This window comes from Pseudomonas sp. GW823-FHT02E01, from assembly GCF_058797535.1.
On the sequence record NZ_JBXAJS010000012.1, the window covers coordinates 57,448 to 112,375 of the forward strand.

Sequence of the window (54,928 nt, forward strand, 5' to 3'; positions counted from 1 at the left end):
TATCGAATGCTGCGCCATAGCCTCGGCAATATCGCGCAAGGTGCCATCGCCACCGCCGGCAATGATGTATCGATACCCGGCCGCCAACGCTTCGCCCACCAGCCTTTGCGCATCGCCGGCTTCCCAGGTCAATCGAACAGCCAGCTCCCGACCTCGCTCACGCTGGCTTTCGACGGCGGTGCGAACCGCCTCGTTGAGCGCTTGTTTGCCATGCAGAATCAATAGCGCCTTGCGATCGCTCATTACTCACTCCCGGTTTGAATGGCATCTGGGAGATGTTGACCGCGAAGGCTCCGGTAAAAGTCGCCAGAAATCGAATTATTTCCAGTCGGAAAGTCTTGGCCCCCACACGGCAGGACTTTTCTTACAAAACGTTAGGAATCGGCTCAATTGACCGAAAATCTGAATTGGTAGACTTTGAGGATCCAGCTGGACATCACAAGGACGTGCCATGCAACACCAAAACCTCGCATCACCGGCCATCCTGGTCTTGCCGCTCGCAGATAACAAAAATACAGGCCATCGAGCTGAATGCCGCAACAGCACAAAAGCCACGGGAGAAATTGATATGGAACCTCGCGTCACCGAGCTGGAAACACACCTCAAGTGCATACGCCGGGACATTGAAGAAGCCCGGGATGACGTCAAATCCATCAGGCACCGGCTTGTCTATTCCGCCTGCGGAACAGCCGTGATCCTCTGTCTCCTTGGCTGGATCGCCAATAGCCGTTTCGAGCAGGTCATTTCATTGCTTCTGGCCCATTGAGTGGCCCCCCACACAAGACCCGACTCAATCAACCGGGTCTTGTGTGACAACGCCGCTGAAGCTATCAGCTCAGGACTTCGCTCAGCGGAATGAAGAAAACGCTATCGCCCTGAGCCAGCGTGCGCCCTTCCAGGACCTCTACCAGTCCATCAGCCCAGGCAGCGCTGCGCAGAACACCGGAACTCTGGTTTTTGTAGATCGTCGCCCTGCCGCTTTCCAGCCGTCCGCGCAAATACTCACGCCGATTGCCTGGCTGGAGCCAGTCAAACCCTGCCGGCACCTGTACCTTCAGCGGCTCAACGTCGATTACCCCCTGACGGCGCAAGAGATAGGGCCTGGTCAACAAGGCAAAGGTCACGAGGGTCGATGCGGGATTGCCCGGCAAGCCAATCACCGGCACACCGCGAAAATGCCCGAACGTCAGCGGTTTACCGGGCTTGATGGCGAGTTTCCAAAGCGTCAGTTCGCCCTCCTCGCGCAAAGCGATGCCCAGAAAATCGGCTTCCCCCACCGATACGCCACCGGTCGAGAGGATCAGGTCGACATCTTTCAACTCACCTAATCGGGTGCGAGTGGTTTCCAGATTGTCCGGCAGAATTCCCGCGTCGACGACCTCACACCCCAAACGCTGCAACCAGCTGCACAACAACACCCGGTTGCTGTTGTAGATCTGTCCTGGCCCCAGCGCCTGCCCCGGCTCAATCAACTCGTCGCCGGTAGACAGCACCGCCACGCGCACCTTTCGAACCACCTCCAGCTCAGCGCATCCCAGGGAGGCAGCCAATCCTTGCTCGATCGGCCCCATCTGCGTACCTGCTGGCAGAATCAACTCGCCGACAGTGGTTTCCTGGCCTTGCGGACGGATGTTCTGGCCTTGGGTCAAGGCTTGAGTGAAACGTACTCGCTCATCGGCCTGAACCTCGGCGTTCTCCTGCATCTCGACGCAATCGGCACCGGCGGGAACAGGCGCCCCGGTGAAAATGCGCGCACAGGTGCCTGGCTGCAACGGACCGGGGGCCTGGCCGGCAAACACCTTCTGACTGACCGGCAACGGCTCTCCCGTCCAGTCGACCATGCGCAAGGCATAACCATCCATGGCACTGTTGGGCCAGGGCGGCAGATCAAGCGTCGATACCAGATTTTGCGCCAGTACACGCCCCTGTACCTGCGCCAACGGCAAGCGTTCACGCTCGACAATCCTTGAGGCCTCGGCCATTTCCAGCAAGCGCGCCAACGCCTGCTCGACAGGCATCAGGCTGCCAGACTTGCCAGGCTTACCCACGGGATTCACAAGGCGCGGCCTGTTTCAAATGAGGCACGAAATTGCACGGCCGATGCCGCGCATCCAGCTGCTCGGCCAAAATGCCGTCCCAAGCGGTGCGCACGGCATTGGTCGAGCCCGGCAAGCAGCAAACCAGCGTGCCGTTGGCCAGACCGGCCAACGCCCGGGACTGAACGGTCGAGGTACCGATATCGGCAACCGAAATCTGGCGGAACAGCTCACCAAATCCATCGACCTGTTTGTCCAGCAGGCACGCAACGGCTTCCGGCGTGCTATCACGCCCGGTAAAACCGGTGCCGCCGGTGATCAGCACCACCTGCACGACATCGTCGGCAATCCAGTTGGCGACTTGCGCGCGAATTTTGTACAGGTCATCTTTGAGCAACACCCGGGCCGCCAGGTAATGACCGGCAGCGGTCAAGCCGTCGACAAAGGCCTGGCCTGAGGTGTCGGTTTCCAGTGTGCGGGTATCGCTGACAGTCAGCACTGCAATATTCAGCGGTGCGAAAGGTACATCAGCCTTGGCTTTCATAGGCTCGTCCAGTTGTAGGAGAAACAGCCCGGTGTTATATCACAGCGCTCCGTTTTTTCGCCGCCCCCATGGAGGCTTGCCATGACCACGAATTCACAATTGCCACCCTGCTCCATTCTGCTCCTGGCGGGCGGCCGCGGCCAACGTATGGGTGGGCGGGATAAAGGGTTGCTGGACTGGCACGGCGAACCGCTGATTGTGCATCTGCATCGCAAGACCCGCCCGTTGACCGATGACCTGATCATCTCCTGCAATCGTAACCCTGAGAAGTACGCCCCCTACGCCGACCAGTTGGTCCACGATGATGAAGGTGACTTCCCCGGGCCGCTGGCCGGTATTCGCGCAGGCCTGAAAGCTGCTCGCCATACCCATCTGCTGGTCATGCCCTGTGACGTTCCGGGCATTGATGCGGCGCTGATCGGCAATATGCGCGAGGCCGCCAACCTGCATCCGGACAAGCCGCTGATGGTGCGGCATGATCACCACTGGGAGCCGTTGTTGTGTGTGATTCCCGTGCTACACAGGGCAGCATTCGAAAATGCCTGGAACGAGGGTGAGCGCAGCCCTGGCCGGTTGATGCGCAATCTCGGCGCGACCGCGCTGCAATGCCCCGACAACGACCCTCGGCTGGCAAATCTCAACACGCCGGAACTTTTAAGCGGTCATGACACTGTGTCAGACTGATATCGATCAGGAACTTGCGCGGACGCTGCACGTCTCAAGTTCAGCAACCACAGAATTCTTATTCGGAGACACAACTCATGACTCAACGGACCCTCGCCACTTTCATGCTCGCACTGGGCCTTGCCACCCTCGCCGGTTGTGCATCGCCTACAGTGATCACCTTGAATGACGGTCGCGAAATCCAGGCCGTCGACACGCCGCAATTCGACAAGGATTCCGGTTTCTACGAATTCGAACAGCTCGACGGCAAGCAGACCCGCATCAACAAAGATCAGGTTCGGACCGTCAAGGAGCTGTAATCCCGACGCCGCCGGATACAGAAAAGCCCGCTTGATGCGGGCTTTTTCATGCCTGGAGAACAGCGCTTCAGGATCGCGCCCCGATCACCATTGCAGGGTGATTTCACTCTCGAACTCACGCGCCTGGCCCGTGACCGGATCGATAAACTTCAGCCCCTGAGCCAGCAACTTCAAAGGATTGGCGTAGTCATCCTGCGCATCCTTGAGCACCTCGGGGTAAAACGGGTCGTTGCAGATAGCGGCTCCCAACGCCGCCATATGTACCCGTAGCTGATGTTTCTTGCCCGTCACCGGGTAAAGAGCATAACGCCAGAGCTCTCCCAGTTTCTCCCTGACTTCGACCGCCGTCTCGGTATTGCTGGCCCCCGGGCCTTCCTGCATGCGGAAGAACGGTTCGCCATCGACCAGTCGGCTTTTATGCACCAACGGAAAAGCCAGGCCGGGCAGCGCCTTCGCGATGGCCTCGTAGCGCTTTTCGATCTGCCGGGTTGGAAACAACGCCTGATAAGCCGAACGGGTCTGCGGATTGGCGGAAAACAGCACCAGCCCCGCGGTGTGCCGGTCGATGCGATGCAATGGCACCAGGTGCGGATTGTCCAGGCGACGGATCAAGCGCCGGAGCAGCGTTTGTTCGACGTATTCGCCAGCCGGGGTCACCGGCAGGAAATGCGGCTTGTCGGCGACCACCAGGTGCTCATCCGCGTACAGAATCGACTCGATCACCGGGATCGGTTTTTCATCCGGCACTTCGCGAAAGTAATGAATCCGCAAACCTTCCCTGTAGGCCAGGTCGAGAGCAATCGGCATGCCCTGCCCATCGAGGACCCGGCCACGGGCAATTCTGTCCAGCCATTGTTCACGACCGATGGCGCTGAAATGCTCACACAGGCAATCGACAACGGTCTGCCACGGGCCAGGTGGCAAGTAGAGCGTACTGGCCTGACTGTGTGCCGCGGAAAAAGAAGAAGTGGACATACGAAAGCTCTAACCTCAGTGCAGAGCGGCATTATCCAACAGCAAGGGGAATGAACCTAGGGGGCGTTCTCAATTAGTTTTCCCGTCGCGGCGTGAAAACTAATTGAGAACGCCCCCTAAGATTCCTCAAGCAGGGATCCGCGCGCGCGCCGCCGCTTCGGTGTACTCCTTGAGCCAGCGCAGTACATCGACCGCCTCCCAGCGGGCGGGATCATACAGGGCGTACAACAATCCCTGATAACCCACGACATCGAGTTGCCGGTGATAACCCGCGCGTTGAAACAAGGCTTCGATTTCTGCGAAACAGGTATTGAAATGCGTTTTGTTGAAGGGCGTTTTCCCCTCGGTCACCAGACCATCCAGACGCAACTCAAGGACAGCCTCGCGCACGACGTCCGCGGACATCCGGTTCACGCTATTCTTCAACTGTTCGACATTCACCACGATTCATCCCTCTCACGCCCGGGCTTGCCTGCTCACTCCCGAAAATCAGGACCGGCAAGACAGGCACTTCGAATAACTGTATACGTATACAGTATCCGATCAACGCCGAATAAGCCAAGGGGATCAATCGTAAAGTTCGACAGGCGGGACACGCCACCAACGCAAAAACCGCTCAACCCAGGAACGCCACCACCTGATCGGCACTGAAAGGCCAGCCCAGTTCAGCACCGGTATCGACTCGCCGCAACACCGGAATTCGCAGGCTGTAGGCTGCGAACCATGTTTCATCGTCAGCGATATCCACCAGCTCCACCAGCAGGCCGCGCTCGACGAATTCCATCAACATGGCTTCGGCTACTTCACAAAGATGGCATCCAAGGGTGCCGAACAGCTGACATTCGGGAAGCATGAGCGCTCAACCAGAAAATGAAGTGATCATTCTAGGCCTGCCCCGAAAAACCGTCGAGCCATTGCGGCCCCTGCCATGATGCCGCAGGCCATGAAAAGACCTGAGTCAGTCCTGGCTCACGGCGCCGATCTTGTGGATCGACAGGTCCGCGCCGTAATACTCTTCTTCCTGACTCAGGCGCAATCCATGCAGCGCCTTGATCACGCCATACACCGCAAACCCGCCGGCCAGTGCCACAGTGATGCCCAGCGCAGTGCCGATCAACTGGCTGATCAGGCTGACCCCGCCCAACCCGCCCAAAGCGGTCTGGCCGAAAATGCCGCAGGCGATGCCGCCCCACACGCCGCACAAACCATGCAATGGCCACACACCCAACACATCGTCGATGTGCCATTTGCCTTGGGCCGCGGTAAAGCACCAGACAAACAGCGCCCCCGCGACGGCACCGGTGACCAGCGCCCCCACAGGATGCATCAGGTCGGAACCGGCACAGATTGCCACGAGCCCCGCCAACGGGCCGTTGTGCAGAAAGCCGGGGTCATTGCGCCCGACAATCAGCGCCGCCACCGTACCGCCAACCATGGCCATCAACGAATTCACCGCCACCAGTCCGCTGGCACCTTGCAGGGTTTGCGCGCTCATGACGTTGAAGCCGAACCAGCCAACAATCAGGATCCACGAACCCAGTGCCAGAAACGGGATGCTCGATGGCGCGAACGCGACCAGCCGACCGTCGCGATAGCGGCCATTACGCGGTCCGAGCAACAACACCGCCGCCAGTGCCAGCCAACCGCCCATGGCATGCACCACCACCGATCCTGCGAAGTCATGGAAACCGGCGCCAAAGCGCTCCAGCAACCAGGCTTGCAGACCCAGGTTGCCGTTCCAGACAATGCCTTCGAAGAACGGATAGATGAACGCGACGATCAACGCGGTTGCACACAACTGGGGAACAAACCGGGCGCGCTCGGCGATGCCTCCGGAAATGATCGCCGGGATCGCCGCGGCAAAGGTCAGCAGGAAGAAAAACTTCACCAGGCCATAACCATGGTCGGCATTGAGCACCGCCGCTGGTTGCATGAACGTCACGCCATAGGAAATCCAATAGCCTATAAAGAAGTAGGCCAGTGTCGAAACGGCGAAATCGCTGAGGATTTTCGACAACGCATTGACCTGGTTTTTCTGTCGCACGGTTCCGACTTCGAGAAAGGCGAAACCGGCGTGCATGGCCAGAACCATGACCGCACCGATCAGAATGAACAGCGTGTTGGAGCTATGGACCAGGGTGTCCACAGCGCTTTGCAGGTTTTCCATGGGATGGGCAGACCTTATGGCAGAAAAAAGCACCAAAGCAGTTCGCGATGACTGGCCATGCACCAAGTTGCAGCTTCAAGACATCAGTGCACTGATCTCGTTGAACCACTTTGGCGCACGGACGCCGTCCAGGAAAAACGCGCCCCCGGACGTTTACGCGAGTTTTTGATTGTTGGTCCTACGGTTTTACTGAAATCATGCCCGGCAATAGCGCAATGGTGCGGACCGGCGCAACACGACTCAGCAAAAGTTGTACCAGTCATTTGTACTGAACCTTCGCCGAAGGCTCATACTCGAACGCATCAGAAAGCCACTTAAGGAGATCCACCATGGCCCGCCCCCAGGCAAAGACTGCTCAAGAAATCCTGATGAACGACTTTCAGACACTGGTCAGTGACACCGAACGCTTGCTGGAGCACACCGCGACCCTGGCCGGCGATCAGGCCGACGAGTTGCGCGAGCAGATCCACGAAAGTCTCTTGCGTGCCCGTGAAACCCTGAAGCTGACCGAAGACTCCCTGCACGAACGCGGCAAGGCTGCTGTCACCGCCACGGAAGACTATGTCCAGGCCAACCCTTGGCAATCTGTGGGGATCGCGGCCGGCGTGGGTTTCCTGATCGGCCTGCTGGCCAGCCGGCGCTGATATGTCGATCGGCGAATCCGGCCCGTCCGTGACGGGAACCAGCTCCTCATCGCGGCGCCTGGGTGCTGCCTTCCTTGGGTTGCTGCACAGCCATGTCGAGCTGTTCGGCATCGAACTGCAGGAACAAAAAGCCCGCACCGTCAGCCTCTTGCTGTTTGCGGGCCTGGCGCTGGTGTTTGCGTTGCTGCTGTTGGTGGGGCTGTCGACGCTGGTGCTTATCGTGTTCTGGGACACGTATCGCCTGACCGCCATCATCGGGCTCTGTGTGTTCTACTCCCTCGCCGCCATATTCTGTGGAATGCGCTTGAGAGCGGCGATTTTCGATGAGTCCTCGCCCTTCCATGGCACCCTGGAAGAGCTGGCCAACGATCGGGAGCGCCTGCTGCCATGAACCTGCCTGAATTGCCACAAAACAGCTCACGCACGGAAATGCGCAAGGCCCTGATCCGCCTGCGCATGGAAATGCACCGCCAGGAAATCCGCCACGAATCCTCGCAACTGCTGCAGCCCTTGCAACGGGTGCGCGGGATGACGCAAAACCTGCAGGACGGCTTCGGCATCAAGCACGCGCCACTCTGGGGCGTGGCCGCCGTCACCTTGCTGGGCTTTCTGACCGGCAAGGGTGCGAAAAACGGGGGTGGCCTCAGCAGTCTGACCCGGCTGATCCGCCTCGGCACCACACTGGGACCGCTGATCAAACTGATCATGCAGGGCTCTTCGCGCAAAGACTGATCAGTTTCTTTCTGGCTGCATGCTTGCAAAGTCGACGGGATGCGCTCCTCTATCGAGGGGTGCAATCCTGTGCGCCTACCCGGTCAACAGGCACCCTCCAGAAAATGATCTTGCAAGGAGGCCTCGATATCAACGCCGCCGGGTTGTAGTTCCGCTTGCAGGTCATGGCGCGAAACGGGAAGCTAGGCCATCAGACACCTGACGGAGTGACCCGCCTTGGATTGGCATACCCTGCTTACCCGCGAACGCCTCGGAAAACCTTTGCACAGCCCGGAAGAACTCGGCCGCAGCCCTTTTCACAAAGACCACGACCGCATCATTTTCTCGGGAGCTTTCCGCCGTCTCGGGCGCAAGACCCAGGTCCATCCGGTGTCCAGCAACGATCACATTCATACGCGCCTGACCCACTCGCTGGAAGTCAGTTGTGTGGGGCGCTCACTGGGCATGCGCGTCGGCGAAACCATCCGCAGGACCCTGCCCGAATGGTGCGAACCCAGCGACCTGGGGATGGTGGTGCAATCGGCCTGCCTGGCACACGACATCGGTAACCCGCCGTTCGGCCATTCCGGTGAAGACGCGATCCGCCATTGGTTCCAGCAAGCCGCCGGCCGTGGCTGGCTGGATGCAATGAGTGAAGCCGAGCGCAATGACTTCCTGAATTTCGAAGGCAATGCCCAAGGCTTTCGGGTACTCACCCAACTTGAGTATCACCAGTTCGACGGCGGCACCCGCCTGACCTATGCAACGCTGGGCACGTACCTGAAGTATCCATGGACGGCCAGGCACGCCGACTCGCTGGGCTACAAGAAACACAAGTTCGGCTGTTATCAGAGCGAGCTGCCACTGCTGGAGCAGATCGCCCAAAAACTCGGCCTGCCACAACTGGAGGAGCAACGCTGGGCGCGGCACCCGCTGGTGTACCTGATGGAGGCCGCCGACGACATCTGCTATGCGCTGATCGACCTGGAAGACGGCCTGGAAATGGAGTTGCTGGAATACGCCGAAGTCGAATCCCTGCTGTTGGGCCTGGTGGGCGATGACTTGCCGGAGACCTATCGCCAGCTCGGTCCCGACGATTCGCGCCGACGCAAACTGGCTATCCTGCGCGGTAAAGCCATCGAGCACTTGACCAATGCTGCGGCCCGCGCCTTCGTCGAGCAACAGGATGCGCTGCTGGCCGGTACACTGCCCGGCGATCTGGTGGAACACATGCACGGTCCCGCCAAGCGTTGCGTACTCAATGCCAAGGACATGGCCCGCAAGAAAATCTTCCAGGACAAGCGCAAGACCCTGCATGAGATCGGCGCCTACACCACGCTGGAAATCCTGCTCAACGCCTTTTGCGGTGCCGCGCTGGAACAGCACAATGGGCGTACACCGTCGTTCAAGAGCCGCCGCATCCTTGACCTGCTGGGCAACAATGCACCCGATCCTCACGGCCCGTTGCACACTTCGTTTTTGCGCATGATTGATTTCATCGCCGGCATGACCGACAGCTATGCCAGTGACATGGCCTTGGAAATGACCGGCCGCGCCAGCCACTGAGGTGTATCGATTGATCAGCCATTACGGCATTCGTTATGGCTGATACCCCCTTCAACATCCAACTGCACTCAAGTTTCGTCGAATTGCCCTACAGCACATGGCGAGCAAACTGATCGCTTGCCCGGTACTCTCGCGAAACAATCGCCCTCCCTTCCGTTCGACAGATGAAGTGCGCGCCATGGCCGAAGACGATCTACGCATCCTCGTGGTGGAAGACCATCCCTTCCAACTGATAGCCACTCAATGCCTGCTGGAAAGTTATGGCTTCACCCGGCTGACAACCACCGACAGCGCCAAAGGCGCCCTGCTGAAACTGCTCGGGGCCGACCAACCGTTCGACATCCTTTTATGCGATCAATGCCTGCCCGACCTGACGGGACTCGATCTGGTCCGGTTCGCCAGCCAGCGAGGGTTGATCAGGCAGGCGATCATTCTCAGTAGCCTGACGACATCTGAACTGGATGAGCTTGAAAAAACGGCCTCTGAACAGGGGCTGCCATTATTGGGTTATTTGATAAAACCACTGAAACAATCTGAATTTAGAGACTTGTTGACCTCAGCACCACTATAGAAAAAAACATATAAAAACTGACAAACATACATTGAAAAGCTTACAAACAACTTCCATTTAAAGCACACCCGCATATTGGACTTCTTTCAGCCTTCCTAATAAGAAACCTAGTTAATACGTAGTCCCATTCTTTTTCATCTGTAGGATTTTTCCTATATTGCTGCTACAGACTGGTCAGTTCATGCGTCCCTCCAAGTATCTGAGCTATGGTGCGCGCTTTATTTGAGCTCGCATGGGACTTGATTATGAACTCCGTTTTTATTGTCGACGATCACCCGGTTATCCGCCTTGCCGTTCGAATGTTACTGGAACATGAAGGTTACAAAGTCGTCGGCGAAACTGACAATGGGGTCGATGCCATGCAGATGGTTCGCGAATGCATGCCGGACCTGGTCATTCTCGACATCAGCATTCCAAAACTGGATGGCCTGGAAGTGCTATCCCGATTCAATGCAATGAGCACCCCTCTTAAAACCCTGGTACTGACAGCGCAATGCCCGACACTTTTCGGTATTCGCTGCATGCAATCGGGTGCATCGGGCTATGTCTGCAAACAAGAGGACATCAGTGAACTGGTCAGCGCCATAAAAGCGGTATTTGCAGGTTACAACTATTTTCCGAGCGAGGCTTTGAACCCCATCCGCGGAGATGAAACACGCTGCATGGAACTGGAACTGTTCAAATCCGTAAACGACCGGGAACTGATGGTCTTGCAACTTTTTGCCCAAGGCCGCACAAACAAGGAAATAGCCAAGGGCATGTTTCTGAGCAACAAGACCGTGAGCACCTACAAAAAGCGCCTCATGCAGAAACTCAAAGCCAAATCCCTGGTTGAACTGATCGAGATGGCAAAACGTAACGCACTCGTGTGAGAACCTGGATGCCCAGACGTTTGAAGGTCTATCTGATTCAATTGACCGCAGGTCTATGCGTGAGCACCTCGTTGTTCGGGGCACCGGGCAATGAAAACTACACGCTGCTCAGCCGCTCGAAGGTCGGAGCGCTGGAGGTTCGGCTGGATGAATCCCAGCGACAATGGATAAAACAAAAAAACCAACTGACGCTCGGTACGTCGGCCCCGGACTATCCTCCATTCGACCTGACCACCAGTGGTCAGGACTATGAAGGTTTTACCGCCGATTACGCCGGCCTCCTGGAAAAAGTAACCGGTCTGCCTGTCACGGTTCAGCGTTTCGATTCCCGAGGGGCCGCGATCACTGCGCTGGAAAATGGCGAAGTCGATCTGCTCGGCACCGCCAATGGATTCGAAGCTGGCAACGCCGACATTGCACTGTCCATACCCTATGCCGTCGACCAACCCGTATTGGTCACCCGCGAAGGGGAAACACGATCCCTCACCGATGGCCTGGCCGGATTGCGCCTGAGCATGGTGTATCACTACTTGCCGCTGGCGGAAGTCAAGGCGTTGTATCCGAAGGCGATCATCACGTCTTATCCGTCCTACCAGAATGCGATCAATGCCGTTGCTTTCGATCAGGCGGACGTGTTTCTCGGTGACACCATTTCAACTCACTACATGATCAACAAGGGGTATCTGAACAACATCCGCATGGCCAACTTCGGCAAACATGAAGCCTTTGGCTTCAGCTTCGCCGTCAACCGGAACAACCCTGAGCTGCTCGGCATCATCAACGCCATGATCACGGCCATCCCCTCCAGTGAACGAGAAAACATCGCCAAACGCTGGAGCGCCGGTAGCGACATTCTGCTGACCGATCAAAAACTGCAACTCACTGACCGCGAAGAACGCTGGCTGAGCCACCACCCGGTTGTGCGCGTTGTCGTCAACGAAGCCTTTGCGCCACTGACATTTTTCGATAGCAATGGCAATTTTCGCGGGGTCACCGCAGATTTGCTTGAGCTTATCAGGCTGCGTACCGGCTTGCGCTTCGATATCCGGAGCAGTCGAAGCGATGACGAGATGATCAAACAGATCAAGGACAACAAGGTAGATGTGATCGCCGCGTTGCTCCCCAGTGCCGAACGTCAAACCCAGCTGAACTTTACCCGCCCCTTTCTGGAAAATTCCTACGTCCTGCTGACCCGCAAGGCCGCCGACAGCTCGACCAACCTCGCGCAGCTACAGGACAAGCGCCTGGCCATTGCCCGCGGCAATCCAATCATCGATTACCTGCGCAGAGAGTTTCCCCGAATCAATTTGATCGAAACCCCGGACACCTTCAGCGCCGTGGAGTTGCTCGCCGAAGGCCAGGCAGAGGGCGCGGTGAACTCACTGGTCATTGCCAATTACTTTATTTCCTCGCGGCTGTTCGAGCACACATTGCAAATCAGCACCACCATCGGCACCGAGCAGGCAGCGTTTTCCCTTGCCACCGCTCGGGGCGCCAAAGAGCTGAACGCCATTCTCGACAAGGCATTGCTGAGCATCTCGCCGGAAGAACTGGGCATCATCAACAGTCGCTGGCGCGGCTATTCGGCGTCCTCGCAAAGCACCTGGCGCAACTATCAAAGACTGTTCTACCAAATCGTCATCGGTGCCGGCGTGCTATTGCTGATTTCCATTGCGTGGAACGACTACATGCGACGCCAGATCAAGCAGCGCAAGGCCGCCGAGCGTGCGCTGAACGACCAGTTCGAGTTCATGCGATCGCTGGTCAATGGCACGCCCCATCCGATCTACGTACGTGATCGCCAGGGGCTGCTGCAAAGTTGCAACGACAGTTACCTGCAAGCGTTCTGCGCCCGGCGTGAAGATGTCATTGGCAAAAGCGTCATGCAGGGATCGATGAGCAATGTGTTCGAAGCCCGGGAGTACCAGGCCGACTACCAGCGCGTAGTGGCCGAGGGCAGACCGTTGATCGTCGATCGCGAGCTGCACATTGGTGGCCGGCGGCTGACGATCTATCACTGGATTCTTCCCTATCGGGATTCCAGCGCAAAAGTGCAAGGCATTATCGGTGGCTGGATCGACATCAGCGAACGGCGGCAACTGCTCGACGATCTGCGTTGCGCGAAAGAACGCGCCGATAACGCCAACCGGGCCAAAAGCACGTTTCTGGCCACGATGAGCCATGAGATCCGCACGCCGATGAATGCAATCATCGGCATGCTTGAACTGACACTCAAGCGTCTTGATCATCAGCACCCGGAGCGTCCGGCCATCGATGTCGCGTACAACTCGGCGAATGGGTTGCTGGAATTGATCGGCGACATTCTCGACATCGCCAGAATCGAATCAGGACGCTTGAGCCTGACTCCGGAGCGGGTTGACCTTGGTGAACTTGTGACCTCGGTCGTGCGGATTTTCGAAGGTCTGGCCCGACAGAAGGAACTCGAGCTGGTGCTGGAGTTTTCATCGGCGAACCCGACCTTCGATGTGTTGCTGGACCCATTGCGCTTCAAACAGGTGCTGTCCAACCTGATCAGCAATGCCATCAAGTTTACCGAGCAAGGCCAGGTCCGGGTCATTGTCGACCTGCACCCGGCAACGCAACCTGAGCATGTGCAGATGCGGGTGCAGGTTCACGACAGTGGTATCGGGATCAGCGAACAGGATCAACAACGCCTGTTCGAACCCTTCGCTCAGGCCGACCATGCCATGCAATCGGCCAGGGGAGGCGCAGGGCTGGGGCTGGTGATCAGCCGAAATCTCTGCGAGATGATGGGCGGCAGTCTGCAATTGCGCAGCGAGCCGGGCATCGGTACCCAAGTGGAGGTGTTGCTGCAGCTGGAAACGTTGCCGCTGCAACAGTCGGCCCGTGCGGTCGAAACCCAAGTCGTCGTCGCCACAACCCCATTGAATGTTCTGGTAGTCGACGATCACTCGGCCAATCGATTGCTCACGTGCCAGCAACTGGAGTTTCTTGGGCATCGATTTACCGTCGCGGCCGATGGACAGGAGGGATTGGAGGCATGGAAGGACCAGCCTTTTGATCTGGTGATCGCCGATTGCAACATGCCGGTCATGAACGGTTATGAGCTTGCCCGTGCCATTCGCCAGCATGAGCGACAACTCCATCGTCCTCCCTGCACCGTTCTCGGCTTTACCGCCAACGCCCAACCGGAAGAAATACAACGCTGCAAACAGGCCGGAATGGACGACTGCCTGTTCAAACCCCTCAGCCTCGGAGCCTTGAGTCAATGGGTGCAAGGCATTGAACCAACCCATGTAGCCCCGGCGTTCAGCCTTCACGGGCTGAAACTGCTGACCGGGGGCAACCTGAAATTGAACCGACGATTGCTGAACGAGTTGGTGAACAGCAACCGCCAGGATCTGCCAACGCTGCTGTCGCTATCCAGCTCTGGGGATACGCAAGCGCTGCAGGACATTGCCCACAAAATCAAAGGCGCAGCCCGGATAGTACAAGCCTCCCGACTGATCGACCGCTGCGAGGCACTCGAAGCCGCCTGTCATGAGGATTCCGATCGCGAAAAAGTGGCCGGATGCTGCAAATCCATGGAGCGCACCATGCTCGAACTGGAGGACGCGTTGCTACGTCAGATCGAGCATTACGACGAAGGCAAACTGCCAGAGCCTTAACTATGCTTGGTCCCTCAGCGGTGTGTTGACCATCATGGAGAAACCCGCAATGCCTGACCCACTGCGCACGGATCCACGCCGGTTTCCGCTGCATGTCCATATCAGCGTGATGTTCACCTTTTTGCTGTTGCTGACCGGGGCGGTGCTGGGGCTTTTCAACTACCGGCAAACCACACAGATCATCTTGTCCAGCAGCGAAACACTCTTCAACCGCATTGAGCAGGATGTCCGCCTGGACCTGCACGCGACCTATGACCCCATTCGTCATCTGCTGAGCCTGCTGGCACTCAATCCGGCGGGCCAGTCCCCTGATCTGGAACAGCGCCTGGCACTGCTCGAACCGTTCAGCCAGTCACTCGAGGACAACCCCAACCTGGCTTCACTGTACCTGGGCTACGACAATGGTGACTTTTTCATGGTCCGCCCGCTGCGCACCCCGGAGGTCAAAGCCCTGGTCAAGGCTCCGGACACGGCGGTTTTCCAAGTCTGGAGCATCGAGCACGACAGCAACGGCCAGCCCCACTCCCAGTCGTTGTTTTTCGACCGGAACCTGGCACTTGTCAGCCGTCAGGACAACCTGAACGACACGTACGACCCACGCAACCGCGCCTGGTTCACCAGCGCCCGCGGCGACAACGACCAGATCACGACCGAACCCTATATCTTCTTTTCCACCCACAACATCGGCACGACGCTGGCACGACGCAGCGGCGACAAAGCAATCCTGGCCGCCGACCTGACTCTGGCCGAACTCAGCGCGACCCTGGCCAAGCACGTCGTGACCCCCAGTACCGAAATCGTGCTGTTCGACGCCGAAGGCAATGCCATTGCCTACCCCGACAGCCGCAAGCTGATCATCGATGATCAGACGTCCCGCCTGGTCAAGGCGGCGGACCTGAGCCCCGGCCTGGAAGCATTGCTCAACAGCCCCCCTCGGGGCAGTCGCCTGAACGCCGACGGCCGGCAGTGGATCGTGGCCCGCAGCAGCATGCAGGAAGGCGGCCCCCAAGGCCTGCAAATGGCGCTGCTGGTACCGGAAGACGAGTTGCTCGTCGACGCTTACCGGATGCGCTGGCAGGGTGCACTCATTACCCTGGCAACCTTGCTGTTATGCGTGCCGTTGGGTTGGCTGACATCAAGAATCCTGGTCAAACCATTGCGCGCCCTGGTGCAGGAGGCCGATGCGATTCGCAGTTTCGATTTCAATTTTCCGCTTTCCCGTCGCTCGCCGGTGCTCGAAGTCGACCAGTTGAGTGTGTCGATGGCACGAATGAAAGACACCTTGGCGAGCTTCTTCCAGATCACTGACAGCCTCAGCGCCGAAACCCGTTTCGCCCCGCTGCTGGAACGGGTGTTGTTTGAAACCGTGAAAATCGGCCAGGCCCAGGCCGGCCTGATCTATCTGCGCGAAGGTGATGGCCAGCACATGGAACCCCACGGACTGGTGATCAATAACACCGCCGAAAACCTGCAAGACTTCGACATCCGCGGACACTCGCTCGAGAACCCGCAAAGCCCCCCATGGCTGCACCAGTTGGCCAACGTCGACAATGTCGTCAGCAACCTGGGGTTCGAGCAGGCGGGTGATCTGCAGAAAATCCTGCTCGCGCTGGAAAGTCCTCGGGTCCATCTGATCGGGATCCGCCTGCACAATCGCCACAACGAAACCGTGGGTCTGCTGGTGTTGCTCTTGGCCGACAGCGGCGAGCAGAGCGATCTGGACAAGCTGCGGCCGGACCGCATTGCGTTTCTCCAGGCGGTGTCCGGCGCGGCTGCCGTGTGCATCGAAAGCCAGCGCCTGCAAGCCCGGCAAAAACAGCTGCTGGACGCCTTCATTCAACTGCTGGCCGGCGCCATCGACGCCAAAAGCCCCTACACCGGCGGCCATTGCCAGCGCGTGCCGGAACTGACCCTGATGCTCGCCCAAGCGGCGGCAGCGAGCCAGGAGCCCGCCTTCAGCGCCTATCAGCCGACCGAAGATGAATGGGAGGCACTGCACATCGCCGCCTGGCTGCACGATTGCGGCAAGGTCACCACCCCGGAATATGTCGTCGACAAAGCCACGAAGCTGGAAACCCTGACCGATCGTATCCACGAAATCCGTACCCGCTTCGAGGTACTCAAGTGCGATGCCTGGATCAGCTACTGGCGGGGCATTGCTCTGGGCGGTGATGAGCAACCGTTGGCGGAACTGCGCAATGCCAGCCTGGCCGGGCTCGATGACGATTTCGCCTTCGTTGCCCGCTGCAACCTCGGCGGCGAAGCCATGGCCGACGCTGACCTGCAACGCCTGCGCCGCCTGGCTGAACGAACCTGGACCCGGACTCTGGATGACCGGCTGGGCGTGTCCTGGGAAGAAAACCGGCGTCAGGCCCGAACGCCCGCCCCCAACCTGCCCGTCAGCGAACCGTTACTGGCGGACAAACCCGAGCACCTGTTCGAACGCTGCGAAAACGAAGTGATACCACAAGACAATCCCCTGGGCTTCAAGCTCGACGTTCCGCCCCACAAATACAACCGGGGCGAGTTGTACAACCTGAGCATTGTCCGGGGCACCCTGACGAGCGAGGAGCGGTATGTCATCAATAACCACATTGTTCAGACGATACTGATGCTCAACCATCTGCCGTTCCCCGAGCACTTGCGCAGCGTCGCGGAAATAGCCGGCGGGCACCACGAAAAAATGGACGGCACCGGGTATCCGAAACGCTTGAAGCGAGAAGAAATGAGCTTGCCGGCGCGGATGATGGCGATTGCCGATATTTTCGAAGCGTTGACGGCCGCCGACCGCCCCTACAAAAAAGCCAAGACCTTAAGCGAGGCGCTGGGCATCATGGCGTTCATGTGCCGTGATGCCCACATCGACCCGCAGCTGTTCGGGCTGTTCATCAAGGCACAGATCTATTTGCAGTACGCCAGGCGCTTCCTCGACCCCGGGCAGATCGATACGGTGGACGCGTCGGGCCTGCTGACCAAGGCCGGCCTGGCGTCTTGATCAGCAGTCGGTCAGGCGCAGGAAAATCGCCGCCAGCTGTTCGATTCCAGCCTGGTCCTGCGCGGTGAAACGCGCGAGTTTCGGACTGTCGAGGTCGAGCACACCGATCAATCGGCCGTCCTTGACCAACGGCACCACCAGTTCGCTGTTCGAGGCGCTGTCGCAAGCAATGTGACCGGGAAACGCGTGCACATCTTCGACTCGTTGAGTCTGCAGGGTGGCTGCCGCCGCCCCGCAAACGCCACGACCGAACGGAATCCGCACGCAAGCGATCTGCCCCTGAAACGGGCCCAGCACCAGTTCTTGATTACGGTTGAGGTAGAAACCGGCCCAGTTCAAATCATCGAGTTGATTGAACAGAAACGCCGAGAACTGTGCGGCATTGGCGATGAAGTCCCGCTCGTCCGCCAGCAATGATTCCAGCTGCGCGTGTAGCATGCCGTAGCCTTCGAGGCCCTGGCCGCTCTTTTGTAAATCGATCATGCCTTGTGCTCCAACAGTTTCAGCCCGACCCAGTAACGGGCAAATTGATAGGCGCAACGCCCATTGCGGTTGCCTCGGCCGGTGGCCCAGCGTACCGCCAGAATGTCCAGCTCTTCGGTGCGCCGCCACGCCAGTCCGGCCTTGCCGGCCAACTGGCCGATCCAGTGCTCGACGACATCGAGGAAGTGTTCCTGGGTAAACGGATAGAACGACAGCCACAGGCCGAAGCGGTCCGACAGTGCAATCTTGTCTTCCACCGCCTCACTCGGATGCAGTTCGCCGTCGACCCGTTTCCAGTTTTCGTTGTCACTTTCCTTTTCCGGCACCAGGTGGCGACGGTTGGACGTGGCGTACAACAAAACGTTGTCCGGCGCCTGTTCCAGGGAGCCATCAAGGACGCTCTTGAGCACTCGGTAATCCCCCTCGCCCGACTCGAACGAGAGATCATCGCAAAACAGCACGAAACGCTGGGGCAGTTTGCCGATCTGTTCGACCACCCGCGGCAGGTCTGCCAGGTGATCACGTTCAATCTCGATCAAGCGCAAACCGGCGTGAGCGTGTTCGGCCAACAAGGCGCGCACCAGCGACGACTTGCCGGTGCCGCGCGAGCCCCAGAGCAAGGCATGGTTGGCTGGCATGCCGTCAAGGAATTGCCGGGTATTGCGCCCAAGCTGCTCGACTTGCCGGTCGACGCCGATCAGGTCCGACAAACGCATGTCGAGGCTGACCTCCAGCGGCATCAGATAACCGCCGCGCGACTCACGCTGCCAGCGCGCGGCCAGGCACTGCGTCCAGTCGATGGCTGGCCGTGGTGCCGGCAGCAACGGCTCGATACGGGCCAGAACGGCATCGGCGCGTTCAAGAAAAGCATTCAATCGGGAATCCACGACTTCTCCTCGGGCACGTTCACAGTAATGATGGTGATACAGCGACGAAACACAGCGTCACACAAGCGGCTACCCCCGCGGTACAGCCCTCGCGAGAACATCAGCAGGCAGGCATGATCGACTATGCTTGAGCAGCGAAAGGAAACGGAAGTGGTTCACCCCCCCATGGACATCAAATTCACCAACCGGCTGTCATTCAAGCAAGCCCGGCTTACCGTGCTGGTCGGTTTCATTCTGGGCACGCTGCTCAGCCTGCTGCAAATAGGCATCGATTATGCCAGTGAAGACGCCTCCATCAATCGTGAAATCCTTTCATTGCTGGAAATCAGCCACAACCCTGCCTCACGAATCGCCTACAACATCGACGCCGAACTCGCCAAGGAACTGACCCTGGGCCTGCTGCGCTCGCCAGCGATCATTAGCGCAAAACTGATCGACAACAACGGCACCGTGCTGGCCAACGTCAAGCGACCCGGTGTGGAAAACGGTTACAGGATGCTCAGTGACTTCCTGTTCGGCGCCAGCCGACAGTTCGAAGACCGGCTTTACCTGGATAATTTACCCAACGAATCCCTGGGTACGCTGCGGCTGAAAGTCGATACTTACGCCTTCGGCAACCGGTTCCTGCGCCGGGCCGAAGTGACCCTGCTCAATGGCTTCGCCCGCAGCCTGCTGCTGTCCGGCATCCTGCTGGCGCTGTTCTATGTGATGCTGACCAAACCCCTGGTGCGGGTCATCCGTGAACTCAGCGGTCGCGACCCGAGCAGCACCGAGCCGACCTCGCTGGAGTGTCCCGCCGGGCACGCCAACGATGAGATCGGCGTGCTGGTCAAGGCTGCCAACCAGCAATTCAGGAACATCGCCACCGAAATCCAGCAGCGGCGCAATGCGGAAAACCGCCTGACCGAATATCTTGGCCAACTGGAAAACATCGTCTCGGCCCGCACTGCCGAACTCAAGGCGATCAACGACCGGCTGAGCCAATCCAACGAGGAACTGGAAGCCGCCCGCAGCACAGCACTGGACATGGCCGAAGCCCGCTCGGTGTTCCTGGCCAACATGAGCCATGAAATCCGCACGCCCCTCAATGGCTTGCTCGGGATGATCGCGCTATCCCTCGACGGACCGCTCAATGCCGAACAACAGCAGCAACTGTCGATCGCCCATGACTCGGGTAAAGTGCTGGTGGAATTGCTCAACGATATTCTCGATTTGTCGAAGTTCGATGCCGGCCAACTCGAACTCGAACACATCCCCTTCGACCTGGGCTCGCTGATCGAAGACACCGCCAACCTGTTGTCGCAGAACGCCGCCCCCAGCGTCGAACTGACCTGCCTGATCGATCCGCATTTCCCGGCACTGGTGCTCGGCGATCCGACCCGGGTGCGGCAGATCGTCAGTAACCTGCTGTCCAACGCCCTCAAGTTCACCCGTTTCGGGCGGGTCGACGTACGCCTGTCGACGTTTGGCGACGGCGTCAGAATCGAAGTCTGCGACACCGGCATCGGCATCCCTCAGGAGGCGCAGGTCAAGATCCTCCAGCCTTTCACCCAGGCCGGTGCCGGCATTACCCGTCAATTTGGCGGCACCGGGCTGGGCCTGGCCCTGACCTATAACCTTTGCGAAGCCATGCAGGGGCGTCTGACCATCAGCTCCGAGGCAGGTTTTGGCAGCCAGTTCTGCGCGGAGTTGCCATTGCCCAGCCATACCCGTGCAATGCCAGCTGTTTCGCTCAGGGGCAAAGTCATTGCCATCACGGCCGCCAGCAGCGGACTGGGGGAACTGTTGAACAGCCTGTTGCCTGTCTGGGGGCTGGACTATGAACGGCGTTCCATGGATGACCCATTGCTTGGCCTGGCAGCCGACGTGCTCATCACCGACTGCCCCGAATGCCTGTTCAGTTTGCGCCCCACCCTCAGCGCGCCAATCCTGCTGATCACCGCGTATGGCAACTTCATGCCCAGCGAAGAGGTCAACGCACTCGCCCCCTTGCAGCAGCAGGCCCGCCCTTTGGCCCGCAGTATGCTACTTCAAACGTTGCGCAGGATCCTGCAACCGCAAACCCAACCGGTCAACGAGGCTCGACTCGACACACAATGTCCGCAACGCCGCGGGCGCGTGTTGTTAGTGGAAGACAACCCGGTCAACCAGTTGGTGGCCAAGGGCATGCTCGGCAAACTCGGCTGCGAGGTCACCACCGCCGCTCATGGTGGCGAGGCACTGGATCAACTCGAGCAACGGGATTTCGACCTGGTGCTGATGGACTGCAACATGCCGGTAATGGACGGCTATGAAGCCAGCCGGCAAATCCGCCGCAGCGGACGCTGGCCCCAACTGCCCATCGTTGCCCTGACGGCCAACGCCATGTCGGAGGAGCGTGAACGCTGTCGTGCCGCGGGCATGAGCGACTACCTGGCCAAACCCTTCCGGCGCGAAGAACTGGCCGCCCTGCTGGACCTGTGGATCCCCGCTATGACAGCGCCTTGATCTGCCCCAACAGGTGATCGAGGCCATCGCGCAATTCGTTGAGTCGATTCAGATCGACCCCGCTGTCGCACAACAGGCGCGCCTTGAGTGGCCCAACTTGTTCGCGCAAGGCCGTGCCGGCTGGCGACAGGCTCAGGTGCACTTCACGTTCATCGCGCGCCGAACGCTGACGCTGCACCAGTTGCAGTTGTTCCAGGCGCTTGAGCAAGGGTGTCAGCGTGCCGGAATCCAGAGCCAAACGCTCGCCCAATGCCTTGACGGTCGGTTGCTCCGGGGTCGCTTCCTGCCACTCCCATAAAACCAGCATCGCCAGGTACTGAGGGTAAGTCAGGCCCAACTGATCGAGCATTGGCTTGTAGCCGCGAATCACCGCCCGGGATGCCGCGTACAGCTTGAAGCACAACTGGCTGTCGAGCTTCAGGGAATCGACTGACAAGGTGTTCATTTGAGCAGGGCTTCGATCTCGCGGGTCAGGTCCTGCGGCTTGGTCGCCGGAGCGAAGCGCTTGACCAATTGCCCGTCCTTGCCGATCAGGAACTTGGTGAAGTTCCACTTGATGCCCTGGGAACCCAGCACCCCCGGTGCGCGCTTTTTTAATTGCACGAACAGCGGATGGGCATCGGCACCATTGACGTCGATCTTTTTGAACAGCGGGAAGCTGACACCGAAGTTCAGCTCGCAGAACTCGGAGATCGCCCCTTCATTGCCCGGCTCTTGCTTGCCGAACTGGTTGCAGGGAAAGCCGAGCACCACCAGACCCTGGTCCTTGTAGGTCTGCCACAGCTCTTCCAGGCCTTTGTACTGCGGAGTGAAACCGCACTTGCTGGCCGTGTTGACCACCAACACGGCTTTGCCGGCGAAATCCGCCAGAGTCTTTTGCTCACCCTTGATCGTGGTGCAAGGAATGCTCAGCAGGTTGTCGCTCATGTTTGAGGTTCCGATTGAATGGAAGAGATAACAAAATAGCGAGCAATTGAATTGTGTGCAATTTAAATTATCGAACGCCAATCCACTGTAGGAGCGAGCTTGCTCGCGATGGACCAGAGAACAACTCGGGGCACCAGGCTTCCCGCGTTATCGTTGACGACCATCGCGAGCAAGCTCGCTCCTACAGGGCTTGCATTACACGCGCGGCACGAGGTCCAGGCACACTGAATTGATGCAATAGCGCAGGCCAGTTGGCGGCGGGCCGTCGGGAAAAACGTGCCCCAGGTGCGCGTCGCATTTGGCGCAGACCACTTCGGTGCGGATCATGCCGTGACTGACATCACGGATTTCGGTCATGGCGCTGTCGCCGATTGGCGCGTAGAAGCTCGGCCAGCCGCAACCCGAGTCGAACTTGGTTTTGGAGTCGAACAGCGGCTCGTTACAGCAGATGCAGTGGTAGATACCGTCGGTCTTGGTGGCGTTGTACTTGCCGGAAAACGGTCGTTCGGTGCCTTTGAGGCGGCACACGTTGTACTGCTCCGGGTCGAGCATCGCCTTCCATTCTTCCAGGGTTTTTTCCAACTTTTCCATCATCACACCTCAGCGGCTGAAAAAGCCCGATCTGTACCTTTTCCACGGATCGGGCGGCACGTATGATTGCGCCTCGTCAAACGCCAGTCTGGCAGCCAGACCACGCGCATTCAAACGGAAATATGGGTGCTGCATCTCAAGGCGTCAGGCCTGTGTGAATACGCAGGATTCCCAGCACGGTTGCCCAAACGCCGTCTGGATCGTTCATTTTCGGGAACACATCGCCATGCAGGTCAGCAAATCGAACAAGCTCGCCAACGTCTGCTACGACATTCGCGGCCCGGTGCTCAAGCACGCCAAGCGCCTGGAAGAGGAAGGCCATCGCATCCTCAAGCTGAACATCGGCAACCCGGCGCCCTTTGGTTTCGAAGCACCGGATGAAATCCTCCAGGACGTAATCCGCAACCTGCCGACCGCCCAGGGCTACAGCGATTCCAAGGGCCTGTTCAGTGCGCGCAAGGCCGTCATGCAGTACTACCAGCAAAAGCAGGTGGAAGGCGTCGGCATTGAAGACATCTACCTGGGCAACGGCGTTTCCGAACTGATCGTGATGTCGATGCAAGCCCTGCTCAACAACGGCGACGAAGTGCTGGTGCCAGCGCCGGACTATCCGTTGTGGACCGCAGCGGTGAGCCTATCGGGCGGTAACCCGGTGCATTACCTGTGCGACGAGCAAGCCAACTGGTGGCCAGACCTGGCCGACATCAAGGCCAAGATCACCCCGAACACCAAAGCCCTGGTGATCATCAACCCGAACAACCCGACCGGCGCGGTGTACTCCAAAGAAGTCCTGTTGGGCATGCTGGAACTGGCCCGCCAGCACAATCTGGTGGTGTTCTCCGACGAGATCTACGACAAGATCCTTTACGATGACGCCGTGCACATCTGCACCGCCTCCCTGGCGCCGGACCTGCTCTGCCTGACCTTCAACGGCCTGTCCAAGTCCTATCGCGTGGCCGGTTTCCGTTCCGGCTGGATCGCCATCTCCGGCCCGAAACACCACGCCCAGAGCTACATCGAAGGCATCGACATGCTGGCCAACATGCGCCTGTGTGCCAACGTGCCGAGTCAGCATGCGATCCAGACCGCCCTGGGTGGCTATCAGAGCATCAATGACCTGGTGCTGCCCCAGGGCCGCCTGCTGGAGCAACGCAACCGCACCTGGGAGTTGCTCAACGACATTCCGGGCGTGAGCTGCGTCAAGCCGATGGGGGCGCTGTATGCATTCCCGCGGATCGACCCCAAGGTCTGCCCGATCCATAATGACGAAAAGTTCGTCCTCGACCTGCTGCTCTCCGAGAAGCTGCTGGTGGTTCAAGGCACCGCTTTCAACTGGCCATGGCCAGACCACTTCCGCGTCGTGACCCTGCCCCGTGTCGATGACCTGGAGATGGCCATCGGACGCATTGGCGGCTTCCTCAAGTCCTACCGCCAGTAAGCGATCTGTCACCGTGCGACGTTCCCGAACGTCGCACGGTGATTCATCCGGCAACATTTGTTTGCATTGCGCCACTGACGGTCGCCTTGACCGCTGCCGGATCGCGCCTTGCCTGCTCGCGCCTAACAAAGGCGGGGCCTTCGACATGAATTGACTGACAAACACTTCCCGCATACTTGTCGGAAATGCCCTGCAAGCAGCTAGACTGTTGCCGTAGGACACAGTTTGAAATAGTCACCCGGTTGAATACCCCGGTGCAGCACCTTATATACCCCGCAGTACGCCACATCTTTAGCATGAGGAGATTTCTACAACCATGATGCGCATCCTGCTGTTCTTGGCCACTAACCTGGCGGTCGTGCTGATTGCCAGCATCACCCTGAGCCTTTTCGGCTTCAACGGGTTCATGGCGGCCAATGGGGTTGACCTCAACCTCAATCAGCTGCTGATCTTCTGTGCGGTCTTTGGTTTCGCAGGTTCGCTGTTCTCGCTGTTCATCTCCAAGTGGATGGCGAAGATGAGCACCAGCACCCAGATCATCACCCAGCCACGCACCCGTCACGAGCAATGGCTGCTGCAAACCGTCGAGCAACTGTCTCGCGAAGCCGGGATCAAGATGCCCGAAGTCGGCATCTTCCCGGCCTACGAGGCGAACGCCTTCGCCACCGGCTGGAACAAGAACGACGCATTGGTCGCGGTCAGCCAGGGATTGCTCGAGCGCTTCTCGCCGGATGAAGTGAAAGCCGTCCTGGCCCACGAAATCGGTCACGTGGCCAATGGTGACATGGTCACCCTGGCGTTGATCCAGGGCGTGGTGAACACCTTCGTGATGTTCTTCGCACGGATCATCGGCAATTTCGTCGACAAGGTGATCTTCAAGAACGAAGAAGGCCAGGGTATTGCCTACTACGTGGCGACCATCTTCGCCGAACTGGTTCTGGGCATCCTGGCCAGCGCCATCGTCATGTGGTTCTCGCGCAAGCGTGAATTCCGTGCCGACGAAGCCGGTGCAAACCTGGCCGGCACCGCCGCGATGATTGGCGCCCTGCAACGCCTGCGGGCGGAACAAGGACTGCCGGTGCACATGCCCGACACCCTGAACGCCTTCGGCATCAACGGTGGCATCAAGCAAGGCTTCGCTCGCATGTTCATGAGCCACCCGCCGCTGGAAGAGCGCATCGACGCTCTGGCTCGTCGTCGGGGCTGATACACCCCACAGCAAAGCAAAAGGCCCGCAGCGATGCGGGCCTTTTTTATCTGCAGATTGCCGCGGTGCTCATTCTGGCCTCATCGCGAGCAGGCTCGCTCCCACACAGGTTCTGAGTCGCACACAAATTCCCTGTGGGAGCGAGCTTGCTCGCGATGAGGCCAGTACGGCCAGCCACTATTACCGACTGGAAACCCGATAAACCCGCTCCTCAAGCCGCGTGACACCCGCCTCCAGGAATTTCCCGCTCTCGCTCAACACATCCTGATCTTCCAGGATCTTCAGCGCCCATGAGTCCCCGAACAACCGCCGCACCTCATCATCGAGCACAGCAAACGGCGGGCCGGGCATTTGCGCCTGGTCATAGTCCAGGGTAATCACCAGGCCATGGGACTCCTTCGGCAATATCCGCTTCAAATGGGCGGCGTAGCGCTCTCGCATTTCCGTCGGCAGCGCGATCAACGCCGCGCGATCATAAAGCGCGGAGCAGTCGGCCACATCGCCTGCCGTCAGCTCGAAGAAATCGCCGCACCACAGCTCAATGGAACCTGCCCGATAAACCTTGAACGGCCCCTGCTCGCTGATGGCCGGATCAAAGCCATGTTCGCTGAAAAACTCCTCGACGGCTTTTTCCGACAGTTCGACCCCCAAGACCTCATGGCCTTGATGGGCGAGCCATAGCAAATCCAGGCTTTTTCCACATAACGGCACCAACACGCGTGCGCCTTCTTCAAGGCTTAACGCTGGCCAGAACCGCTTCAGATGAGGGTTCACCTGCGGCAGATGAAAGCCGATCTGGTTCGCCGCCCATTTCTTGTGCCAAAACTCCGGCTGCATAAATAACCCCGAAAATTCGATCAAAACACTCTAAAACTTATATTAGATTTAGATTAATGATCTGACTGAAGATGTTGCATCTTAACTCTCAGGAGCTCATTCATGTTCCCCAGCCTGTACATATCCCACGGCTCCCCCATGCTCGCCCTGGAACCCGGCGCCAGCGGGCCGGCACTTGCCCGCCTGGCCACCGAGATACCGAAGCCCAAGGCCATCGTGATTGTTTCCGCGCACTGGGAAAGCAATGAGCTGCTGGTCAGCGGCAATCCACAACCGGAAACCTGGCATGACTTCGGCGGCTTCCCCAAAGCCCTGTTCGAAGTCCAGTACCCGGCTCCCGGTGACCCACGACTCGCCGCCGAGGTTGCCGAACTATTGAAAACCGCTGGCTTTGCTGCACGTATCGACAGCAATCGGCCTTTTGACCATGGCGTCTGGGTGCCTTTATCGCTGATGTATCCGCTGGCAGACATCCCGATTGTCCAGGTCTCATTGCCCACCCGTGGCGGTCCCGCCCTGCAGACCCGTGTTGGCCACGCGCTGGCCAGCCTGCGCGAGCATGGCGTCCTGCTGATCGGCTCCGGCAGCATCACTCACAACCTGCGAGAACTGGACTGGCATGCCGGCCCCGAGAGCGTTGAGCCCTGGGCCCTGGCGTTTCGCGACTGGATGATCGACAAACTCGCAGCGAACGACGAAGCCGCGCTGCACGACTATCGCGCACAGGCACCAAACGCTGTACGCAATCATCCGAGTGATGAGCACTTGTTGCCGTTGTACTTTGCCCGAGCCGCTGGCGGGCAGTTCAGCGTTGCTCACCAAGGGTTCACCATGGGAGCGCTGGGCATGGATATTTACCGCTTCGGCTGACAGACAGACCGAGTCGCCCCCATCGCGAGCAGGCTCGCTCCCACATTTGATCTGCGGCACCTGTGGGAGCGAGCCTGCTCGCGAATGCCGCACCGCCGATTGAAAGGCAAAAAAAATCCCCGAACCAGTCGGGGATTTTTTATGTTCGATCAATCAGCCCGAGAGCGGATCAATCTTCGCGGTAGCGACGCAGCTTCAACTGCTTACCGGCAACGCGAGTGTCCTTCAGCTTGGTCAGCAACTTCTCCAGACCATCTTCCGGCAGCTCGACGAGGCTGAAGCTGTCACGCACCTGGATGCGACCGATCGCTTCACGCGCCAGGCCACCTTCGTTGAGGATGGCGCCCAGCAGGTTCTTGGCGGCGATACCGTCACGCGCGCCCAGCGCGGTGCGGCAACGTGCACGGCCTTCGCCCAGTGGCATCGGAGCGCGACGCTCGCGGTCACCACGCTCAGGACGATCACCGGAACGCTCTGGACGATCGCCACGCGGTGCATTGTTCGGCACCAGTGGACGCTCTTTCTCGATAGCGGCCAGGTTCAGCGCTTGACCGTTGGTAGCCTTGCGCAGCAGGGCTGCGGCCAGGGCACGCGGGCTGCAACCGATGTCGGCGGTCAGGCGATCGAGCAGATCACCGTGGGTCGATTCGGCTTCAGCCACCAGCGGCGACAGGCTATTGGTCAGCTTCTTGATGCGCGCATCCAGAACGGCTTGAGCGTCCGGCAGGCGAACTTCAGCAACCTTTTGACCGGTTACACGCTCGATCACTTGCAGCATGCGGCGCTCACGCGGAGTCACCAGCAGCAGTGCACGACCTTCGCGACCGGCACGGCCGGTACGGCCGATACGGTGAACGTAGGACTCTGGATCGTACGGCATGTCAACGTTGAACACGTGAGTGATGCGCGGAACGTCCAGGCCACGAGCGGCAACGTCGGTCGCCACAACGATGTCCAGACGGCCATCCTTGAGGGAGTCGATCACGCGCTCACGCTGGTTCTGGGCGATGTCACCGTTCAGCGCAGCGGCTTTGTAGCCTTTGGCTTCCAGGGCACTGGCCAGGTCCAGGGTCGCTTGCTTGGTGCGCACGAACATGATCAGGGCGTCGAAATCTTCCACTTCCAGCAAGCTGAGAACGGCCGAAGTCTTCTGGTCAGCGTGAACCAGCAGGTGAGCCTGCTCGATCGCGGTAACGGTCTGGGTCTTGCTCTGAATCTTGACGTGCTTCGGATCGCGCAGGTGGCGTTCGGCGATGGCACGGATCGATTGAGGCAAGGTGGCCGAGAACAGTACGGTCTGACGGGTTTCCGGCATGGCCTTGAAGATGACTTCCAGGTCGTCCATGAAGCCCAGCTTGAGCATTTCGTCGGCTTCGTCGAGAACCAGGTGGTTCACGGTCGCCAGTACTTTTTCGTCGCGACGCAGGTGGTCGCACAGACGGCCCGGAGTGGCGACAACGATTTGTGCGCCATTACGGATTGCTTTCAGTTGTGGGCCCATCGGCGCGCCGCCGTAGACAGCCACAACAGTCACGCCCGGCATTTGCTTGGCGTAGGTTTCGAAAGCGGTTGCAACTTGTAGCGCCAACTCACGAGTTGGGGCCAGGATCAGAGCTTGCGGCTCGCGCTTGGACGGATCAATGCGGTGCAGAATTGGCAGGGCAAAGGCAGCGGTTTTACCGGTACCGGTTTGCGCCTGACCAATCATATCGTGACCGGCGAGAATGATCGGGATCGACTGCTGCTGAATGGCCGAAGGCTCTTCATAGCCGGTAGCGACTACTGCAGCGACAATATTTGGATGAAGTTCAAGAGCGGCGAAGCCGCCGATTTCCTGGGTCATGGGTCTGCCTCTAAGTGCATCCGCAAAGACCCATGCTCCAAAGCTGCACATGCCGTGTTGAGACTCAAGAGTCGCCCTGGCAGCTTTGTCGGCGGGGATTTGCGAAAACGAATGAATGAAAAGAATCGTCAAGGAAGAGTCCGCTGGGCGGACGTGCAGCCGAAGCTGGCTTCGGGGAATTGCGCTACCTAAACGCGGCCCGGTTAAAGGCCGGCGCGCACTATACCGGAATTCGCCCAAAAAGGGAGCTTTTTTTATCGGAAATCCACCGGATACACCGTTGTGTAACAGGCTTTGCGAATAATCGGTCAGCCGTCTATTTTTCAAAGGCCCGGCCTTGCGGGTGATGGCGCTAAAACGGTTCACCCTTTACCGTGCAGACCGCCGGTCTGGCACGCCTTTCCCACCCCGAGGAACGCTCCATGAATCAGCCCAGCTCCAGTCGAGTCAGCCGCGAACGGCATGGTCATGTGTTCCTGATAGGTCTGGATCGGGTGGCCAAGCGCAATGCCTTCGATCTCGACCTGCTCAACGCGTTGAGCCTGGCCTATGGCGAGTTCGAAGCCGACAGCGAGGCGCGGGTGGCGGTGGTGTTCGCTCATGGCGAACACTTCACCGCCGGGCTCGACCTGGTCAATGCCAGCGTCACACTGACAGATGGCTGGCAGGTTCCACCCGGCGGCTGTGATCCGTGGGCGGTGTTCGCAGGTCCCAGGGTCAGCAAACCGGTAATCGTCGCCGCCCAGGGCTATTGCTTGACCATCGGCATCGAGTTGATGCTGGCCGCCGACATCAACCTGTGCGCCAGCAACACCCGGTTCGCGCAGATGGAAGTGCAACGCGGAATCTTCCCGTTCGGCGGTGCGACCCTGCGCCTGCATCAAGTGGCCGGCTGGGGCAATGCCATGCGCTGGTTGTTGACCGGTGATGAATTCGACGCCCGTGATGCCTTGCACCTGGGTCTGGTGCAGGAGGTCATGGCCAGTGAGGACTTGCTGCCCCGGGCGATTGAACTGGCCGAACGGATCGCCCGTCAGGCACCGCTTGGCGTGCAGGCGACGCTGATGTCTGCGCGACAGGCCCGGTATGAAGGGGAAACCGCGGCGGCACAGGCGTTGCCGCAGCTAGTCAAGAAGTTGATGGCTACCGAGGACGTCAAGGAAGGTGTGCGGTCGATGGTGGAGCGGCGGCCGGGTGTCTTCAAAGGGCTTTAGCCTTGTATTGCCAGTAAGAAAGCTATCGCGAGCAAGCTCGCTCCCACAGGGGATCGCGGTCAAATGTGGGAGCGAGCCTGCTCGCGATGGGGCCATCACTGATAACTCAGGTAGCCGGACGAATGCACTTGATCAACGAATCCAGCGAGTACCCCAACCGCGGCGCCAGCGCTTCGGCGCGGGCGATCAGGCCGTCCATGTCCAGTTCCTGGTCCAGCTCCGACGGCACGATCAGAATCACGTTGCCCTCCTTCACCGGCAGCTCCCAGTAATGTCGGTGATACAAACCGCGCAACAAGGCGGCGCCCAGGGGTTTGCCATCGTCGGTCGCCCACTGATTGATGACCAGCCAGCCACCCGGATTCAATCGCTTCTGGCAGTTTTCCAGAAAGCTCCATGCCAGATGACCGACACCCGGACCGACATCGGTATAAAGGTCGACGAAAATCAGGTCGGCCGACTCAGCGGTGTCCAGCAGTTCCAGCGCATCGCCAACGCGGATGTACAGGCGCGGATCGTCATCCAGCCCCAGATATTCAATAGCCAGGCGCGGTACGTCCGGGCGTAGTTCGATGGCTTCGACATCTTCCAGCGGCAGGAACTTGAGGCAGGCCTGGGTCAGCGTCCCGGCGCCGAGGCCGAGAAACAGCGCACTTTCCGGTTGCTGGTGGCACAGCGCACCAATCAGCATCGCCCGGGTGTAGTCGTACTCGAGCCAGCTCGGATCGGCCGTGAACACGCAGCTTTGCTCGATGGCATCACCGAATTCGAGAAAACGATAATCGGCCACTTCCAGCACACGAATCACGCCGAACTCGTCCTGTACCTCGGCGAGCAGATGCTCGACGCGCTCCTCAGTCATTTCATCTCCTGATCGTCACCGGGGCCGGCAACGCAATAACACCGCGTGTAGAGAGCGGCAAAGGCGAGATTGTCGGCGAAGCGACGGGAACAGGTCACGCACTAATTTGCTGATAACATGGAGGTCCGAGCGAAAACACTAGAGACCGCGATGAGCCAACCCTGGAGCCCCGACAGCTGGCGCGCCTTGCCGATCCAGCAACAACCCCAATACCCCGACGCCGCGCATCTGCAGCAGGTCGAGCAGACCCTGGCCAGCTATCCGCCACTGGTGTTTGCCGGTGAAGCCCGGGAGTTGCGCCGTCAGTTTGCCGAGGTGACCCAGGGCCGCGCGTTTCTGTTGCAGGGTGGCGACTGCGCCGAAAGCTTCGCCGAATTCTCCGCGGCGAAAATCCGCGACACCTTTAAGGTGTTGTTGCAGATGGCGATCGTGATGACCTTTGCCGCCGGCTGCCCAGTGGTCAAGGTCGGGCGCATGGCCGGGCAGTTCGCCAAGCCCCGTTCGGCCAATGACGAAACCATCGATGGCGTGACCTTGCCCGCCTACCGTGGCGACATCGTCAACGGCATCGGTTTCGACGAAAAAAGCCGCGTACCGGACCCGGAACGCCTGCTGCAGTCCTATCACCAGTCCACCGCCACCCTGAACCTGTTGCGTGCATTTGCCCAGGGCGGTTTTGCCGATCTGCACCAGGTGCACAAGTGGAACCTGGACTTCATTGCCAACTCGGCGCTGGCGGAAAAGTACAGCCACCTGGCCGACCGTATCGATGAAACCCTGGCATTCATGCGCGCCTGCGGCATGGACAGTTCGCCGCAGTTGCGCGAAACCAGTTTCTTCACCGCCCACGAAGCGCTGCTGCTGAACTACGAAGAAGCCTTCGTGCGTCGCGACAGCCTGACCAACGACTACTACGACTGCTCGGCCCACATGCTGTGGATCGGCGATCGCACCCGTCAGCTGGACGGCGCCCACGTCGAATTCCTGCGCGGGGTGAACAACCCGATCGGGGTCAAGGTCGGCCCGAGCATGAACCCGGACGACCTGATTCGCTTGATCGACGTGCTCAACCCGCAGAACGATCCGGGTCGCCTGAACCTGATCGCACGGATGGGCGCGAACAAGGTCGGCGATCACTTGCCGCAGCTGATCCGCGCCGTCCAGCGCGAAGGCAAGCAGGTGCTGTGGAGTTCGGACCCGATGCACGGCAACACCATCAAGGCCAGCAGCGGCTACAAGACCCGCGACTTTGCGCAGATCCTCGGCGAGGTGAAGCAGTTCTTCCAGGTACACGAAGCCGAAGGCAGTTATGCCGGGGGTATCCACATCGAAATGACCGGGCAGAACGTGACCGAGTGCATCGGTGGTGCGCGCCCGATTACCGAGGATGGCTTGTCGGATCGCTATCACACCCACTGCGACCCGCGGATGAATGCCGATCAGTCGCTGGAGCTGGCGTTTTTGATTGCTGAAACCTTGAAGCAGGTTCGGCGCTAGATTTTGCTTCTCTGATAGACCGCCATCGCGAGCAAGCTCGCTCCCACATTGGACCGCGCTCCCCTGTGGGAGCGAGCTTGCTCGCGAAGAGGCCAGCTCAGCCACCCTCAATCTGTGCCAGTGCCACCCGCAACCTCGCCGCACTCGCCCGCGGGCAATTCAGCTGAACCTGTGCCAGCCCCAGCCAATCCGCCATCTGCCGCAGATTGACCGCCAACGCCAACATCCCCTCGTCATCCAGCCCCGCCTCCTCCTCATGCACCGCATGCACCGCCAAACGGCCCACCCCCCGTTCGGCGCGCAGATCGACTCGTGCGGCAATCCGTTCGTTGTGCAAAAACGGCAGGACGTAATAGCCGTACACCCGTTTGTCCGGCGGCGTGTAAATCTCCAGCCGATAGCGGAAATCAAACAGCCGCTCGGTCCGGCTGCGTTCCCAGATCAGCGAATCGAACGGCGAGAGCAAGGCACTGGCCACGACTTTACGCGGCACTTTTGGCTCGGGCAGACAATAGGCCGGTTGTCGCCAGCCCTGCACTTCGCAGGTCAGCAATTCCCCGGCCTCGACCAACTCGGCCAAACGTGGACGACTGTCCGCAGGGTTCAAGCGGAAATAGTCACGCAAATCCTTCTCCGTACCGACCCCCAAGGCCGTTGCCGCATGCCGCAACAGGCCGCGCTGGGCCTCGTCTTCACTCAGGACGGGGTGCGCAAGCACCGCCGAGGGAATCACTCGCTCCGGCAGATCGTAGAGCCTTTCGAATCCGCGCCGTCCGGCAACAGTCACTTCACCGGCAGCGAACAACCATTCCAGCGCATGCTTTTCCGCGCTCCAGTCCCACCAGGGGCCGGCCCGTTCCTGACGGGTCGACAGGCTGCCGGCCCCCAGCGCGCCCTGCTCCTCGACCGAGGCCAGCACCCGGCGAATTGTGTCCTGTTGCTCACGACCGAAGCGCGCCAGCTGCTGATAAATATCCTCGCCACGTCTGGCACGCTGCATGCGCCAGCGCATCAGCGGGAACATGGAAAGTGGCAACAACGAGGCTTCGTGGCCCCAATACTCGAACAACGTACGGCGCCGGCCCTGACTCCAGGCAGCCTGGTCGAGCAAATCGGAGGAGTAGTTACCGAGGCGGGAAAATAGCGGAAGGTAGTGCGAACGCACCAATGCATTGACCGAATCGATCTGCAAAATGCCCAGCCGTTCGATCAGGCGATTGAGCGCAACAGCCTTGATCGCCGCTGGCGGCGACCGCCCGTTGAACCCTTGGGCGGCCAGCGCCAGACGCCGAGCCTGTTTGAGGGTAAAGGACAACGTTGCGGGCATGGGTGCCTCCTTGTCTGCTCGCAACCTACCTCACCGGTAAGGGGTTTGTGTAGCGTGGCATTCATCATTTATGCATCGGGTCATTCCAGAACGGCTTGATCGACTCGTTCTCCACATCCGCACGGCTCATGCCGATGTCCTTGAGTGCTTCGTCGCTCAAGCTCGCCAGCAATTCGCGCTCGCGATGCAATTCGTACCAGCGGCCGACCTTGTGCAGCAGATCGGATATCACGTGAATCGAGTGTTTTTCTGATCCTTGGAACTCATGTTGACCTTTCATCTTGTTGCCCTCCGTTTGGATGGCTCCAGTCTCGCGCCGGGTCTAAGATCAATCCAACGAATGTTTCTGATGTCACATATCTCGGAGATTGATGGATGTCCGCCTACCCGAGTATCGATACCGAAGTCTTGCGCACCTTCGTCGCCATCGCCGACCAGGGCGGCTTTACCCGCGCCGGGGAATTGGTCAACCGCACCCAGTCCGCCGTCAGCATGCAGATGAAACGACTGGAAGAAGATGTGCTGCAGCGTCAGTTGTTCCAGCGCGACGGGCGGCAGGTGCGACTGACGGCTGAAGGCCAGGTGCTGCTCGGCTATGCGCGACGCATCCTCAAGCTGCACAGCGAGGTCTTCAATACGTTGCGTGAGCCCGACATGGTTGGCACGGTGCGTATCGGCACGCCGGACGATTATGTGATGCGGTTCCTCCCGGGGATTCTGCGCCGGTTTGCCCAGTCTTACCCGCTGATTCAGATAGAAGTGCACTGCGAATCATCAAAACAACTGCTGATGCGCCAGGACCTCGACCTGTCCATCGTGACCCGTGAACCGGGCAGCGAAATCGGCCAGTTGTTGCGCAAGGAACGCTTTGTCTGGGCCGAGGCACAATGCTACAGCGCCCACGAGCAGACGCCGCTGCCACTGGCGATGTTCAACAGTGATTGCTTCTGCCGCCAGTGGGCCTGCAATGCCCTGGATGCCCGGGGGCGCGATTACCGGGTGGCGTACAACAGCGACAGCCTGTCGGCGATCATGGCCGTGGTCAGCGCCGGCCTGGCCGTCACGGCGCAACTTGAAAGCCTGATCACCGCGGACATGCGCATCCTCGGTGAGGCCCAGGACCTGCCGCTGCTGCCCGAGGCCAGCATCATGCTCGTGCGCAACCTGCATAACCCGTCACCCATCACCGAGTGCCTGGCCGAGCACATCATCGAAGGCTTCAAACTTTGAAGGCGAGCATCACCGCACAGAACACCAGGAACCCGCAAAACAGCCCGCGCAGCAGCCGCTCCGGCAATGCGTGGGCAACCTTCACGCCCCAACTGATGCTCATCAGCCCACCGACCGCCAAGGGCAAGCCGATCACCCAGCTGACCTGATGGTGTGCGGCGTAAGTCACCAGCGTCACCCCCGTACTCGGCAAGGCCAGCGCCAACGACAGCCCCTGCGCAACCACTTGGCTCGTGCCGAACAGACTGGTCAGCACCGGTGTCGCCACCACCGCGCCACCCACGCCGAACAGCCCGCCCATCGTGCCGGATGCAGCGCCAAGCAGGCCCAGCCAGGGCCATGAGTAGTTCATCTGCGAAGCCGGCGGAGCACTGGCGGCGAACATGCGAACGAGGTTGTACGCCGACAGTGCGATCAGAAAGGCGACAAAGCCTATGCGCATGGTTTGCGCATCAATGCCCACCGCCCAGATCGACCCGAGCCAGGCGAAGCAAAACCCCATGATGGCCAGCGGTAACGCGTGACGCAGTTCGATACGGATGCGCTGATGATAGCGCCACAGCGCCAGCATCACGTTCGGCACCACCATCACCAGCGCGGTGCCTTGGGCAATCTGCTGATCGAGCCCGAACAGCACGCCCAGCAGCGGAATGGCGATCAGGCCGCCGCCGATGCCAAACAAACCGCCGAGCGTGCCCAACGCAGCGCCGAACACCAGATACATCAAGAACTCAATCACAGCATTTTCCCCGTTGCCGTCAGGCCTTTGATCCTACGCAGTTGCTTCTGGCACGGAAACGCATAGCAACGCACAATGGCTGTGCCAAATTCGCACAAGCACAAACCTGCCATGAACCCCAATCAACTGACCGACCAACTGGCCTTGTTCCTCGACGTGCTGGAAACCGGCAGTTTTTCCGCCGCCTCGCGCCGTCATCCGCTAACCCCTTCGGCCGTGGCACGGCGTATCGACAGCCTGGAAAGCGCGGTCGGCAGTCAGCTGTTCCTGCGCAGCACGCATGCGGTACGCGCCACGCCGGCGGGATTGGCCTTTGCCGAGCGCGCACGGCGGATCGTCGCCGAATTGCGCCTGGCCCGGGCCGAGGCGGTGTCCCTGAGCAGCGCGCCGGAAGGCCTGATTCGTATCGATGCGCCGGCAGCCTTTGGTCGCCGGCACCTGGCACCGGTGATTGCCGATTTCCTGATGCTCTACCCCGGGCTCGATGTGCAGCTGCACTTGATCGACAGCTTCGTCGACATGCAGGGCCTGAACCTCGGCAAGGTCGATCTGGTGCTGCGCGCCGGGCAACTGGCCGATACCCGGCTGGTGGCCACACCACTGGCGAGCATGGTGCGTATCGCCTGCGCCAGCCCTGATTATTTGCGGCGTCGCGGCGTGCCGACCGAGCCGACACAGCTGATTGAACACGACGGACTCGACTGGGATGGCCTGGCTCCGCCCTTCGCCTGGCGTTTCGAGCGCGACGGGCAAATGCACTTGCACCGGCCGGCGCGGATCCGCATGAGCGCCAACAATGCCGAGGCGCTGGTGTGCGGCGCATTGGCCGGACTCGGTATCGCGCACCTGCCGACCTGGCTGGCCAGCGAATACCTGTTGCGGGGTGAGTTGCTGCCGCTGTTCTGCGACAGCGGTCTGCCGAAACCGGAAAGCGCCGGCATCTATGCCTTGCGCCTGGAACAGCAGCCAAACTCCCGCAGTCGCTTGTTGCTGGAGTACCTGAAAACCCGCTTCAGCCCGATTCCGCCCTGGGACCTGGAGCTGCAAACCCATTTGCAACGGCACTGATCAAAATTATCTGGCGCATTAAAGATTCGCCCGCTAGATTCTTCAGATCACAGATCAAGGCTTCGACATGACCACCGAGCGCAACACCCCGGACAACTGCGACAACCTGATGCTGGACAATCAGGCGTGCTTCGCCCTGCATTCCACTTCGCTGATGATGACCAAGGTCTACAAACCCTTGCTGCAAGCGCTGGGCCTGACCTACCCGCAATACCTGGCGATGATGGTGTTGTGGGAAAAGGACGGTTTGACCGTAGGTGAAATCAGCACGCGGTTGCTGACCGATCCTGGCTCGTTGACGCCGCTGCTCAAGCGCCTGGAAGCCGAAGGCCTGCTCAGCCGAACCCGCAGCCGCGAAGATGAGCGGGTGGTGATCGTCGAACTCACCGAACAGGGCCGGGCGTTGCGCGACAAGGCCCGGGACATTCCCCAATGCATCCTCGGCGCCAGCGGGATGACCCTGGAGCGCCTGAAAAACCTGCAGGCGGAACTGCAGGAGTTGCGTCGCCACCTGCAAGACAGCCTCTAGTCTCCAAACCACCACAAATCCCTTGTGAGAGCGAGCTTGCTCGCGATGGCGGTGTATCAGTCAGCATCATTGCTGAATGTGAGACTGCAATCGCGAGCAAGCTCGCTCCCACAGCGGCTCTGCGGCCCACCAGAAAACCGGGTTCGCCACCCTCCCCAGAAAAAAACCCGCTGAAAATCCCCCTCGATAGCTCTAGCTCAATACTTTCAACCTAAACCACCTCACAGCCTTGCGTCTTTTTTCAAATTTCCTTGAAAATTTATCTTGCGCACTAAACATTAGCGCGATACATTTATTTCGCACTTACTTAGCGCGCAAACATTTAGCGCAAAACAAACAAAACCCTAAACGAGGCTTTCACCATGCAAACTCTCTACACCGCAATCGCAACCTCCACCGGCGGCCGTGACGGTCGTGCGGTTTCCAGCGACAACATCCTCGACGTCAAGCTCGCCACGCCCAAAGAACTCGGCGGTGCCGGCGGCGCAGCCACCAACCCAGAGCAACTGTTCGCTGCCGGCTACTCCGCCTGCTTCATCGGTGCCCTGAAATTCGTGGCCAGCCAGACCAAGCGCAGCATTCCTAACGACGCTTCGATCACCGCTCATGTCGGCATCGGCCAGATCCCTGGCGGCTTCGGCCTGGACATCGACCTGCACATCAGCCTGCCGGGTCTTGAACAAGCCGATGCTCAAGCACTGGTCGATGCGGCCCACCAGGTCTGCCCGTACTCCAACGCCACCCGTGGCAACGTCGATGTGCGTCTGCACGTAACCGTCTAAGCGCTGACTACCCAGGCCCGAACAGGAAACGCACATGAACACTTTCAGCAAAGTCTTGACCGGTACCCTTCTCACCTTGTCCATCAGCAACGCGTTCGCAGGTACCGGGGTTGAACACAACACCCAGGCGTTCCTCGACGTTCTCAACGCTGGAACCGGCAAGCCGATGGAGCAAATGACGCCCGCCGAGGCCCGCGCCGTGCTGGTGGGCGCGCAGGCCGGGGTGAAGCTGACGCTGCCAAAAGCCGATGTCAGCCAGAAGACCATTCAAGTCGACGGCCAACCGATCAGCCTGACCATCGTCCGGCCGGCCGGGGTCAAGGGCGAGCTGCCGGTGTTCATGTTCTTCCACGGCGGTGGCTGGGTGCTGGGGGACTTCCCGACCCACGAGCGGCTGGTGCGTGACCTGGTGACGGGTTCGGGTGCCGCGGCCGTATTCGTGAACTACACGCCGTCGCCGGAAGCGCATTACCCGGTGGCGATCAACCAGGCTTACGCCGCAACCCGATGGGTGGCCGAGCACGGCAAAGAGATCAACGTCGATGGCCAGCGCCTGGCGGTAGCCGGCAACAGTGTCGGCGGCAACATGGCGGCTGTGGTTGCGCTGATGGCCAAGGACAAGGGCACACCGGCGATCAGGTTCCAGGTGCTGTTGTGGCCGGTGACTGATGCCAACTTCGAAACCGCGTCCTACAACCAGTTTGCCGAAGGGCACTTCCTCACCAAAAACATGATGAAGTGGTTCTGGGACAACTACACCACCGACGCCAAGCAACGGAACGAGATCTACGCCTCGCCACAGCGCGCAACCACCGCCCAGTTGAAAGGATTGCCTCCAGCGCTGGTGCAGACCGCCGGGGCCGACGTATTGCGCGACGAAGGCGAAGCCTACGCCCGCAAGCTGGACGAGGCCGGTGTGCCGGTGACCTCGGTTCGCTACAACGGCCTGATCCACGACTACGGTTTGCTCAACGTGGTGAGCCAGGTGCCAGCGGTGCGTTCGGCGATGTTGCAGGCGTCTGAAGAACTCAAGCAACACCTGAAGAAATAACACTGCCTCTGTAGGAGCGAGCTTGCTCGCGATGGACGGCCAGACAACGCGGTCATTTAGATAGCCCGCGTTATCGTTAACGACCATCGCGAGCAAGCTCGCTCCTACAGAGGGTGGAGTGTTTCAGGCAAAAAAAAGCCCGACTCAATGGTCGGGCTTTTTCATTCCTGAAGCTGTGCTTATTTGGCACGGCCTTTGTAGGAACCGCCTTCGCGGGTATCGATCTCGATCATGTCGCCGATTTCGATGAAGTCAGCAACCGACAGCTCGGTACCGTTCTTCAGTTTGGCAGGCTTCATCACCTTGCCGGAAGTGTCGCCGCGAGCGGAACCTTCGGTGTAGTCAACCTGACGCACGATAGTGGTCGGCAGCTCTACGGAAACCAGACGCTCTTCGAAGAAGATCGCTTCGCAAACATCGGTCATGCCTTCTTCAACGAAAGGCAGAACGGCTTCGATGTCTTCAGCGTTCAGCTCGTACATGGTGTAGTCGGTGGTGTCCATGAACGTGTAGGTGTCGCCGCTGATGAAGGACAGGGTCGCTTCTTTGCGGTCGAGGATTACGTCGTCCAGTTTGTCGTCGGCGCTGTAAACGATCTCGGTCTTGTAACCGGTCAGCAGGTTTTTCAGCTTGGTCTTCATGATCGCGCTGTTACGACCAGACTTGGTGAATTCAGCTTTCTGAACCAGCCAAGGATCGTTTTCGAGACGAATCACGGTCCCGGGTTTCAGTTCTTTACCAGTTTTCATTGCGAATATCCGAATTTGGATGGGATTTACAAAAATCTAGGCCGCGTATCATATCCAATTTCCATAAAACTGTACCAGCGCCGTGGCAAGATCGGCCTGCAAGGCCTGCTCCAGACACCACGCCTCGGCGTGTTTTTCCAGCTCTGGCCAGTGTTTACGAGTGAATTGCCAGTGGTCGGCCATTTTTTCACCGGCGTTCCACGCCCGCCAGAGACCGCTGATCGCCTCCCGCGCAGGCGCAGATAACCCCTTCACATAGAGTTCGAGGAAGGCTTCGAGCTTGTCCAGGTGGATGTCTTCTTCCTGCCGGTAGATATGCCAGAGAAATGGCCGGCCAGCCCATTGCGCGCGCACAAAGGAATCTTCGCCGCGCACGGCATTGAAATCGCAGCACCACAGCAACCGGTCGTACTGGTCCTGGCGGACGAATGGCAGCACTTGCACGGTCAAGGCATCACGCACATGCACGGCACCGGCCGCCAAACCCTGTACACCGAGCCAACGCTCGACGTCGCCGAGAATCCGCCCTTCCGGCACCAGCAGATGAGTGGCAGTAGAATCGCCGGCCATTGCATCAAGCCAACTGGCCAGACCGGTGTTTTCGTAGGCAAACAATGAGATCAGCTGCGCGCCGGGCGCAGGATCAATTCCCAAGCCTTGCAGGAATTTTCTTTGAGCCTGCGGGTTTTGCTGAAATTGCCGACGCCGTTCCAGCAACCCTCGCTCACGCAGCAGTCCGCCGGTGCCCTTCTGGAATCCTGGGAAGAAGAAGAACTTCTGCACGTTTTTGTACTTCACCGAGGGCAAACCGTGGCAGCCGATGACCCAGTCCTCGGCGCTCAGGTAATCCAGGTTCATCCACAGCGGCGTCTTCTCCCGTTCGGCCATGGCCTCCATATAGGCGCTCGGCAATTGGCAGGCAAATGCAGCGATCACCACATCGGCGGCTTCGGTCGGTTGCCACTCGGCTGGCCATTGGCGCACTTCGACGCCTTGCTGCAACTGCCTGGGAGCATGGATGTCGATTTCCGGGCACAGGCGCTCGAACGCTCGCAGGTCATCGACCCATAGACGCACCGCCAGCCCATGTTCGGCCACCAGTTGCCGGGCCAGTCGCCAGGTCACGCCGATGTCGCCGAAGTTGTCGACCACGGTGCAAAAAATATCCCAGCGGGTTTTCATTTCAGGCATTCCAGGCTCCCGTTGGCAAAGGCGCCGATTGTCCGCATAAATTACCCCGTGCAGAAGAGCCGACGGCGATTATTCTTCATGCGACAATCGCCACTCGCCAGTGACCTTTCGCCAGGAAGCAACCATGCCCCACCGCCCCACTCCGCGCCGATCCTTCCCGATCAGCCTCAGCGCCCTGCAACTGACCGGCAGTATCGCCCTCGGCATGTGGCTCGGGTTCATTGCCATTGTGTTGACCTGCTGGCTCGCGTCACGCCTGCTTTTCAGCGAGCAACTCGCCCCGGTCGCGGCGGCGGTTGAGCAGCTGGCCCAACCACCCGCAGCGGCTCAACCGCTGCCGAACATTCCGCCACAGAGCCCGCTGTTCGAGCAATATGAAGAAAACCTGCGCAAGAACGAACAGCAGCAACGGCTTGATCAGGCACGCAGCAGCAGTCGCAACCTGGCCAACCCGAACTGTCAGTTCTGGCTGCAACAGGACCGGACTGCACCCAGCGAAAAAAGCCGCGCCAACGTCCTGCAATTCTGCGATTGATCATGAATAAGCAAACCGTCCACCAACTGATTCTCGACAGGCTGCGGATCGATCTCGACATCGCCGAGCGGGCCGCGCAAACCGCCTACGAAACGGCGACCCACGAAGAAAACATCGCCGAGAACAAGTACGACACCCTGGGGCTGGAAGCGTCCTATCTCGCGGCCGGGCAAGCCAGGCGGGTCGAGGAAATTCGCCAGTCACTGAGCCTCTGCCAGAACCTCGCCCTGCGTCCGTATGACGATCAGTGGGGCATCGAAGTGGGCGCGCTGCTGGGGCTGGAGGACGAAAAGGGGCGCGAACAATGGCTGTTTCTGGCCCCCGATGCAGCAGGGTTGAAGGTCGATCTGGTGGGGCAACTGATTACCGTCATCACCCCGCGCTCACCGCTGGGCAAAAGCCTGCTGGGCAAGTTCGAGGGCGATGAGGTGGAGATCATGGTGGCGGGCGCTCGGCAACAGTTCGCTGTCACCGAGGTGGTTTGACCGGCAGGAAACGCTATCAGTGAACGGGTAGTTCGACGCCTTCGAACAGCTCTTCCAGTTCCTGCTTGTTGTGGCACTGAATGGCCTTGGCCATGACTTCGCGGGTCAGGTGCGGCGCAAACTTCTCGATGAAGTCGCACATGAAACCCCGCAGGAAGGTGCCGCGACGGAAGCCGATCTTGGTTACGCTGGACTCGAACAGTTCGCTGGCATCGAGTACCACCAGGTCGCTATCGAGCTTGGTGTCGACAGCCATTTTGGCCACGATGCCTACGCCCAGACCCAGGCGAACATAGGTCTTGATCACGTCGGCGTCGGCGGCGGTGAACACCACTTTCGGCGTCAGGCCGCGATGGCTGAAGGCTTCGTCGAGTTTCGAACGGCCGGTAAAACCGAACACGTACGTCACGATCGGGTATTCGGCCAGTGCTTCGAGGGTCAGTTTCGACAGTTTGGTCAGCGGGTGGCCCTGAGGCACGACCACGCAACGGTTCCAGCGGTAGCACGGCATCATCACCAGATCACCGAACAGCTCGAGCGCTTCGGTGGCAATGGCGAAATCCACGGTGCCGTCAGCGGCCATTTCGGCGATTTGCATCGGCGATCCCTGATGCATGTGCAGGGCCACGTCCGGGTATTGCTTGATGAAATTGCTGATTACCGGCGGCAACGCATAACGCGCCTGGGTATGAGTGGTGGCAATCGACAGGGTGCCTTTCTTCTCGTTGGAGAACTCCTGGGCGATCTGCTTGATGCTTTCAACCTTGCGCAGAATCTCGCCAGCGGTGGTGATGATGCGCTCGCCGGCCGGGGTGACACGGGTCAGGTGCTTGCCGCTACGGGCAAAAACCTCGACGCCCAGTTCGTCTTCCAGCAGACGGATCTGCTTGCTGATGCCCGGTTGAGAGGTGTAAAGGCTTTGGGCTGTAGCGGAAACGTTGAGGTCGTGGTGCGCCACTTCCCAGATGTAGCGCAATTGTTGAAGCTTCATATGAATCCCTCAAAGCAGGTAGACGCCACGGGCATCAGCGACGGTATATAACTATATTAATGGCTCGAAGAATAAATCTAGAACTTTTTTATCAAATTGCCATTATTCGTGTTCTAGCGATCCCCTTGACGACGACGTTGCACCAGCGGCACCAGATAGACCGGCACCTTGGACAGTTGCAACACTCGGGCGGCGGTTCGCCCCAGAGGCGTTTCCGCACCAGCACCATGGCTGTGACTACCTACGATCAACAAATCCACGGAGAGTTTCTGCGCCTGGTCCAGAATCACCTGCGACGGATCGCCCTGCAGCACCCGTACTGCCTGAATCCGCTCCAGGTCGTGCTCCCCTTCATCCCCCAACTCCTCACGAAAACTGTCGAGCACCCGCTGCTCGATACTGGCAATCACCGTATTGAGGCCCTGGCTGTGAAACTCGTTCAGCGCCTGTTCATCGAGATAACTTTGCAGCACCGATTCGGCAAACAACCCCATGGGTTCAACCGCATGCACGACATACAAACTGGCATTGAAGGTCCTGGCCAGTTCCAGGGCATGCTGCATCACCACGGGCGCGTACAGACCAAGGTCAGTGGCATACAGCATCGAACGAATCATATGACCTCCTCGACTGCCAACATGGCGGAGATTTGATTCAGCTTAGCAGTGCCTTGGCGACTACGACGTCCCGCGCAACGCATTGAACGGTGGGCTTAAACCTTTTGCTCGTTGCTTATGCCATGGGGCACATGACCGGTGGCGACGACTTCTCTGGCCAACTCGCAGTGACCGGCCTGATCGTCGAAAAACACGTCGGCCGCGAAGGCTTCGAGAAAGGCCGACTTGGTCAGGCCGCCGAGGAACAGCGACTCGTCGAGACGGATGTCCCATTCGCGCAATGTGCGAATGACCCGCTCATGGGCCGGCGCCGATCGCGCCGTGACCAGCGCGGTACGGATCGGACAGGTGTCCTCCGGGAACTCACGCTGCAACAGGTTGAGGGCCGCGAGAAACCCTTTGAACGGCCCACCGCGCAACGGTTCGCGGGCGGCCTCACGCTCGCTGGCCTGGAACGCCTCCAGACCACCGGCCTGATAAATGCGTTCCGACTCATCGGAAAACAGTACCGCGTCTCCATCGAAGGCAATGCGTAACTCGTCGCTGGCCGCACGGCTGGCACCGCCCGACAGAATGGTCGCTGCCGCGAACCCGGCGTCCAGTGCATTGCGCACGTCTTCAGCGTGGGTCGAGAGAAACAGGTCGCAGCCAAAGGCCTTGAGGTAGGGATACGGACTGCGCCCGCCGACAAAGGCCGCACGGGAAATGGCCAGTCCGTAGTGGTCAATCGAGTTGAACACCCGCAGCCCGGTGTCGGCGCTGTTGCGCGACACCAGAATCACCTCGACCCGGGCGCGGCCGAGGCTGTTGTTGAGGTTCAGGAGTTTCTGCACCAGCGGGAAGGCATCGCCGGGCTCGAGGATTTCGTCTTCGTGTTCGATCTGATATTGCCGGTAGGCCTCGACACCACTCGACAGGTAGACCTTGTGGCTTTCGCTCAGGTCGAACAGCGCCCGCGAAGAAATCGCCAGCACCAGCTTGTCGTCAATTGCCTTTGGCATGCCCTTCCCCCTCAGGTCGGTCGAATCAGGTATTGCGTCGATCAATGAAACTCAAACTGCGATACAAGGCCTCGATGCGTGGCATCTCACACCCGGCAGCCTTCGCCGCCGCCAAAGGCCGGGCGTAGATCGCGGCCAGTTCCAGCGGTCGCTTGTGCAAATAATCGTGGTACATGCTCGGCCAGTAGTCGGGCATCTTTTCGGTCACCATGAACAAATGCTCGGCATAGCCTGCCGGTACGTCGTGCCCGCAGGCAACAGCGCCTTGGACCACTTCAGCCATCAGCGCCTTGATCAGCTCGCGGCTGTCGGCATCGGCCATCAACGGTGTGGTGCTCGCCCCCAGCAAAACCGAGAGACCGTTGTAAGGGATATTCCAGACCAGTTTTTGCCAACGCGCCTGATGCAGATTCGCCATGGCCTGGGAATCGAGGCCGGCGCTGCGAAACAGCCCGACGCCCTCCTCGACAATTGCGCTGCGTGCCGGCCCATCGGCGGGACCGCTGTGATAACCCACATGGACCGCGCCCAGCGCCTGATGGGTAATGACACCCGGCGCCTCGCGATGGACGCAGATGTAGCAGAGCCCTCCAAGCACATGCAACGAATCGGGGAGCAACGCGCGCAGGCTGTCTTCGACGTCCAGGCCGTTTTGCAACAGCAGTACCTTGGCGTTCGGTGCCGCCGCCTGCAGGATGGCAGGTGCCAGGTCGGCGTTGCTGGTGGTTTTCGCGCCCACCAGCAGCCAATCGCAAGGTGGCATGTCTTGCGCGTCCGAATAGGCCTGCACCGGGTTCAACGTCAGTACACCGTGGGGCGCGCTATCGACTCGCAAGCCATGCTCGGCCACCGCGGAGAACTCGCTGCGCAGCAGAAAATGCACATCAAAACCGGCACGTGCCAGCATCACCCCGTAGAAACCGCCGATTGCGCCGGTCCCGATAATGCCGATCGTCGGCTTGGCAACTGTCCCCATCATGGCAACTCCTCTGCTGTTCGACTCAGCGCCTGGTGCACGGCCCGATTGAGCTCGGTGCCGGTCAGGCGCGATTTCAGTGCTCCAAAGAATTCACCGTCGCGAACGACAAACAGCGCCGGCAAGTGAAAAACCTGATAACGCTCGACCACCCCGCCGTTGTTGCCGGCATCGATCCAGCACAGCCGATCGACTGCCAGGTCGAGTGTCGGCAATTGCTCGCGGGCAAAACGGCAACTGGCGCAGCCGACACTGGTGAAAATGACCAGCGATACACCGCTCATCGCCAGCAGCCGTTGGTCGGCGTCAAAATCGGTCAGTTCCAATTCGACCACTATACTGGGAGGAACAATGTCAGATGGCCGACACATGGAGTCTGTGTTCATGGGACGATTCATTCCTCACCCTGACGATGTGCCCGTCGAATTAACGTTGCTGAAACCTGAGTGTCTTTCGCGACGACAGCTGCACACTATCAGTCTCGGGGGCATGGCTTGCAATTATCACCGTGCGTGGCGTCACGGCACGGCGCTGGAGGTACGCATGCCGACCGTGAACCCGGACATGCGCTACCTGGGCTATGTCGCCTGGTGCCTGCGACGCAAGCGCGGTTATCTGGTAGGCATCGCTTTCGTCGATGAACAAACGCTGTTCAGCGCCCGGATGGGCGAACAGGTGTGCCAGATCGAACGCTACTGCCGCCTGCATGAGGCCCACGAAGACTTGCAGGACATCCAGGCCCTGGCCCTCGAATGGGTCCAGGAGCATGCCGACGAGTTCTCTCACGATTCGGTGCGCAAGGCTTTTGCGCAACCGGTGCTGGAATAGAGGCATTCTTGATCGGTTTGCCCCTCGCGGCAGGGAAACTGACTGCGAAACCCCACCAAACCGGCGTCTGCCCATTGTCGAGCCACGGTGTAACGCGCTAAGGTTCAGCTCCCCGACGCGCTTAATTTGCTGTGCTCCGCCGCGCGGGTTCGCTGGCGGCCGGCACCCGTGACCTGACGAGTAAACGATGGCTGATTTACCGATCAACGACCTAAACGTCGCCTCCAACGAGACACTGATCACTCCCGATCAGCTCAAGCGCGATATTCCCCTGAGCGACGCCGCACTGCGCACCGTCACCAAGGGCCGCGAAGTCATTCGCAACATTCTGGATGGCACCGACCATCGCCTGTTCGTCGTCATCGGGCCTTGCTCGATCCACGACATCAAGGCCGCCCACGAATATGCCGAGCGCCTGAAAGTTCTCGCCGCCGAAGTGTCCGATACCCTGTATCTGGTCATGCGCGTGTACTTCGAGAAGCCACGTACCACCGTCGGCTGGAAAGGCTTGATCAACGACCCGTATCTGGACGACTCGTTCAAGATCCAGGACGGCTTGCACATCGGTCGCCAGTTGCTGCTGGACCTGGCCGAAAAAGGCCTGCCGACCGCCACCGAAGCCCTCGACCCGATCTCCCCGCAATACTTGCAGGACCTGATCAGCTGGTCGGCCATCGGCGCACGCACCACCGAATCCCAGACTCACCGTGAAATGGCCTCCGGGCTGTCCTCGGCCGTCGGCTTCAAGAACGGCACAGATGGCGGCCTGACCGTGGCGATCAACGCCCTGCAATCGGTTTCCAGCCCGCACCGCTTCCTGGGTATCAACCAGGAAGGTGGCGTGTCGATCGTGACCACCAAGGGCAATGCCTACGGTCACGTGGTGCTGCGCGGCGGCAACGGCAAACCGAACTACGATTCGGTCAGCGTTGCGCTCTGCGAGCAGGCGCTGAACAAGGCGAAGATCAAGCCGAACATCATGGTCGATTGCAGCCACGCCAACTCCAACAAGGATCCGGCCCTGCAACCGCTGGTGATGGAGAACGTCGCCAACCAGATCCTCGAAGGCAACAAGTCGATCATCGGCCTGATGGTTGAAAGCCACTTGAACTGGGGCGCCCAGGCGATCCCGAAAGACCTCGCCGACCTGCAATACGGCGTGTCGATCACCGACGCCTGCATCGACTGGACCGCGACCGAAAACACCTTGCGCAGCATGCATGCCAAGCTCAAGGATGTGCTGCCTAAACGCGATCGCAGCTGATCGCCTGTTTGGCGGCGCAAAAAGCACACACAAAAAAAACGCCGGGCTGGACCCGGCGTTTTTTTATGTGTTCGTTTTGTTGAAGGTCACTGACTCAGCTTGGCCGCATGCCGCTGGTGACGCTCCATGTAGCGCTCGACGTAGGAGCACGATGGAATGACGGTGTAGCCCATTTCGTCAGCGTACTCCAGCGCCTTCTCGGTCAAGGCTGCCGCAATACCGCGACCACGCAATGCGTTGGGCACGAAGGTGCGATAGATATCCAGGGTCTGTTTCCCCAGATCCATATAGGTCAGATAGGCACGATGACCGTCCACATTGGTCTCGAACTGATGACCAGCCTGGTCATGGTGGATGGACAACGCCTCGCTCATCACTACTCCTCGCGGGTCTGGAATTCCGACCCCTACCTTACCGATGTTTTTCCGGCGAAGGAACATCTACGCCACCCCGTGCCTGAGTGGGCACCGAGAAGAGCTGCACCGATCTCGCGCTACCGAGCACGTACAAATAGTAGGCACCATTGGCAGAAATGCTCAAGGTGCGCTCGTCATCGTGCGGGTTGGCGGGTGCTGCTCCGGATCACGCAGGATTGCGCTCGACCGAAGATCACTCCGGGTCGATAGCCTGAACATTGCCGGATGTTGAGACTTAAGACGAGCGCCCGCTGTTAAAGTCACCTGAACATCGAGAAAGATATTGGGAGGCGCTACGCAAAAGCCGAACAAAAGTGTAGACGAATCCATGTAGGCGGACTTTAGCCAGGCGGGAAAAAGAGCGGTGTGCCGAAGGAACTTTTTCTCTCCAGTTCGCTCAGCCACGGGCCTTGCAGCTGGATATTTTTTAAACAGTTCAGTTAAAAGTTGCTCGAAAAAGAATCAACGCCTACAATTTTTTTTGCTTCTTGCGTCACGTCAGTTTTACTTACTACAAGTAATGGGTAGTATGTACGCCGGCTCTTTCCTCAATCGGAGGAGATAGCTACTTAATAGAAAGTCCTTGAAGGGGAACACGATGAACAACGTTCTGAAATTCTCTGCTCTGGCTCTGGCCGCAGTTCTGGCTACCGGTTGCAGCAGCGCATCGAAAGAAACCGAAGCACGTCTGACCGCTACTGAAGACGCAGCTGCTCGCTCCCAGGCTCGTGCAGACGAAGCTTACCGTAAAGCTGATGAAGCTCTGGCTGCTGCTCAAAAAGCACAACAGACTGCTGACGAAGCTAACGAGCGTGCTCTGCGCATGCTGGACAAAGCTAGCCGCAAGTAATAATCCTTCGGGATTGTTATCAAGCCGACCCATTTTTTGGGTCGGCTTTTTTATTGCCTGGCGTTTCTCCAGGCAATAAAAAACCCGTCGACGCTGTCCGCGCCGACGGGCTCTTTGCCAGCGTTACTGCAGCGGGTCGATCGGCATGCTCGATACCATCGGTGCAACGCCGTTGCCCGGCACAGCGATCTCAACCGGCAGGCCGTCTTCAGCGGCGACCACATCACGCACCACATCCCAGTTCATACGCAGGTTGTTGGTGATGTCTTCACGCTTGAGCATCGCATTGATGACTGCGGTGTGCTTGTCGACCACCGACGGGTTGCCCTTGTCGTCCAGCGGCGTATGCGCCTCCAGATAGACCTTGCCGCCACTGAGACCAAACTTGTACGGGTCGTTGATGATCCGCACCGACGTTCCGACCGGCACCATGCCCGCCATTTCCAGCACGTTGTTGTTGAACATGCGGAAGCAACCGTGGCTGGTGCGCATGCCGATACCGAACTTCTTGTTCGAACCGTGGATCAGGTAGCCCGGTGTGCCCAGGGTGAACTTGAACGGCCCCAGCGGGTTGTCAGGGCCGGCCGGCACGACGTTGGGCAGCGGATCACCGTCTGCTGCGTGCTCGGCCTTGATCGAAGCCGGAGGCGTCCAGGTAGGGTTCGGTGTCTTGGCGGTGATGCTGGTGTGGGCAATCGGCGAGCCCCAGCCTTCACGACCGATACCCAGCGGGAACGTGTACACCACGTTCTTGCCTTTCGGGTAGTAATAGAGGCGGTACTCGGCCAGGTTGATCACGATGCCTTCACGCGGACCTGGTGGCAGGATGAAGCGAGTCGGCAGAATGATTTCCGTACCGGCGCCAGGCAACCAGGCATCGACACCCGGGTTGGCCGCGACCATTTCCGTGTAGCCCAGATCGTAGGCGGTACCAAGGTCGGCGAAGGTATCTTCGTACTTGGCCTTGATCACCTGCACCTGGCCGATGATGTCCTCACCGGGCGGTGGCAGGGGAAGCTCCAATGCTGCGACTGGACCGGCCACAAAGAGGGCGGCAAGAGTCAGGCAGCGGGTGACGGCAGGAAAGCGCGACAACATCCGGAAAATCCTATGCATGATCAACTGAGAGTATAAGAACGCGATTGTACACTGCAGTCCGTTATTTCGGGGAGATCGCCCGATTACAGGCAGTGCGGGCCGATTTTGCGATTATCTTCGATCCCGTGTGGGAGCGGGCCTGCTCGCGAAGGCTGTAGGGCAGGCGGTGTGGTTTTTTGAGGGTGAGGCGGCCTGCTGGCCGGGCCGATCACAACTGAACGCGTTTCCCTGTAGGAGCGAGCTTGCTCGCGAAAAACGCCAGGACAACGCGGGCATTCAGGCAGCACGCGTTATCGTTGACGTCCATCGCGAGCAAGCTCGCTCCTACAGAAGAGCAGAGCAACGGCAGGTCGGCGCACACCCGTGCTCTTCACCACTCAACAGGCCGAGCGCAACTGACCAGAGGGCAATGCCGCCGTTACCGTAGAAACGGATACACGCACAGTCGGCAAAAGGCTAACGCGCAATGACGGATCAAAGCTCAAACCGCAATTCCGGCCAGATCGGCGACGTCCCCCGCTTCTGCGACTCAAGAATGGCCCGGCACAACGAACACAGCCGCTGGTCCTGAAACACCCGGCGATCAACACTCGACCAGCGCGGTTGCGCCGGCAACAGACTGCCGCACAGGGTCCGGTCCGCCGAACCGCCCAACTCCAGTTGACGGGTCACCAGATGCACTCGCACTTCCTGGCAGGCGAACAGATCCAGCTGTTCGTCAGGCTCGATCAGTTGATAGGCAAATAGTGACCAGGCGGGACGCGGCATCGGGGGCTCCAAATCGGGGGCGCCACCTTAGCCGAAAGCCTGCTTCTAGAAAAGTGTCATAACAGCGGTTTTAGAGTAGGCCAGACATTTTCCAGCAACTTGTCCTGGGCCCCGGCCGCCGGATGTATGCCGTCAGCCTGCATCAAGTCCGGATGGCCGCCTACGCCATCGAGGAAAAACGGCACCAGCGGGATCTTTTTCTCATCGGCCAGGTTGCTGTAGACCTCGGCGAACGCCTTGGTGTAACGCGCACCATAATTGGGTGGCAATTGCATGCCGAGCAGCAACACCTTGGCACCGCTGGCCCGGGAGCTGTCGATCATCGAAGCAAGATTTTGTTGCAATTGAGTTGGCAGCATCCCGCGCAGACCATCATTGCCGCCCAGCTCGAGGATCACCAGTTCCGGTTTATGCTCTGCAAGCAGCGCGGGCAGGCGCGCCTGGCCTCCGGCACTGGTGTCGCCACTGATGGACGCATTGATCACTTTGTCGTCGAAACCTTCGTGCCTGAGCCGTTGCTCAAGCAGCGACACCCACCCCAGCCGGGTATCCAGCCCGAAACCGGCGCTGATACTATCGCCAACGATCAGGACTGTACCCGCCGCTGCGTTTTGGGCCATGCACATCAAGGCCAGGCCAGCACTCAAAAACCAGACACGCATCGGACTCTCCATGGGCGCAAGCATTCTCATCGCGAAGGACCTTAGCAAAGTGGTTCCCAGCGCGGAAGGTGAACTGACCATCCTGCACCAACTCAGCCTGGAACTGAACAAGGGCGACAGCCTGGCCATCGTCGGCGCTTCCGGCTCCGGCAAGTCCACCCTGCTGGGTCTGCTTGCCGGCCTCGACCTGCCGAGCAGCGGCGAAGTCACACTCGCCGGGCAAGGCCTGAGCAACCTCGATGAAGACCAGCGTGCGCGCATCCGCGCCGAGCACGTGGGTTTTGTCTTTCAATCGTTTCAGCTGCTCGACAGTCTCAATGCCCTGGAAAACGTCATGTTGCCACTGGAGCTCGATGGCCGCAAAGACGCCCGCGAACGCGCCACCCAATTGCTGCAACGGGTGGGACTGGGCCAACGCCTGACTCACTCGCCGCGCCAGCTCTCCGGAGGCGAGCAACAACGCGTGGCGATTGCCCGCGCATTCGCCGCCGAGCCCGATGTGCTGTTCGCCGACGAACCGACCGGCAACCTCGACAGCCACACCGGCGAGCGCATCAGCGACTTGCTGTTCGAGCTCAACCAGGAGCGCGGCACGACCCTGGTGCTGGTGACTCACGATGAACGCCTGGCCCATCGCTGCCGGCGCCTGATCCGTCTTGAAGCCGGCCTGCTGGTCGCCCCTCTGGAGCCTTGATGGCACGCCTGCCGCTGTTGCGCCTGTTCAGTCTCGCCATCCGCCAATTGCTGCGCGATGCCCGCGCCGGTGAATTGCGCGTGTTGTTTTTCGCCTTGCTGGTGGCCGTGGCCGCCAGCACTGCCATCGGTTACTTTGGCGCGCGCCTGAACGGCGCCATGATGCTGCGCGCTACCGAATTCCTTGGTGCCGACCTGCTGCTCGAAGGCAGTTCGCCTGCGCGCCCCGAACAGATAAGAAGCGGCACCGAACTGGGTCTGGAACACGCTCAAGTGGTGGAGTTCTCCAGCGTCATCGCCACCGACAACAGCATTCAGCTGTCCAGCATCAAGGCGGCCGATGACACCTATCCGCTACGCGGCGAATTGAAAAGCGCGCCCGCCCCCTTTGCCACGCAAATAGTCGGTGGCGGACCGCACCCCGGTGAAGCCTGGGTCGAGGGACGCCTGCTGACCGCCCTGGACCTGAAGATCGGCGACAGCATCGATGTCGGCATGAAAACCCTGAAACTGGCGCGGGTGCTGACTTACGAACCCGATCGCGCCGGCAATTTCTACAGCCTGACACCGCGGGTGCTGATCAACCTCGACGACCTTGCAGCCACCGGCGTGGTGCAGCCCGGCAGCAGGGTCAGCTATCGCGAATTATGGCGAGGCAGCGCTCAGGCACTCGAGACGTATCGGCAACTGATCAAACCGGGGCTTGCCGCCAACCAGCGCTTGCAGGACGCCCGCGACGGTAATCGACAGATCGGTGGCGCCCTGGGCAAAGCCGAACGCTACCTGAACATGGCCAGCCTGGTGGCGGTGTTGCTGTCCGGCGTGGCGGTGGCGCTGTCGGCAACCCGCTTCGCCACCCGACGGTTCGATGCCAGTGCCTTGCTGCGCTGCCTCGGGCTGTCGCGCCGGGAAACCATGGTGCTGTTCAGCCTGCAACTGACTGTCCTCGGGCTGCTGGCCAGCATCAGCGGCGCCCTCCTCGGCTGGCTCGCACAGCTGGGGTTGTTTGCCCTGCTGCATGACTTGTTGCCGACCGACGTGCCTCCGGGCGGGCTGTTTCCGGCCATTGCCGGGATCGGTACCGGATTGGTGGCGTTGGCCGGATTCGCCTTGCCGCCACTGGCGGCTCTGGGTCGGGTTCCGCCATTGCGCGTGCTGCGCCGGGACATGCTGCCGATCCCTTCCAGCACCTGGATGGTCTACGGCGCAGCGCTGGGCGCCCTCGCCCTGATCATGTGGCGCCTGAGCCTGGACCTGGTGCTGACCTTTGCCCTGCTCGGCGGCGGCGTGATTGCAGCGTTGGTGCTGGGCGGCTTGTTGTTGCTGCTGTTGAAGAGCCTGCGGCGCATGCTTGCTCGTGCGTCCTTGCCCTGGCGCCTGGGACTGGGCCAACTGCTGCGTCACCCGCTCGCTGCCGCGGGCCAGTCCCTGGCGTTCGGCCTGATTCTGCTGTCAATGGCGCTGATTGCGCTGCTGCGCGGCGAGTTGCTGGACACCTGGCAGAACCAGCTGCCGAAAAACGCTCCAAACTACTTCGCGCTGAACATCCTGCCGGCGGACAAACAGGCCTTCACCGATCACCTGATCACCGTATCGGCGCAATCGGCACCGTTGTACCCGGTAGTGCCTGGACGCTTGATCAGCATCAACGGCGAGCCTGTACAGCAAATCGTCACCAAGGAATCGGCCGGGGACCGGGCGATCCAGCGCGACCTGAGCCTGACCTGGGCCGCGGACCTGCCGTCGGGCAACAAACTCACGGCCGGCAATTGGTGGAACCAACAGATGCCGGACGATGTTCCCGGCGTGTCGGTAGAAGGCAAGGTCGCCGAGAGTTTGAAAATAAAGCTCGGCGACCACCTGGTATTCAGCGTTGGCGGAGTCAATCGCGAGGCGAAGGTCACCAGCCTGCGGGAGATCAACTGGGACAACTTCCAGCCGAACTTCTTCATGATCTTCCAGCCCGGCACCCTCAAGGATCTGCCAGCGACCTACCTGACCAGTTTCTATCTGGCAGCGGGTCACGACCAACAGATTGTCGACCTGTCCCGCGCCTTCCCGGCGGTGACCATCCTGCAGGTCGAAGCCTTGCTGGAGCAACTGCGCAGCATCCTCGCCCAGGTGACCCTGGCAGTGGAGTACGTGTTGTTGTTCGTGTTGGCGGCGGGGATGGCGGTGCTGTTCTCCGGCCTGCAAGCGACGCTGGATGAACGCATTCGCC

General features: G+C 59.6%; 58 protein-coding genes (2 of these 58 running past the window's edge). 29 read left to right on the forward strand and 29 right to left on the reverse strand.

All coding sequences use genetic code 11. The annotated features are described in order from the left end of the window. Positions 1–243, reverse strand: the 5' end (the start) of a protein-coding gene (gene yegS / locus AC1RDQ_RS24750; protein WP_090457034.1) for a lipid kinase YegS. 675 nt of this gene lie to the left of the window's left edge; the window shows 243 of its 918 coding nt (coding positions 1–243); its start codon is at positions 241–243; the stop codon falls past the left edge of the window. A gap of 208 nt (positions 244–451) precedes the next feature. On the opposite strand from yegS, the gene AC1RDQ_RS24755 reads away from it, so the two are divergent. Then, a complete protein-coding gene (locus AC1RDQ_RS24755; RefSeq protein WP_224795438.1) occupies positions 452–766 on the forward strand; it encodes a hypothetical protein in 315 nt (104 codons plus the stop codon). 64 nt (positions 767–830) lie between these two features. On the opposite strand, the gene AC1RDQ_RS24760 is transcribed toward AC1RDQ_RS24755, so the two are convergent. Both AC1RDQ_RS24760 and moaB read right to left on the reverse strand, forming a co-directional pair. Continuing rightward, a complete protein-coding gene (locus tag AC1RDQ_RS24760; RefSeq protein WP_057713843.1) occupies positions 831–2,057 on the reverse strand; it encodes a molybdopterin molybdotransferase MoeA in 1,227 nt (408 codons plus the stop codon). After that, positions 2,041–2,580: a molybdenum cofactor biosynthesis protein B gene (gene moaB / locus AC1RDQ_RS24765; protein WP_057713842.1), complete on the reverse strand. Its 540-nt coding sequence runs from the start codon at positions 2,578–2,580 to the stop codon at positions 2,041–2,043. Before moaB ends, AC1RDQ_RS24760 begins: the two co-directional genes overlap by 17 nt. A gap of 81 nt (positions 2,581–2,661) precedes the next feature. Here moaB and mobA point away from each other — a divergent pair, with 81 nt between their 5' ends. After that, complete coding sequence (gene mobA / locus AC1RDQ_RS24770) at positions 2,662–3,264, forward strand: molybdenum cofactor guanylyltransferase MobA (RefSeq protein ID WP_057713841.1); 603 nt, start codon at positions 2,662–2,664, stop codon at positions 3,262–3,264. Between the two features lie 77 nt (positions 3,265–3,341). Continuing rightward, the gene (locus tag AC1RDQ_RS24775; RefSeq protein WP_007994800.1) at positions 3,342–3,563 is read left to right on the forward strand and encodes a YgdI/YgdR family lipoprotein; all 222 of its coding nucleotides are present in this window, start codon (positions 3,342–3,344) and stop codon (positions 3,561–3,563) included. 84 nt (positions 3,564–3,647) lie between these two features. Here the strand turns inward: AC1RDQ_RS24775 and AC1RDQ_RS24780 are convergent, their stop codons facing one another. From AC1RDQ_RS24780 to AC1RDQ_RS24795, 4 genes are all read right to left on the reverse strand, one after another. Then, positions 3,648–4,538: a pseudouridine synthase gene (locus AC1RDQ_RS24780; protein ID WP_057713840.1), complete on the reverse strand. Its 891-nt coding sequence runs from the start codon at positions 4,536–4,538 to the stop codon at positions 3,648–3,650. Between the two features lie 126 nt (positions 4,539–4,664). Beyond that, a complete protein-coding gene (locus tag AC1RDQ_RS24785; protein ID WP_090457046.1) occupies positions 4,665–4,982 on the reverse strand; it encodes a transcriptional regulator in 318 nt (105 codons plus the stop codon). A gap of 172 nt (positions 4,983–5,154) precedes the next feature. Further along, positions 5,155–5,391, reverse strand: coding sequence for a glutaredoxin family protein (locus AC1RDQ_RS24790; RefSeq protein ID WP_057713838.1), 237 nt, complete (start codon positions 5,389–5,391; stop codon positions 5,155–5,157). A 105-nt stretch (positions 5,392–5,496) separates the two neighbouring features. Continuing rightward, a complete protein-coding gene (locus tag AC1RDQ_RS24795) occupies positions 5,497–6,705 on the reverse strand; it encodes an ammonium transporter (RefSeq protein WP_150812302.1) in 1,209 nt (402 codons plus the stop codon). Between the two features lie 329 nt (positions 6,706–7,034). Here AC1RDQ_RS24795 and AC1RDQ_RS24800 point away from each other — a divergent pair, with 329 nt between their 5' ends. The 8 genes from AC1RDQ_RS24800 to AC1RDQ_RS24835 all read left to right on the forward strand — a co-directional run bounded on the left by AC1RDQ_RS24800 (position 7,035) and on the right by AC1RDQ_RS24835 (position 17,714). Continuing rightward, a complete protein-coding gene (locus AC1RDQ_RS24800) occupies positions 7,035–7,349 on the forward strand; it encodes an ElaB/YgaM/YqjD family protein (RefSeq protein ID WP_492588377.1) in 315 nt (104 codons plus the stop codon). Between the two features lies 1 nt (position 7,350). Continuing rightward, positions 7,351–7,740, forward strand: coding sequence for a phage holin family protein (locus AC1RDQ_RS24805; RefSeq protein WP_057713835.1), 390 nt, complete (start codon positions 7,351–7,353; stop codon positions 7,738–7,740). After that, positions 7,737–8,081, forward strand: coding sequence for a hypothetical protein (locus AC1RDQ_RS24810; RefSeq protein WP_057713834.1), 345 nt, complete (start codon positions 7,737–7,739; stop codon positions 8,079–8,081). Before AC1RDQ_RS24805 ends, AC1RDQ_RS24810 begins: the two co-directional genes overlap by 4 nt. A 216-nt stretch (positions 8,082–8,297) precedes the next feature. Then, complete coding sequence (locus AC1RDQ_RS24815) at positions 8,298–9,626, forward strand: deoxyguanosinetriphosphate triphosphohydrolase (protein ID WP_057713833.1); 1,329 nt, start codon at positions 8,298–8,300, stop codon at positions 9,624–9,626. A 178-nt stretch (positions 9,627–9,804) separates the two neighbouring features. Continuing rightward, positions 9,805–10,197 (forward strand): response regulator, encoded by a 393-nt coding sequence (locus AC1RDQ_RS24820; protein ID WP_489339015.1) that lies wholly within the window; start codon positions 9,805–9,807, stop codon positions 10,195–10,197. Between the two features lie 245 nt (positions 10,198–10,442). Next, positions 10,443–11,069, forward strand: coding sequence for a response regulator transcription factor (locus tag AC1RDQ_RS24825; RefSeq protein ID WP_057713831.1), 627 nt, complete (start codon positions 10,443–10,445; stop codon positions 11,067–11,069). Between the two features lie 8 nt (positions 11,070–11,077). After that, positions 11,078–14,719 carry a transporter substrate-binding domain-containing protein gene (locus AC1RDQ_RS24830; protein WP_492588378.1) on the forward strand — a complete coding sequence of 1,214 codons (3,642 nt, stop codon included), beginning with the start codon at positions 11,078–11,080 and terminating at the stop codon, positions 14,717–14,719. A gap of 49 nt (positions 14,720–14,768) precedes the next feature. Further along, positions 14,769–17,714 (forward strand): HD domain-containing phosphohydrolase, encoded by a 2,946-nt coding sequence (locus AC1RDQ_RS24835; protein ID WP_492588380.1) that lies wholly within the window; start codon positions 14,769–14,771, stop codon positions 17,712–17,714. Here AC1RDQ_RS24835 and AC1RDQ_RS24840 read toward each other — a convergent pair whose 3' ends face one another. Together AC1RDQ_RS24840 and AC1RDQ_RS24845 are read right to left on the reverse strand one after the other, a co-directional pair. Beyond that, entirely contained in the window at positions 17,715–18,197 is a 483-nt protein-coding gene (locus AC1RDQ_RS24840) for a GAF domain-containing protein (protein WP_340313483.1), read from the reverse strand. Continuing rightward, entirely contained in the window at positions 18,194–19,084 is an 891-nt protein-coding gene (locus AC1RDQ_RS24845; protein ID WP_223504752.1) for an ATP-binding protein, read from the reverse strand. The genes AC1RDQ_RS24840 and AC1RDQ_RS24845 overlap by 4 nt, the downstream gene beginning before the upstream one ends. A gap of 123 nt (positions 19,085–19,207) precedes the next feature. Between AC1RDQ_RS24845 and AC1RDQ_RS24850 the strand changes: the two genes are divergently transcribed. After that, positions 19,208–21,571 carry a hybrid sensor histidine kinase/response regulator gene (locus AC1RDQ_RS24850; protein WP_079246729.1) on the forward strand — a complete coding sequence of 788 codons (2,364 nt, stop codon included), beginning with the start codon at positions 19,208–19,210 and terminating at the stop codon, positions 21,569–21,571. Here the strand turns inward: AC1RDQ_RS24850 and AC1RDQ_RS24855 are convergent. The 3 genes from AC1RDQ_RS24855 to msrB all read right to left on the reverse strand — a co-directional run bounded on the left by AC1RDQ_RS24855 (position 21,555) and on the right by msrB (position 23,089). Then, a complete protein-coding gene (locus AC1RDQ_RS24855) occupies positions 21,555–22,016 on the reverse strand; it encodes a MarR family winged helix-turn-helix transcriptional regulator (protein ID WP_057713825.1) in 462 nt (153 codons plus the stop codon). The genes AC1RDQ_RS24850 and AC1RDQ_RS24855 overlap by 17 nt on opposite strands. Continuing rightward, a complete protein-coding gene (locus AC1RDQ_RS24860) occupies positions 22,013–22,498 on the reverse strand; it encodes a glutathione peroxidase (protein ID WP_056727098.1) in 486 nt (161 codons plus the stop codon). Before AC1RDQ_RS24860 ends, AC1RDQ_RS24855 begins: the two co-directional genes overlap by 4 nt. Before the next feature lie 195 nt (positions 22,499–22,693). Then, complete coding sequence (gene msrB / locus AC1RDQ_RS24865) at positions 22,694–23,089, reverse strand: peptide-methionine (R)-S-oxide reductase MsrB (protein ID WP_057716578.1); 396 nt, start codon at positions 23,087–23,089, stop codon at positions 22,694–22,696. A 226-nt stretch (positions 23,090–23,315) separates the two neighbouring features. On the opposite strand from msrB, the gene AC1RDQ_RS24870 reads away from it, so the two are divergent. Then, complete coding sequence (locus tag AC1RDQ_RS24870) at positions 23,316–24,527, forward strand: pyridoxal phosphate-dependent aminotransferase (RefSeq protein ID WP_007973513.1); 1,212 nt, start codon at positions 23,316–23,318, stop codon at positions 24,525–24,527. 316 nt (positions 24,528–24,843) lie between these two features. Continuing rightward, positions 24,844–25,734: a protease HtpX gene (gene htpX, locus AC1RDQ_RS24875; RefSeq protein WP_007973520.1), complete on the forward strand. Its 891-nt coding sequence runs from the start codon at positions 24,844–24,846 to the stop codon at positions 25,732–25,734. A 180-nt stretch (positions 25,735–25,914) separates the two neighbouring features. On the opposite strand, the gene AC1RDQ_RS24880 is transcribed toward htpX, so the two are convergent. After that, complete coding sequence (locus AC1RDQ_RS24880) at positions 25,915–26,571, reverse strand: thiopurine S-methyltransferase (protein WP_492588397.1); 657 nt, start codon at positions 26,569–26,571, stop codon at positions 25,915–25,917. A 102-nt stretch (positions 26,572–26,673) separates the two neighbouring features. On the opposite strand from AC1RDQ_RS24880, the gene AC1RDQ_RS24885 reads away from it, so the two are divergent. Continuing rightward, positions 26,674–27,441, forward strand: coding sequence for a DODA-type extradiol aromatic ring-opening family dioxygenase (locus AC1RDQ_RS24885; protein ID WP_340313495.1), 768 nt, complete (start codon positions 26,674–26,676; stop codon positions 27,439–27,441). A 169-nt stretch (positions 27,442–27,610) separates the two neighbouring features. Here the strand turns inward: AC1RDQ_RS24885 and AC1RDQ_RS24890 are convergent, their stop codons facing one another. After that, positions 27,611–29,284, reverse strand: a complete 1,674-nt coding sequence (locus AC1RDQ_RS24890; RefSeq protein ID WP_007973525.1) for a DEAD/DEAH box helicase — start codon at positions 29,282–29,284, stop codon at positions 27,611–27,613. 422 nt (positions 29,285–29,706) lie between these two features. On the opposite strand from AC1RDQ_RS24890, the gene AC1RDQ_RS24895 reads away from it, so the two are divergent. After that, positions 29,707–30,498 carry a crotonase/enoyl-CoA hydratase family protein gene (locus AC1RDQ_RS24895; protein WP_218494463.1) on the forward strand — a complete coding sequence of 264 codons (792 nt, stop codon included), beginning with the start codon at positions 29,707–29,709 and terminating at the stop codon, positions 30,496–30,498. A gap of 106 nt (positions 30,499–30,604) precedes the next feature. Here the strand turns inward: AC1RDQ_RS24895 and AC1RDQ_RS24900 are convergent, their stop codons facing one another. Further along, positions 30,605–31,360 (reverse strand): spermidine synthase, encoded by a 756-nt coding sequence (locus AC1RDQ_RS24900; protein WP_057713821.1) that lies wholly within the window; start codon positions 31,358–31,360, stop codon positions 30,605–30,607. Positions 31,361–31,510: 150 nt separating this feature from the next. Between AC1RDQ_RS24900 and AC1RDQ_RS24905 the strand changes: the two genes are divergently transcribed. Next, on the forward strand, positions 31,511–32,857 hold the full coding sequence (locus AC1RDQ_RS24905) for a class II 3-deoxy-7-phosphoheptulonate synthase (protein WP_057713820.1): 1,347 nt from the start codon (positions 31,511–31,513) through the stop codon (positions 32,855–32,857). Positions 32,858–32,954: 97 nt separating this feature from the next. On the opposite strand, the gene AC1RDQ_RS24910 is transcribed toward AC1RDQ_RS24905, so the two are convergent. Together AC1RDQ_RS24910 and AC1RDQ_RS24915 are read right to left on the reverse strand one after the other, a co-directional pair. Beyond that, positions 32,955–34,184 (reverse strand): winged helix-turn-helix domain-containing protein, encoded by a 1,230-nt coding sequence (locus AC1RDQ_RS24910; protein ID WP_492588381.1) that lies wholly within the window; start codon positions 34,182–34,184, stop codon positions 32,955–32,957. A 64-nt stretch (positions 34,185–34,248) separates the two neighbouring features. Beyond that, positions 34,249–34,464: a DUF1127 domain-containing protein gene (locus tag AC1RDQ_RS24915; RefSeq protein WP_008049076.1), complete on the reverse strand. Its 216-nt coding sequence runs from the start codon at positions 34,462–34,464 to the stop codon at positions 34,249–34,251. Positions 34,465–34,559: 95 nt separating this feature from the next. On the opposite strand from AC1RDQ_RS24915, the gene AC1RDQ_RS24920 reads away from it, so the two are divergent. Further along, a complete protein-coding gene (locus AC1RDQ_RS24920) occupies positions 34,560–35,414 on the forward strand; it encodes a LysR substrate-binding domain-containing protein (RefSeq protein WP_057713818.1) in 855 nt (284 codons plus the stop codon). Here the strand turns inward: AC1RDQ_RS24920 and AC1RDQ_RS24925 are convergent. Then, a complete protein-coding gene (locus AC1RDQ_RS24925; RefSeq protein WP_057713817.1) occupies positions 35,404–36,153 on the reverse strand; it encodes a sulfite exporter TauE/SafE family protein in 750 nt (249 codons plus the stop codon). The two genes, AC1RDQ_RS24920 and AC1RDQ_RS24925, sit on opposite strands and share 11 nt — an antisense overlap. Positions 36,154–36,264: 111 nt before the next feature. Here AC1RDQ_RS24925 and AC1RDQ_RS24930 point away from each other — a divergent pair, with 111 nt between their 5' ends. From AC1RDQ_RS24930 to AC1RDQ_RS24945, 4 genes are all read left to right on the forward strand, one after another. After that, positions 36,265–37,221, forward strand: a complete 957-nt coding sequence (locus tag AC1RDQ_RS24930; protein WP_057716577.1) for a LysR family transcriptional regulator — start codon at positions 36,265–36,267, stop codon at positions 37,219–37,221. Between the two features lie 67 nt (positions 37,222–37,288). Further along, positions 37,289–37,750: a MarR family winged helix-turn-helix transcriptional regulator gene (locus AC1RDQ_RS24935; protein WP_057713816.1), complete on the forward strand. Its 462-nt coding sequence runs from the start codon at positions 37,289–37,291 to the stop codon at positions 37,748–37,750. 362 nt (positions 37,751–38,112) lie between these two features. Then, positions 38,113–38,532, forward strand: coding sequence for an organic hydroperoxide resistance protein (locus AC1RDQ_RS24940; RefSeq protein WP_046031808.1), 420 nt, complete (start codon positions 38,113–38,115; stop codon positions 38,530–38,532). A gap of 34 nt (positions 38,533–38,566) precedes the next feature. Beyond that, positions 38,567–39,583 carry an alpha/beta hydrolase gene (locus AC1RDQ_RS24945; protein ID WP_492588382.1) on the forward strand — a complete coding sequence of 339 codons (1,017 nt, stop codon included), beginning with the start codon at positions 38,567–38,569 and terminating at the stop codon, positions 39,581–39,583. 179 nt (positions 39,584–39,762) lie between these two features. On the opposite strand, the gene AC1RDQ_RS24950 is transcribed toward AC1RDQ_RS24945, so the two are convergent. Continuing rightward, positions 39,763–40,332 (reverse strand): elongation factor P, encoded by a 570-nt coding sequence (locus AC1RDQ_RS24950; RefSeq protein WP_007943632.1) that lies wholly within the window; start codon positions 40,330–40,332, stop codon positions 39,763–39,765. A gap of 48 nt (positions 40,333–40,380) precedes the next feature. Beyond that, a complete protein-coding gene (earP, locus tag AC1RDQ_RS24955; protein ID WP_057713814.1) occupies positions 40,381–41,523 on the reverse strand; it encodes an elongation factor P maturation arginine rhamnosyltransferase EarP in 1,143 nt (380 codons plus the stop codon). A gap of 124 nt (positions 41,524–41,647) precedes the next feature. On the opposite strand from earP, the gene AC1RDQ_RS24960 reads away from it, so the two are divergent. Further along, on the forward strand, positions 41,648–42,058 hold the full coding sequence (locus AC1RDQ_RS24960) for a hypothetical protein (RefSeq protein WP_057713813.1): 411 nt from the start codon (positions 41,648–41,650) through the stop codon (positions 42,056–42,058). A 2-nt stretch (positions 42,059–42,060) separates the two neighbouring features. Next, positions 42,061–42,543, forward strand: coding sequence for a GreA/GreB family elongation factor (locus tag AC1RDQ_RS24965; RefSeq protein WP_492588383.1), 483 nt, complete (start codon positions 42,061–42,063; stop codon positions 42,541–42,543). A 16-nt stretch (positions 42,544–42,559) separates the two neighbouring features. Here the strand turns inward: AC1RDQ_RS24965 and cysB are convergent, their stop codons facing one another. The 5 genes from cysB to AC1RDQ_RS24990 all read right to left on the reverse strand — a co-directional run bounded on the left by cysB (position 42,560) and on the right by AC1RDQ_RS24990 (position 46,514). Continuing rightward, entirely contained in the window at positions 42,560–43,534 is a 975-nt protein-coding gene (cysB, locus tag AC1RDQ_RS24970; RefSeq protein WP_015094029.1) for an HTH-type transcriptional regulator CysB, read from the reverse strand. A 113-nt stretch (positions 43,535–43,647) separates the two neighbouring features. Then, positions 43,648–44,151 (reverse strand): universal stress protein, encoded by a 504-nt coding sequence (locus tag AC1RDQ_RS24975; RefSeq protein ID WP_056727114.1) that lies wholly within the window; start codon positions 44,149–44,151, stop codon positions 43,648–43,650. Between the two features lie 95 nt (positions 44,152–44,246). Next, complete coding sequence (locus AC1RDQ_RS24980; RefSeq protein ID WP_046043378.1) at positions 44,247–45,152, reverse strand: 5'-nucleotidase; 906 nt, start codon at positions 45,150–45,152, stop codon at positions 44,247–44,249. Positions 45,153–45,177: 25 nt separating this feature from the next. After that, a complete protein-coding gene (locus AC1RDQ_RS24985; protein WP_218494455.1) occupies positions 45,178–46,131 on the reverse strand; it encodes a putative 2-dehydropantoate 2-reductase in 954 nt (317 codons plus the stop codon). Continuing rightward, positions 46,128–46,514 carry a thioredoxin family protein gene (locus AC1RDQ_RS24990; RefSeq protein ID WP_057713808.1) on the reverse strand — a complete coding sequence of 129 codons (387 nt, stop codon included), beginning with the start codon at positions 46,512–46,514 and terminating at the stop codon, positions 46,128–46,130. Before AC1RDQ_RS24990 ends, AC1RDQ_RS24985 begins: the two co-directional genes overlap by 4 nt. Between AC1RDQ_RS24990 and AC1RDQ_RS24995 the strand changes: the two genes are divergently transcribed. Next, positions 46,513–46,956, forward strand: coding sequence for a PilZ domain-containing protein (locus AC1RDQ_RS24995; RefSeq protein WP_079246728.1), 444 nt, complete (start codon positions 46,513–46,515; stop codon positions 46,954–46,956). The genes AC1RDQ_RS24990 and AC1RDQ_RS24995 overlap by 2 nt on opposite strands. Positions 46,957–47,143: 187 nt before the next feature. Next, the gene (locus AC1RDQ_RS25000; protein WP_007973561.1) at positions 47,144–48,220 is read left to right on the forward strand and encodes a 3-deoxy-7-phosphoheptulonate synthase; all 1,077 of its coding nucleotides are present in this window, start codon (positions 47,144–47,146) and stop codon (positions 48,218–48,220) included. Between the two features lie 86 nt (positions 48,221–48,306). Here AC1RDQ_RS25000 and AC1RDQ_RS25005 read toward each other — a convergent pair whose 3' ends face one another. After that, the gene (locus AC1RDQ_RS25005; RefSeq protein WP_007973562.1) at positions 48,307–48,594 is read right to left on the reverse strand and encodes a GNAT family N-acetyltransferase; all 288 of its coding nucleotides are present in this window, start codon (positions 48,592–48,594) and stop codon (positions 48,307–48,309) included. A 640-nt stretch (positions 48,595–49,234) separates the two neighbouring features. On the opposite strand from AC1RDQ_RS25005, the gene oprI reads away from it, so the two are divergent. Next, positions 49,235–49,486: an outer membrane lipoprotei OprI gene (gene oprI / locus AC1RDQ_RS25010; protein WP_003199355.1), complete on the forward strand. Its 252-nt coding sequence runs from the start codon at positions 49,235–49,237 to the stop codon at positions 49,484–49,486. A gap of 123 nt (positions 49,487–49,609) precedes the next feature. On the opposite strand, the gene AC1RDQ_RS25015 is transcribed toward oprI, so the two are convergent. From AC1RDQ_RS25015 to AC1RDQ_RS25025, 3 genes are all read right to left on the reverse strand, one after another. Then, positions 49,610–50,584: a L,D-transpeptidase family protein gene (locus tag AC1RDQ_RS25015; RefSeq protein ID WP_154860249.1), complete on the reverse strand. Its 975-nt coding sequence runs from the start codon at positions 50,582–50,584 to the stop codon at positions 49,610–49,612. Positions 50,585–51,058: 474 nt separating this feature from the next. Further along, entirely contained in the window at positions 51,059–51,352 is a 294-nt protein-coding gene (locus AC1RDQ_RS25020) for a hypothetical protein (protein WP_003226812.1), read from the reverse strand. Between the two features lie 56 nt (positions 51,353–51,408). Beyond that, positions 51,409–52,014: an arylesterase gene (locus AC1RDQ_RS25025; RefSeq protein WP_090457081.1), complete on the reverse strand. Its 606-nt coding sequence runs from the start codon at positions 52,012–52,014 to the stop codon at positions 51,409–51,411. Positions 52,015–52,024: 10 nt separating this feature from the next. Between AC1RDQ_RS25025 and AC1RDQ_RS25030 the strand changes: the two genes are divergently transcribed. Together AC1RDQ_RS25030 and AC1RDQ_RS25035 are read left to right on the forward strand one after the other, a co-directional pair. After that, positions 52,025–52,708 carry an ABC transporter ATP-binding protein gene (locus AC1RDQ_RS25030; protein WP_046043370.1) on the forward strand — a complete coding sequence of 228 codons (684 nt, stop codon included), beginning with the start codon at positions 52,025–52,027 and terminating at the stop codon, positions 52,706–52,708. Next, positions 52,708–54,928, forward strand: partial view of an ABC transporter permease gene (locus AC1RDQ_RS25035; RefSeq protein WP_492588384.1) — the 5' portion only. Its footprint extends 284 nt past the window's final position; 2,221 of the gene's 2,505 nt are visible here — the first part of the coding sequence; its start codon is at positions 52,708–52,710; the stop codon falls past the right edge of the window. The genes AC1RDQ_RS25030 and AC1RDQ_RS25035 overlap by 1 nt, the downstream gene beginning before the upstream one ends.

What these genes read in the sequence shown, in the direction of transcription:
- AC1RDQ_RS24755 (WP_224795438.1), top strand. Translation starts at nt 452, where the DNA reads ATGCAACACCAAAACCTCGCATCACCGGCCATCCTGGTCTTGCCGCTC.
- AC1RDQ_RS25020 (WP_003226812.1), bottom strand. Translation starts at nt 51,352, where the DNA reads ATGCCGCGTCCCGCCTGGTCACTATTTGCCTATCAACTGATCGAGCCT.
- AC1RDQ_RS24980 (WP_046043378.1), bottom strand. Translation starts at nt 45,152, where the DNA reads ATGCCAAAGGCAATTGACGACAAGCTGGTGCTGGCGATTTCTTCGCGG.
- AC1RDQ_RS24830 (WP_492588378.1), top strand. Translation starts at nt 11,078, where the DNA reads ATGCCCAGACGTTTGAAGGTCTATCTGATTCAATTGACCGCAGGTCTA.
- AC1RDQ_RS24910 (WP_492588381.1), bottom strand. Translation starts at nt 34,184, where the DNA reads ATGCCCGCAACGTTGTCCTTTACCCTCAAACAGGCTCGGCGTCTGGCG.
- AC1RDQ_RS24780 (WP_057713840.1), bottom strand. Translation starts at nt 4,538, where the DNA reads ATGTCCACTTCTTCTTTTTCCGCGGCACACAGTCAGGCCAGTACGCTC.
- AC1RDQ_RS24810 (WP_057713834.1), top strand. Translation starts at nt 7,737, where the DNA reads ATGAACCTGCCTGAATTGCCACAAAACAGCTCACGCACGGAAATGCGC.
- moaB (WP_057713842.1), bottom strand. Translation starts at nt 2,580, where the DNA reads ATGAAAGCCAAGGCTGATGTACCTTTCGCACCGCTGAATATTGCAGTG.
- AC1RDQ_RS24895 (WP_218494463.1), top strand. Translation starts at nt 29,707, where the DNA reads ATGAATCAGCCCAGCTCCAGTCGAGTCAGCCGCGAACGGCATGGTCAT.
- AC1RDQ_RS24915 (WP_008049076.1), bottom strand. Translation starts at nt 34,464, where the DNA reads ATGAAAGGTCAACATGAGTTCCAAGGATCAGAAAAACACTCGATTCAC.
- AC1RDQ_RS24860 (WP_056727098.1), bottom strand. Translation starts at nt 22,498, where the DNA reads ATGAGCGACAACCTGCTGAGCATTCCTTGCACCACGATCAAGGGTGAG.
- AC1RDQ_RS24995 (WP_079246728.1), top strand. Translation starts at nt 46,513, where the DNA reads ATGGGACGATTCATTCCTCACCCTGACGATGTGCCCGTCGAATTAACG.
- AC1RDQ_RS24940 (WP_046031808.1), top strand. Translation starts at nt 38,113, where the DNA reads ATGCAAACTCTCTACACCGCAATCGCAACCTCCACCGGCGGCCGTGAC.
- AC1RDQ_RS24840 (WP_340313483.1), bottom strand. Translation starts at nt 18,197, where the DNA reads ATGATCGATTTACAAAAGAGCGGCCAGGGCCTCGAAGGCTACGGCATG.
- AC1RDQ_RS25005 (WP_007973562.1), bottom strand. Translation starts at nt 48,594, where the DNA reads ATGAGCGAGGCGTTGTCCATCCACCATGACCAGGCTGGTCATCAGTTC.
- htpX (WP_007973520.1), top strand. Translation starts at nt 24,844, where the DNA reads ATGATGCGCATCCTGCTGTTCTTGGCCACTAACCTGGCGGTCGTGCTG.
- AC1RDQ_RS24885 (WP_340313495.1), top strand. Translation starts at nt 26,674, where the DNA reads ATGTTCCCCAGCCTGTACATATCCCACGGCTCCCCCATGCTCGCCCTG.
- AC1RDQ_RS25025 (WP_090457081.1), bottom strand. Translation starts at nt 52,014, where the DNA reads ATGCGTGTCTGGTTTTTGAGTGCTGGCCTGGCCTTGATGTGCATGGCC.
- AC1RDQ_RS24945 (WP_492588382.1), top strand. Translation starts at nt 38,567, where the DNA reads ATGAACACTTTCAGCAAAGTCTTGACCGGTACCCTTCTCACCTTGTCC.
- earP (WP_057713814.1), bottom strand. Translation starts at nt 41,523, where the DNA reads ATGCCTGAAATGAAAACCCGCTGGGATATTTTTTGCACCGTGGTCGAC.
- AC1RDQ_RS24855 (WP_057713825.1), bottom strand. Translation starts at nt 22,016, where the DNA reads ATGAACACCTTGTCAGTCGATTCCCTGAAGCTCGACAGCCAGTTGTGC.
- AC1RDQ_RS24965 (WP_492588383.1), top strand. Translation starts at nt 42,061, where the DNA reads ATGAATAAGCAAACCGTCCACCAACTGATTCTCGACAGGCTGCGGATC.
- AC1RDQ_RS24985 (WP_218494455.1), bottom strand. Translation starts at nt 46,131, where the DNA reads ATGATGGGGACAGTTGCCAAGCCGACGATCGGCATTATCGGGACCGGC.
- AC1RDQ_RS24905 (WP_057713820.1), top strand. Translation starts at nt 31,511, where the DNA reads ATGAGCCAACCCTGGAGCCCCGACAGCTGGCGCGCCTTGCCGATCCAG.
- AC1RDQ_RS24920 (WP_057713818.1), top strand. Translation starts at nt 34,560, where the DNA reads ATGTCCGCCTACCCGAGTATCGATACCGAAGTCTTGCGCACCTTCGTC.
- AC1RDQ_RS24935 (WP_057713816.1), top strand. Translation starts at nt 37,289, where the DNA reads ATGACCACCGAGCGCAACACCCCGGACAACTGCGACAACCTGATGCTG.
- AC1RDQ_RS24930 (WP_057716577.1), top strand. Translation starts at nt 36,265, where the DNA reads ATGAACCCCAATCAACTGACCGACCAACTGGCCTTGTTCCTCGACGTG.
- AC1RDQ_RS25030 (WP_046043370.1), top strand. Translation starts at nt 52,025, where the DNA reads ATGGGCGCAAGCATTCTCATCGCGAAGGACCTTAGCAAAGTGGTTCCC.
- AC1RDQ_RS24950 (WP_007943632.1), bottom strand. Translation starts at nt 40,332, where the DNA reads ATGAAAACTGGTAAAGAACTGAAACCCGGGACCGTGATTCGTCTCGAA.
- oprI (WP_003199355.1), top strand. Translation starts at nt 49,235, where the DNA reads ATGAACAACGTTCTGAAATTCTCTGCTCTGGCTCTGGCCGCAGTTCTG.
- AC1RDQ_RS24795 (WP_150812302.1), bottom strand. Translation starts at nt 6,705, where the DNA reads ATGGAAAACCTGCAAAGCGCTGTGGACACCCTGGTCCATAGCTCCAAC.
- AC1RDQ_RS25000 (WP_007973561.1), top strand. Translation starts at nt 47,144, where the DNA reads ATGGCTGATTTACCGATCAACGACCTAAACGTCGCCTCCAACGAGACA.
- AC1RDQ_RS24800 (WP_492588377.1), top strand. Translation starts at nt 7,035, where the DNA reads ATGGCCCGCCCCCAGGCAAAGACTGCTCAAGAAATCCTGATGAACGAC.
- AC1RDQ_RS24880 (WP_492588397.1), bottom strand. Translation starts at nt 26,571, where the DNA reads ATGCAGCCGGAGTTTTGGCACAAGAAATGGGCGGCGAACCAGATCGGC.
- AC1RDQ_RS24975 (WP_056727114.1), bottom strand. Translation starts at nt 44,151, where the DNA reads ATGATTCGTTCGATGCTGTATGCCACTGACCTTGGTCTGTACGCGCCC.
- mobA (WP_057713841.1), top strand. Translation starts at nt 2,662, where the DNA reads ATGACCACGAATTCACAATTGCCACCCTGCTCCATTCTGCTCCTGGCG.
- AC1RDQ_RS24900 (WP_057713821.1), bottom strand. Translation starts at nt 31,360, where the DNA reads ATGACTGAGGAGCGCGTCGAGCATCTGCTCGCCGAGGTACAGGACGAG.
- cysB (WP_015094029.1), bottom strand. Translation starts at nt 43,534, where the DNA reads ATGAAGCTTCAACAATTGCGCTACATCTGGGAAGTGGCGCACCACGAC.
- AC1RDQ_RS24775 (WP_007994800.1), top strand. Translation starts at nt 3,342, where the DNA reads ATGACTCAACGGACCCTCGCCACTTTCATGCTCGCACTGGGCCTTGCC.
- msrB (WP_057716578.1), bottom strand. Translation starts at nt 23,089, where the DNA reads ATGGAAAAGTTGGAAAAAACCCTGGAAGAATGGAAGGCGATGCTCGAC.
- AC1RDQ_RS24990 (WP_057713808.1), bottom strand. Translation starts at nt 46,514, where the DNA reads ATGAACACAGACTCCATGTGTCGGCCATCTGACATTGTTCCTCCCAGT.
- AC1RDQ_RS24820 (WP_489339015.1), top strand. Translation starts at nt 9,805, where the DNA reads ATGGCCGAAGACGATCTACGCATCCTCGTGGTGGAAGACCATCCCTTC.
- AC1RDQ_RS24825 (WP_057713831.1), top strand. Translation starts at nt 10,443, where the DNA reads ATGAACTCCGTTTTTATTGTCGACGATCACCCGGTTATCCGCCTTGCC.
- AC1RDQ_RS24790 (WP_057713838.1), bottom strand. Translation starts at nt 5,391, where the DNA reads ATGCTTCCCGAATGTCAGCTGTTCGGCACCCTTGGATGCCATCTTTGT.
- AC1RDQ_RS25015 (WP_154860249.1), bottom strand. Translation starts at nt 50,584, where the DNA reads ATGTTGTCGCGCTTTCCTGCCGTCACCCGCTGCCTGACTCTTGCCGCC.
- AC1RDQ_RS24850 (WP_079246729.1), top strand. Translation starts at nt 19,208, where the DNA reads ATGCTTGAGCAGCGAAAGGAAACGGAAGTGGTTCACCCCCCCATGGAC.
- AC1RDQ_RS24890 (WP_007973525.1), bottom strand. Translation starts at nt 29,284, where the DNA reads ATGACCCAGGAAATCGGCGGCTTCGCCGCTCTTGAACTTCATCCAAAT.
- AC1RDQ_RS24870 (WP_007973513.1), top strand. Translation starts at nt 23,316, where the DNA reads ATGCAGGTCAGCAAATCGAACAAGCTCGCCAACGTCTGCTACGACATT.
- AC1RDQ_RS24835 (WP_492588380.1), top strand. Translation starts at nt 14,769, where the DNA reads ATGCCTGACCCACTGCGCACGGATCCACGCCGGTTTCCGCTGCATGTC.
- AC1RDQ_RS24960 (WP_057713813.1), top strand. Translation starts at nt 41,648, where the DNA reads ATGCCCCACCGCCCCACTCCGCGCCGATCCTTCCCGATCAGCCTCAGC.
- AC1RDQ_RS24805 (WP_057713835.1), top strand. Translation starts at nt 7,351, where the DNA reads ATGTCGATCGGCGAATCCGGCCCGTCCGTGACGGGAACCAGCTCCTCA.